This is a genomic window from Croceitalea marina (assembly GCF_042684265.1).
In the GTDB taxonomy this organism is placed as follows: Bacteria; Bacteroidota; Bacteroidia; order Flavobacteriales; family Flavobacteriaceae; genus Croceitalea; species Croceitalea marina.
The window spans coordinates 173,014-230,684 of the sequence record NZ_JBHULB010000005.1 but is presented as its reverse complement, the minus strand read 5'-3'; the positions used below and the strand labels follow the sequence as shown (position 1 = coordinate 230,684).

General features: G+C 36.1%; 61 protein-coding genes (2 of these 61 only partly in view). 42 read left to right on the top strand and 19 right to left on the bottom strand.

The window, feature by feature from the left end:
- Positions 1–368: the 5' portion of a DNA topoisomerase IV gene (locus ACFSQJ_RS02035; protein WP_377765131.1), read on the bottom strand. 10 nt of this gene lie to the left of the window's left edge; only the first 368 of its 378 coding nucleotides appear in the window; it begins with the start codon at positions 366–368; the stop codon falls past the left edge of the window.
- Between the two features lie 36 nt (positions 369–404).
- Positions 405–797 (bottom strand): helix-turn-helix transcriptional regulator, encoded by a 393-nt coding sequence (locus ACFSQJ_RS02030; protein ID WP_377765130.1) that lies wholly within the window; start codon positions 795–797, stop codon positions 405–407.
- A gap of 421 nt (positions 798–1,218) precedes the next feature.
- Here ACFSQJ_RS02030 and ACFSQJ_RS02025 point away from each other — a divergent pair, with 421 nt between their 5' ends.
- Together ACFSQJ_RS02025 and ACFSQJ_RS02020 are read left to right on the top strand one after the other, a co-directional pair.
- A complete protein-coding gene (locus tag ACFSQJ_RS02025; RefSeq protein ID WP_377765128.1) occupies positions 1,219–1,698 on the top strand; it encodes an Lrp/AsnC family transcriptional regulator in 480 nt (159 codons plus the stop codon).
- 8 nt (positions 1,699–1,706) lie between these two features.
- A complete protein-coding gene (locus tag ACFSQJ_RS02020; protein ID WP_377765126.1) occupies positions 1,707–2,231 on the top strand; it encodes a DinB family protein in 525 nt (174 codons plus the stop codon).
- On the opposite strand, the gene ACFSQJ_RS02015 is transcribed toward ACFSQJ_RS02020, so the two are convergent.
- Positions 2,228–2,560 (bottom strand): hypothetical protein, encoded by a 333-nt coding sequence (locus tag ACFSQJ_RS02015; RefSeq protein ID WP_377765125.1) that lies wholly within the window; start codon positions 2,558–2,560, stop codon positions 2,228–2,230. The genes ACFSQJ_RS02020 and ACFSQJ_RS02015 overlap by 4 nt on opposite strands.
- Before the next feature lie 95 nt (positions 2,561–2,655).
- Positions 2,656–3,711, bottom strand: a complete 1,056-nt coding sequence (gene aroB, locus ACFSQJ_RS02010) for a 3-dehydroquinate synthase (protein WP_377765123.1) — start codon at positions 3,709–3,711, stop codon at positions 2,656–2,658.
- A gap of 91 nt (positions 3,712–3,802) precedes the next feature.
- Here aroB and ACFSQJ_RS02005 point away from each other — a divergent pair, with 91 nt between their 5' ends.
- The gene (locus tag ACFSQJ_RS02005; RefSeq protein WP_377765121.1) at positions 3,803–4,969 is read left to right on the top strand and encodes a proline dehydrogenase family protein; all 1,167 of its coding nucleotides are present in this window, start codon (positions 3,803–3,805) and stop codon (positions 4,967–4,969) included.
- Between the two features lie 2 nt (positions 4,970–4,971).
- Here ACFSQJ_RS02005 and ACFSQJ_RS02000 read toward each other — a convergent pair whose 3' ends face one another.
- The 6 genes from ACFSQJ_RS02000 to porX all read right to left on the bottom strand — a co-directional run bounded on the left by ACFSQJ_RS02000 (position 4,972) and on the right by porX (position 9,834).
- Entirely contained in the window at positions 4,972–5,346 is a 375-nt protein-coding gene (locus ACFSQJ_RS02000) for a DUF4258 domain-containing protein (protein ID WP_377765119.1), read from the bottom strand.
- A 5-nt stretch (positions 5,347–5,351) separates the two neighbouring features.
- Positions 5,352–6,551 (bottom strand): alanine dehydrogenase, encoded by a 1,200-nt coding sequence (locus ACFSQJ_RS01995; RefSeq protein WP_377765118.1) that lies wholly within the window; start codon positions 6,549–6,551, stop codon positions 5,352–5,354.
- Positions 6,552–6,928: 377 nt separating this feature from the next.
- On the bottom strand, positions 6,929–7,465 hold the full coding sequence (locus tag ACFSQJ_RS01990) for a hypothetical protein (protein WP_377765116.1): 537 nt from the start codon (positions 7,463–7,465) through the stop codon (positions 6,929–6,931).
- Between the two features lie 89 nt (positions 7,466–7,554).
- A complete protein-coding gene (locus tag ACFSQJ_RS01985) occupies positions 7,555–7,692 on the bottom strand; it encodes a hypothetical protein (RefSeq protein WP_377765115.1) in 138 nt (45 codons plus the stop codon).
- 183 nt (positions 7,693–7,875) lie between these two features.
- The gene (gene tsaE / locus ACFSQJ_RS01980; protein ID WP_377765113.1) at positions 7,876–8,283 is read right to left on the bottom strand and encodes a tRNA (adenosine(37)-N6)-threonylcarbamoyltransferase complex ATPase subunit type 1 TsaE; all 408 of its coding nucleotides are present in this window, start codon (positions 8,281–8,283) and stop codon (positions 7,876–7,878) included.
- A 6-nt stretch (positions 8,284–8,289) separates the two neighbouring features.
- A complete protein-coding gene (gene porX / locus ACFSQJ_RS01975) occupies positions 8,290–9,834 on the bottom strand; it encodes a T9SS response regulator signal transducer PorX (protein ID WP_377765112.1) in 1,545 nt (514 codons plus the stop codon).
- Between the two features lie 125 nt (positions 9,835–9,959).
- On the opposite strand from porX, the gene ACFSQJ_RS01970 reads away from it, so the two are divergent.
- The 20 genes from ACFSQJ_RS01970 (at position 9,960) to hisIE (ending at position 31,568) form a co-directional block, all read left to right on the top strand.
- Positions 9,960–11,186, top strand: a complete 1,227-nt coding sequence (locus tag ACFSQJ_RS01970; RefSeq protein WP_377765111.1) for an HD domain-containing protein — start codon at positions 9,960–9,962, stop codon at positions 11,184–11,186.
- A gap of 168 nt (positions 11,187–11,354) precedes the next feature.
- Positions 11,355–12,386, top strand: coding sequence for a UDP-3-O-(3-hydroxymyristoyl)glucosamine N-acyltransferase (gene lpxD, locus ACFSQJ_RS01965; RefSeq protein WP_377765109.1), 1,032 nt, complete (start codon positions 11,355–11,357; stop codon positions 12,384–12,386).
- Positions 12,382–13,779: a bifunctional UDP-3-O-[3-hydroxymyristoyl] N-acetylglucosamine deacetylase/3-hydroxyacyl-ACP dehydratase gene (locus tag ACFSQJ_RS01960; RefSeq protein ID WP_377765163.1), complete on the top strand. Its 1,398-nt coding sequence runs from the start codon at positions 12,382–12,384 to the stop codon at positions 13,777–13,779. The genes lpxD and ACFSQJ_RS01960 overlap by 5 nt, the downstream gene beginning before the upstream one ends.
- A gap of 1 nt (position 13,780) precedes the next feature.
- Complete coding sequence (gene lpxA / locus ACFSQJ_RS01955) at positions 13,781–14,566, top strand: acyl-ACP--UDP-N-acetylglucosamine O-acyltransferase (protein ID WP_377765108.1); 786 nt, start codon at positions 13,781–13,783, stop codon at positions 14,564–14,566.
- Between the two features lie 2 nt (positions 14,567–14,568).
- On the top strand, positions 14,569–15,135 hold the full coding sequence (efp, locus tag ACFSQJ_RS01950) for an elongation factor P (RefSeq protein WP_377765106.1): 567 nt from the start codon (positions 14,569–14,571) through the stop codon (positions 15,133–15,135).
- Between the two features lie 6 nt (positions 15,136–15,141).
- Positions 15,142–16,077, top strand: coding sequence for a UDP-3-O-(3-hydroxymyristoyl)glucosamine N-acyltransferase (locus tag ACFSQJ_RS01945; protein ID WP_377765104.1), 936 nt, complete (start codon positions 15,142–15,144; stop codon positions 16,075–16,077).
- Positions 16,078–16,142: 65 nt separating this feature from the next.
- Positions 16,143–17,015 (top strand): succinate--CoA ligase subunit alpha, encoded by an 873-nt coding sequence (gene sucD, locus ACFSQJ_RS01940; protein ID WP_377765103.1) that lies wholly within the window; start codon positions 16,143–16,145, stop codon positions 17,013–17,015.
- A gap of 93 nt (positions 17,016–17,108) precedes the next feature.
- On the top strand, positions 17,109–20,069 hold the full coding sequence (locus tag ACFSQJ_RS01935) for a M16 family metallopeptidase (RefSeq protein ID WP_377765102.1): 2,961 nt from the start codon (positions 17,109–17,111) through the stop codon (positions 20,067–20,069).
- 85 nt (positions 20,070–20,154) lie between these two features.
- Positions 20,155–20,901 carry a 3-oxoacyl-[acyl-carrier-protein] reductase gene (gene fabG, locus ACFSQJ_RS01930; RefSeq protein WP_377765100.1) on the top strand — a complete coding sequence of 249 codons (747 nt, stop codon included), beginning with the start codon at positions 20,155–20,157 and terminating at the stop codon, positions 20,899–20,901.
- 27 nt (positions 20,902–20,928) lie between these two features.
- On the top strand, positions 20,929–22,959 hold the full coding sequence (locus ACFSQJ_RS01925) for a VWA domain-containing protein (RefSeq protein WP_377765099.1): 2,031 nt from the start codon (positions 20,929–20,931) through the stop codon (positions 22,957–22,959).
- 12 nt (positions 22,960–22,971) lie between these two features.
- Complete coding sequence (locus ACFSQJ_RS01920; protein WP_377765098.1) at positions 22,972–23,787, top strand: prohibitin family protein; 816 nt, start codon at positions 22,972–22,974, stop codon at positions 23,785–23,787.
- Positions 23,788–23,985: 198 nt separating this feature from the next.
- A complete protein-coding gene (hisG, locus tag ACFSQJ_RS01915) occupies positions 23,986–24,843 on the top strand; it encodes an ATP phosphoribosyltransferase (RefSeq protein WP_377765097.1) in 858 nt (285 codons plus the stop codon).
- The gene (hisD, locus tag ACFSQJ_RS01910) at positions 24,843–26,129 is read left to right on the top strand and encodes a histidinol dehydrogenase (RefSeq protein WP_377765096.1); all 1,287 of its coding nucleotides are present in this window, start codon (positions 24,843–24,845) and stop codon (positions 26,127–26,129) included. Before hisG ends, hisD begins: the two co-directional genes overlap by 1 nt.
- A gap of 1 nt (position 26,130) precedes the next feature.
- A complete protein-coding gene (gene hisC / locus ACFSQJ_RS01905) occupies positions 26,131–27,177 on the top strand; it encodes a histidinol-phosphate transaminase (protein WP_377765094.1) in 1,047 nt (348 codons plus the stop codon).
- Complete coding sequence (hisB, locus tag ACFSQJ_RS01900; protein ID WP_377765093.1) at positions 27,174–28,313, top strand: bifunctional histidinol-phosphatase/imidazoleglycerol-phosphate dehydratase HisB; 1,140 nt, start codon at positions 27,174–27,176, stop codon at positions 28,311–28,313. The genes hisC and hisB overlap by 4 nt, the downstream gene beginning before the upstream one ends.
- Positions 28,310–28,888 carry an imidazole glycerol phosphate synthase subunit HisH gene (gene hisH, locus ACFSQJ_RS01895; RefSeq protein ID WP_377765092.1) on the top strand — a complete coding sequence of 193 codons (579 nt, stop codon included), beginning with the start codon at positions 28,310–28,312 and terminating at the stop codon, positions 28,886–28,888. The genes hisB and hisH overlap by 4 nt, the downstream gene beginning before the upstream one ends.
- Before the next feature lie 3 nt (positions 28,889–28,891).
- Positions 28,892–29,620 (top strand): 1-(5-phosphoribosyl)-5-[(5-phosphoribosylamino)methylideneamino]imidazole-4-carboxamide isomerase, encoded by a 729-nt coding sequence (gene hisA, locus ACFSQJ_RS01890; protein WP_377765091.1) that lies wholly within the window; start codon positions 28,892–28,894, stop codon positions 29,618–29,620.
- Positions 29,620–30,132, top strand: a complete 513-nt coding sequence (locus ACFSQJ_RS01885; protein WP_377765089.1) for a DinB family protein — start codon at positions 29,620–29,622, stop codon at positions 30,130–30,132. The genes hisA and ACFSQJ_RS01885 overlap by 1 nt, the downstream gene beginning before the upstream one ends.
- Complete coding sequence (gene hisF / locus ACFSQJ_RS01880; protein WP_377765087.1) at positions 30,132–30,887, top strand: imidazole glycerol phosphate synthase subunit HisF; 756 nt, start codon at positions 30,132–30,134, stop codon at positions 30,885–30,887. Before ACFSQJ_RS01885 ends, hisF begins: the two co-directional genes overlap by 1 nt.
- 84 nt (positions 30,888–30,971) lie before the next feature.
- Positions 30,972–31,568 (top strand): bifunctional phosphoribosyl-AMP cyclohydrolase/phosphoribosyl-ATP diphosphatase HisIE, encoded by a 597-nt coding sequence (hisIE, locus tag ACFSQJ_RS01875; RefSeq protein WP_377765086.1) that lies wholly within the window; start codon positions 30,972–30,974, stop codon positions 31,566–31,568.
- Between the two features lie 33 nt (positions 31,569–31,601).
- Here the strand turns inward: hisIE and ACFSQJ_RS01870 are convergent, their stop codons facing one another.
- Together ACFSQJ_RS01870 and ACFSQJ_RS01865 are read right to left on the bottom strand one after the other, a co-directional pair.
- The gene (locus ACFSQJ_RS01870; RefSeq protein WP_377765085.1) at positions 31,602–32,324 is read right to left on the bottom strand and encodes a LytR/AlgR family response regulator transcription factor; all 723 of its coding nucleotides are present in this window, start codon (positions 32,322–32,324) and stop codon (positions 31,602–31,604) included.
- A 5-nt stretch (positions 32,325–32,329) separates the two neighbouring features.
- Positions 32,330–33,430: a sensor histidine kinase gene (locus tag ACFSQJ_RS01865; RefSeq protein WP_377765084.1), complete on the bottom strand. Its 1,101-nt coding sequence runs from the start codon at positions 33,428–33,430 to the stop codon at positions 32,330–32,332.
- Positions 33,431–33,681: 251 nt separating this feature from the next.
- Here ACFSQJ_RS01865 and ACFSQJ_RS01860 point away from each other — a divergent pair, with 251 nt between their 5' ends.
- Genes ACFSQJ_RS01860 through ACFSQJ_RS01850 form a run of 3 tightly spaced genes read left to right on the top strand, consistent with a single transcriptional unit; the run spans position 33,682 to position 36,059 of the window.
- Positions 33,682–34,179 (top strand): hypothetical protein, encoded by a 498-nt coding sequence (locus tag ACFSQJ_RS01860; RefSeq protein ID WP_377765082.1) that lies wholly within the window; start codon positions 33,682–33,684, stop codon positions 34,177–34,179.
- A gap of 4 nt (positions 34,180–34,183) precedes the next feature.
- On the top strand, positions 34,184–35,104 hold the full coding sequence (locus ACFSQJ_RS01855; protein WP_377765081.1) for a YybH family protein: 921 nt from the start codon (positions 34,184–34,186) through the stop codon (positions 35,102–35,104).
- A 4-nt stretch (positions 35,105–35,108) separates the two neighbouring features.
- Positions 35,109–36,059 carry a hypothetical protein gene (locus ACFSQJ_RS01850; RefSeq protein ID WP_377765079.1) on the top strand — a complete coding sequence of 317 codons (951 nt, stop codon included), beginning with the start codon at positions 35,109–35,111 and terminating at the stop codon, positions 36,057–36,059.
- On the opposite strand, the gene ACFSQJ_RS01845 is transcribed toward ACFSQJ_RS01850, so the two are convergent.
- Positions 36,039–36,848, bottom strand: coding sequence for a DUF1853 family protein (locus ACFSQJ_RS01845; RefSeq protein ID WP_377765078.1), 810 nt, complete (start codon positions 36,846–36,848; stop codon positions 36,039–36,041). The genes ACFSQJ_RS01850 and ACFSQJ_RS01845 overlap by 21 nt on opposite strands.
- Before the next feature lie 73 nt (positions 36,849–36,921).
- Between ACFSQJ_RS01845 and ACFSQJ_RS01840 the strand changes: the two genes are divergently transcribed.
- Both ACFSQJ_RS01840 and ACFSQJ_RS01835 read left to right on the top strand, forming a co-directional pair.
- Positions 36,922–38,085: a vWA domain-containing protein gene (locus tag ACFSQJ_RS01840; RefSeq protein WP_377765162.1), complete on the top strand. Its 1,164-nt coding sequence runs from the start codon at positions 36,922–36,924 to the stop codon at positions 38,083–38,085.
- 92 nt (positions 38,086–38,177) lie between these two features.
- A complete protein-coding gene (locus ACFSQJ_RS01835; RefSeq protein ID WP_377765077.1) occupies positions 38,178–39,647 on the top strand; it encodes a magnesium chelatase in 1,470 nt (489 codons plus the stop codon).
- 3 nt (positions 39,648–39,650) lie between these two features.
- Here the strand turns inward: ACFSQJ_RS01835 and ACFSQJ_RS01830 are convergent, their stop codons facing one another.
- Positions 39,651–40,874, bottom strand: a complete 1,224-nt coding sequence (locus tag ACFSQJ_RS01830) for a DUF418 domain-containing protein (RefSeq protein WP_377765076.1) — start codon at positions 40,872–40,874, stop codon at positions 39,651–39,653.
- Positions 40,875–40,992: 118 nt separating this feature from the next.
- Here ACFSQJ_RS01830 and corA point away from each other — a divergent pair, with 118 nt between their 5' ends.
- The 7 genes from corA (at position 40,993) to ACFSQJ_RS01795 (ending at position 45,495) form a co-directional block, all read left to right on the top strand.
- Positions 40,993–42,075, top strand: a complete 1,083-nt coding sequence (gene corA, locus ACFSQJ_RS01825; protein WP_377765075.1) for a magnesium/cobalt transporter CorA — start codon at positions 40,993–40,995, stop codon at positions 42,073–42,075.
- Between the two features lie 223 nt (positions 42,076–42,298).
- Complete coding sequence (locus tag ACFSQJ_RS01820; protein ID WP_377765074.1) at positions 42,299–42,799, top strand: Dps family protein; 501 nt, start codon at positions 42,299–42,301, stop codon at positions 42,797–42,799.
- A 44-nt stretch (positions 42,800–42,843) separates the two neighbouring features.
- Entirely contained in the window at positions 42,844–43,377 is a 534-nt protein-coding gene (locus ACFSQJ_RS01815; protein ID WP_377765073.1) for a hypothetical protein, read from the top strand.
- A gap of 33 nt (positions 43,378–43,410) precedes the next feature.
- On the top strand, positions 43,411–43,566 hold the full coding sequence (locus ACFSQJ_RS01810) for a DUF1328 family protein (RefSeq protein ID WP_377765160.1): 156 nt from the start codon (positions 43,411–43,413) through the stop codon (positions 43,564–43,566).
- Positions 43,563–43,739, top strand: coding sequence for a hypothetical protein (locus ACFSQJ_RS01805; protein ID WP_377765071.1), 177 nt, complete (start codon positions 43,563–43,565; stop codon positions 43,737–43,739). Before ACFSQJ_RS01810 ends, ACFSQJ_RS01805 begins: the two co-directional genes overlap by 4 nt.
- Positions 43,740–43,838: 99 nt before the next feature.
- Positions 43,839–44,714, top strand: coding sequence for an alpha/beta hydrolase (locus ACFSQJ_RS01800; RefSeq protein WP_377765070.1), 876 nt, complete (start codon positions 43,839–43,841; stop codon positions 44,712–44,714).
- Positions 44,701–45,495: an alpha/beta hydrolase gene (locus tag ACFSQJ_RS01795; protein WP_377765069.1), complete on the top strand. Its 795-nt coding sequence runs from the start codon at positions 44,701–44,703 to the stop codon at positions 45,493–45,495. Before ACFSQJ_RS01800 ends, ACFSQJ_RS01795 begins: the two co-directional genes overlap by 14 nt.
- Before the next feature lie 67 nt (positions 45,496–45,562).
- Here the strand turns inward: ACFSQJ_RS01795 and ACFSQJ_RS01790 are convergent, their stop codons facing one another.
- The 3 genes from ACFSQJ_RS01790 to epsC all read right to left on the bottom strand — a co-directional run bounded on the left by ACFSQJ_RS01790 (position 45,563) and on the right by epsC (position 48,528).
- A complete protein-coding gene (locus ACFSQJ_RS01790; protein ID WP_377765067.1) occupies positions 45,563–46,720 on the bottom strand; it encodes a serine hydrolase domain-containing protein in 1,158 nt (385 codons plus the stop codon).
- A 139-nt stretch (positions 46,721–46,859) separates the two neighbouring features.
- Complete coding sequence (gene cysM / locus ACFSQJ_RS01785; protein ID WP_377765065.1) at positions 46,860–47,744, bottom strand: cysteine synthase CysM; 885 nt, start codon at positions 47,742–47,744, stop codon at positions 46,860–46,862.
- A 1-nt stretch (position 47,745) separates the two neighbouring features.
- Positions 47,746–48,528 carry a serine O-acetyltransferase EpsC gene (gene epsC / locus ACFSQJ_RS01780; protein WP_377765064.1) on the bottom strand — a complete coding sequence of 261 codons (783 nt, stop codon included), beginning with the start codon at positions 48,526–48,528 and terminating at the stop codon, positions 47,746–47,748.
- Positions 48,529–48,629: 101 nt separating this feature from the next.
- Here epsC and ACFSQJ_RS01775 point away from each other — a divergent pair, with 101 nt between their 5' ends.
- The gene (locus tag ACFSQJ_RS01775; protein ID WP_377765063.1) at positions 48,630–49,310 is read left to right on the top strand and encodes a DUF2461 domain-containing protein; all 681 of its coding nucleotides are present in this window, start codon (positions 48,630–48,632) and stop codon (positions 49,308–49,310) included.
- Here ACFSQJ_RS01775 and ACFSQJ_RS01770 read toward each other — a convergent pair.
- Positions 49,299–49,709, bottom strand: a complete 411-nt coding sequence (locus ACFSQJ_RS01770; RefSeq protein ID WP_377765062.1) for a glyoxalase — start codon at positions 49,707–49,709, stop codon at positions 49,299–49,301. The genes ACFSQJ_RS01775 and ACFSQJ_RS01770 overlap by 12 nt on opposite strands.
- Before the next feature lie 145 nt (positions 49,710–49,854).
- Here ACFSQJ_RS01770 and ACFSQJ_RS01765 point away from each other — a divergent pair, with 145 nt between their 5' ends.
- A complete protein-coding gene (locus tag ACFSQJ_RS01765; RefSeq protein ID WP_377765061.1) occupies positions 49,855–50,751 on the top strand; it encodes a DUF72 domain-containing protein in 897 nt (298 codons plus the stop codon).
- Positions 50,752–50,798: 47 nt separating this feature from the next.
- Positions 50,799–51,203 (top strand): acyl-CoA thioesterase, encoded by a 405-nt coding sequence (locus ACFSQJ_RS01760; protein ID WP_377765059.1) that lies wholly within the window; start codon positions 50,799–50,801, stop codon positions 51,201–51,203.
- Here the strand turns inward: ACFSQJ_RS01760 and ACFSQJ_RS01755 are convergent.
- Positions 51,200–52,489, bottom strand: coding sequence for a dipeptidase (locus ACFSQJ_RS01755; protein ID WP_377765058.1), 1,290 nt, complete (start codon positions 52,487–52,489; stop codon positions 51,200–51,202). The genes ACFSQJ_RS01760 and ACFSQJ_RS01755 overlap by 4 nt on opposite strands.
- Positions 52,490–52,656: 167 nt before the next feature.
- On the opposite strand from ACFSQJ_RS01755, the gene ACFSQJ_RS01750 reads away from it, so the two are divergent.
- The 4 genes from ACFSQJ_RS01750 to ACFSQJ_RS01735 form a co-directional block, all read left to right on the top strand.
- Positions 52,657–54,411, top strand: coding sequence for an ATP-binding protein (locus ACFSQJ_RS01750; RefSeq protein ID WP_377765056.1), 1,755 nt, complete (start codon positions 52,657–52,659; stop codon positions 54,409–54,411).
- Positions 54,412–54,432: 21 nt separating this feature from the next.
- Positions 54,433–54,804: a response regulator transcription factor gene (locus tag ACFSQJ_RS01745; protein ID WP_377765055.1), complete on the top strand. Its 372-nt coding sequence runs from the start codon at positions 54,433–54,435 to the stop codon at positions 54,802–54,804.
- Positions 54,805–54,959: 155 nt separating this feature from the next.
- The gene (locus ACFSQJ_RS01740) at positions 54,960–57,098 is read left to right on the top strand and encodes a HEAT repeat domain-containing protein (protein WP_377765054.1); all 2,139 of its coding nucleotides are present in this window, start codon (positions 54,960–54,962) and stop codon (positions 57,096–57,098) included.
- Positions 57,088–57,671, top strand: the 5' portion of a protein-coding gene (locus ACFSQJ_RS01735; protein WP_377765052.1) for a glycosyltransferase family 2 protein. 847 nt of this gene lie beyond the right edge of the window; the window shows 584 of its 1,431 coding nt (coding positions 1–584); the start codon lies at positions 57,088–57,090; its stop codon lies off the right edge, out of view. The genes ACFSQJ_RS01740 and ACFSQJ_RS01735 overlap by 11 nt, the downstream gene beginning before the upstream one ends.

The window sequence follows — 57,671 nt, the reverse complement described above, 5'->3', positions numbered from 1 at the left end:
TTAATGGCAGTTCCTCTTAATTTTTTAGAATCTCCCACAGTATTAAATTCAAATGTATAAGAACTATCGGTAGTTGTCAAGATTTTTATATGAATAGACTTTTCTTCTTGCTTGTTTTTCGGGTTCAATTGCTTTAAGATATATTCACAATCGTTGATCCATCTAACGCTTGAAGTATCGACTTGATTTCTAAAATAATCGATTTCGATGCCATCTTTTCTAACAAAAGTAGTGGTAAGGCTATCCCCCTCAACAACACTGGTAAAGCTAAAAGCACCATTTTTAAAGTCTTTGCAATTTCTCTCAGGAGCTTCTTGGCAAGAAAACATAAGGTTCAGTATCAATAACTGGAGTAGGGGTTTTTTCATGGCCGAAAAGTACTAAAATACTTATCCATATAAAACCTATTTATTAGGATTATACGATTCAAAAGTACCGTCTTTGTAAAAAATCACCACTTTATTAATTTCTTTTTGCGAATTACTTGAGAGCTTTTCAGGTTCTTTTGTGGTATTTGAACTTTTGTTTGATAGGGTCTCGATTTTGGAAGGTAGAGACTGGTTTTTTCTTTGGCTGGGGGAGGGGAAGTCACCTTTACCTTGCAATAACCAATACAAATCAATCTCAGGATATACCTTGATGATTTTAAGGATAAAGTCAAGACTTGGTTTATTTCTATTATTAAGTATATGTGATACACTAGAACGGGGCACAGCTATGGCGTCTGCGAATTTAGCAGATGTCAGTTCGAAATGGGAAATTACTTTTTGAAGTCTATTTGAAATTTCTGAATTCACAATTGTAAATAATTCTTTATCGTAAAATTAGAATATTGAATTTAGAAGAAGTGCTAATATTGTCTTAAATAAAATTTAGCATGATCTTAAGTATAGGTAATGAATAATAAATATCTGATTTTCAATGTAATAAAAATTAAAAATTCAAAACACGGTTAGTGGGATGAAAATGTGAATTTTCGTCTGCAAAATTTGGAGTGTAAATGCCTATTTGGGTTCATGATTGTAAATAACCTAAATTGAAATGCCAGGGTTCGTTAGTAAAAAAGACATATTTTTTTGGGTATTTAATGTTATAAAAATTTAATTCTTGTACTGGAAAAGTTAAAAACCATCTTTTTCTTACATAATATTCAAAAAAAATAATGTTTTCTTACGTTTTATTCTCTAATTCATTAATTTTGTTGAAAATAATATTGAAATGAACAAAGTAAAGCTTGACGAAATAGATCATCAGATTCTGGATATGTTAATCGACAACACCAGAACACCGTTTACCGATATTGCCAAAAAGTTATTGATATCAGCGGGAACAGTGCATGTTAGGGTTAAAAAGATGGAGGAAGCCGGTATAATTAGAGGGTCTTCTTTAACCTTGGATTATGTTAAATTAGGATACTCTTTTATAGCATATGTTGGTATTTTTCTTGAAAAGACCCATCAAACAAAGTTTGTTTTAGAGCGTTTGGCCCAAATACCTAATGTAACCGTTGCTCATATTACGACAGGTAAGTTCAATATTTTCTGTAAAATTAGAGCTAAGGATACTACACATGCCAAAAACATCATTTTTAAAATTGATGATATTGATGGAATAAGTAGAACCGAAACCATGATTTCTTTAGAGGAAAGCATCAATGATAAAAAGCGCTTAATGCATACTATTTTTAATGAGCTATAAAAGGTTTGATGAATAGTAGAGATTTAGATGTTTCTGAGTATAACAGTTATTACCAACCGTACATTGATATATTGGGTGAAACTGATTTAATGGATGGTTTAAAGACTGGCCTGGCCTCCTTAGTTGATTTCATTGCTGCTCTTCCTGATGATAAAATGGACTTTGCATATGCTCCAAAAAAGTGGTCGATAGCTGAAGTCCTTGTTCATTTAATCGATACCGAACGGATTTTTCAATACCGCGCTTTACGTTTTTCTAGAAACGATAAAACCCCATTACCCGGTTTTGAACAAGATTTATTTGTTCCGCAGAGTAGAGCGAACTCTAAAGGTAAAATGGCAATTACAAACGAATTTAAAACTGTGAGGATGGCGACCATCGCATTATTCGAATCTTTGAACGATGAGGAGTTAATGCGTTTCGGAGTTGCCAGTGATAGTAAGATGAGTGTGCGCGCACTTGGGTTTCTTATGTGTGGGCATTTAAAACACCATAAAAAAATTATAGAGGACCGATACCTAGGTCATAACTAATATAAATCTTCTGAAATATCAAGATCAGAATCAGTTTCTGCTTCTAGCTGCGATTCTTGGTTGTTTTCAAGAACTCCTTCAGCAGGTTTGTTCTCAAGTTCTTTTTCAATGGTATCTTCAAAGGTCGCTATGAAGTTAGAAAGGCTATTACTAATCTTTACAAGGTATATCGTATCATCGGTTTTAACCTCTACGGCTTCCACAACCTCTCCATTGGGTTTTCTAAGTATAATGATGTCTTCATCACCGTAACCATGTGGATATAGGTCTATTAATAATGCTGCGACGGTGTGGTCAAGTCTTTTATAATCTACAATAACACGTTTCATAGTAGGTGTTTTAGGTTTAGGTTACCTAAGCTATGAATTTTTTGATGCTGGCCTTTTAAAGAGTTGTCAATTAAAGTATTTAGTATACGTAACAGTTATTCTTTGTAGTAAGCAAATGCTTTCTTGAATAATTCTAGTGGCACTTTAACATCTAAAACGGGTATTCCTATTTCTTGTAAGAGTACGAAGTTCACATTGCCGTGTGTATTTTTCTTGTCGTGCTTTAGTAAATCTATTATGATTTCGATATCCTGATCAGTAAAATCAACTTTTTTAAAGTGACTCAAAAAAGCTTTCTTTATTTCATTCAAGTCTAATTTTGAAAGGCCCGACAGTTCATGAGAAAAGTATCCTTCTAAAATCATCCCAATAGCAATGGCCTCCCCGTGCAAGAGCGTTTTTAAATGAGGGCTATCTAAAAAATAAGATTCAATCGCATGCCCAATGGTATGGCCATAGTTCAGTTTTTTTCGGATCCCTTTTTCGGTAGGGTCTTGCAGAACGACGCTATTTTTTATGGCTACCGATTTTCGAATAAAATCTGTCGAAGAAAAATCTTTTGTATTGATAAGTTCTTCCCAATATGTAGAATCACTTATTAAACCGTGTTTAAGCATTTCGGAAAATCCGCTCTTAAGTTGTCTTTCTTCTAATGTTGCCAAGAATTCCGGAAAAATCAAAACCATGACCGGTTGGTTGATTACCCCAACCTGATTTTTTAAAACACCCAAATCCACCCCAGTCTTTCCACCGATTGATGCATCTACCATTGCCAAAAGGGTAGTGGGTATGTTTATAAAATCTATCCCTCTTTTAAAGGTGGAAGCTACAAAACCTCCTAAATCGGTAACAACACCGCCACCTAGATTTATTAGCAAACTTTTTCTATCGGCCCCTAAATCTGATAACTGTTGCCAGACTTCTAAGCAAGTAGCTATGGTTTTATGTTCTTCACCAGGTTTGATCTCAATAATGGCATCAATCTTAAAATCGACAATCGCTTCAAATTTGTCCAAGCAAAGTTTTCTGGTATTTGTATCGACTAAAAGAAAAACCTTTGAATAAGTAGTGTTTCTTGCATGCTGACGAATAGTTGCCTTTGCTACTTCGGTAAAATGAACATCATATGTTGATGCTGATACGGTCTCCATGAACTCAAATATGCTATAAAATAAAGACTTATTTTATTGATAATAATAAGAAAGGCGTGCTTATCTTTGATTCTTTATCAATTTGCAAAATATGCAGCGAATTTTTGAGAATACAGCAACAGCTTTTCAATTAAAAACAGATTCAGAATTAGAGCGAGCCTATTTCCTTTTTAAAATGATTGCCAATGAGCCTTTGGTGCGAATCGGTACGGCAATGACCAATTTTGCCATTAAAGCACATCTGCCGGTTGAAGGTCTTATTCGGGCAACCGTATTTGACCATTTTTGTGGGGGCGTCAATGAAGAAGATTGCCTACCAGTGGTTGACAAAATGTATGAAAAAGGAGTTTGCTCCGTATTGGATTATTCTGTGGAAGGGCAAGAAGGCGATGATCCTTTTGACAGTGCGTTGGAAACTATTTTAAAGATTCTTGATTTTGTAAAAGAGAAAGATGCGATTCCTTTTGCAGTATTTAAGCCTACAGGGTTTGGTCGATTTGCGCTTTATCAAAAAATAGGAGAGGGAAAAGAGCTTTCTGAGGAGGAATCTCAAGAGTGGCAACGGGTGATAAATCGGTTTGATAAGGTGTGCCAAAAAGCCTATGATTTAGATGTTTCGTTATTGATCGATGGTGAAGAAAGCTGGATGCAAGATGCCGCGGACAAGGTGGTAGAAGATCTAATGCGCAAGTACAATAAAAAGAAAGCCATTGTTTTTAATACGCTACAGATGTATCGCTGGGATAGATTGGATTATCTAAAAGGTCTGCATCAAAAAGCCTTGGCCGATGGATTTAAAATAGGAATGAAAGTGGTGCGTGGCGCCTATATGGAAAAGGAAAATGAAAGAGCCAACGAACTTGGTTATCCCACCCCAATTTGCGCTTCTAAACAAGCAACCGATGAAAATTTTGATGCTGCCGTTGCATATATGCTAGAGCACCTTGATGTTATTTCCCTATTTGCTGGAACGCATAATGAAGAAAGCTCTTATCGCTTGATGGAATTGATGAAAAATGCTCAGGTAGCCAATGAAGATTCAAGGGTGTGGTTTGGGCAGCTTTTTGGAATGAGCGACCATATTTCATTTAATCTAGCAGATCAGGGGTATAATGTTGCCAAGTATTTGCCTTTTGGACCTGTAAAGGATGTAATGCCATATTTAATACGTAGGGCAGAAGAAAACACTTCGGTGGCCGGACAAACGACACGAGAACTCGGACTTTTAAAAAGGGAGCGGGAACGTAGAAAGATATAGTCTTATTGGTCTAGTGTGATTTTTTCGATTATGATATTGGTTTCGCAATTTTTTAATTCGATTTCCTTTTCTTCAAAATTCACGAAATATGTTTTGCAAGATTGTGCCTTGGTATCACTTTTGCCAAAATCAACATTACCATCAGTAAAAGCCTGTGAAATAAACAGACTATCTAAACCAATAGTTTCTATTTGTTCTTGTGCTAAATCGGAGTAAGAGATGGCTTTAGAACGAAAATCTTTTAAAGTTCTACAATTGGGCAGGTAACAAAAATCGATACCTTCTTCACCAGATTTCTTTTTTAGAATAAATGCCAAAAAGACAAGCCCTATTGAAACCCCAACGAGGTACCATCCCAAACGTTTTATAAAAGCCATTAAAATTAAAAAATTAAAAAATTGATATCGTTATATGAGAGGTTAAACCAGTCACCTACAGATTTGTTGGTAAGAATGCCATGGTACATATAGAGCCCATTACGTAAACCTTTATCAAATCGAAGGGAATGTTCTAAACCACCATCTTCACCTAACTTAAGCAAATAGGGCGTAAAGATATTACTTATAGAAATAGTAGAAGTTCTTGGATATCTTGAGGGAATGTTAGGCACTCCGTAATGGAGTACGCCATATTTTTCTACAGTAGGTTTTGCATGTGTAGTAACTTCTGAAGATTCAAAACATCCACCGGTATCGATACTCACATCAATGATGACTGCACCCTTTTTCATATTTTCTACCATAGAAGTAGATACTACCACGGGAGATCTATCTTGACCCCTTGTGGCACCAATAGCGACATCGCAACGTTTTAGCGCCTTAAGCAAATTCTTTGGCTGTATGGTAGAAGTATAAATTGTTCTATTAAGGTTGGTCTGAATATTTCTAAGCTTGGTAATAGAATTATCGAACACTTTAATGTTTGCACCGAGCCCGAGTGCAGAACGTGCGGCAAATTCTCCAACGGTACCAGCACCGATAATAACGACCTCTACAGGTGGCACACCGCTAATATTACCGAACATAAGACCATTGCCCTTATTGGTGGTTGCCATAAGTTCTGACGCCACTAGAATAGAGGATATACCGGCTATTTCACTCAGCGAGCGCACCGCAGGGTATTTACCGTCTTCATCACGGATGTACTCAAAAGCAATGGCCGTGATTCGTTTTTTGGCAAGCTCCTCAAAATATTTTTTGTTTTGAGTTTTTATTTGGAGCGCGGATATCACAATCGTCTGCGGATTCAACATGCTAATCTCTGCAAGGGTAGGGGGCTCTACTTTTAAAACAATAGGGCAGGCAAAAACCTTTTTGATGTCTTTCGAAATTTCGGCGCCTGCATTGGTGTAATCTAAGTCTGAATAATTGGCCCCTTCACCTGCACCAGCCTCTATAAGAACACGATGCCCATGTGCGGTTATCGCATTAACAGCATCAGGGGTAAGGCAAATACGTTTTTCTTGAAATTGGTTTTCTTTGGGCAGGCCAATAAAAAGCTCACCCTTTTGTTTAAGGACTTCTAAAGTTTCTTCTTGAGGTAATAGTTGCTGTTTGCTAAACGGTGAGGATGGTTGCGCCATTAGTTGTTAAACTGAAAATTTAATTTATACCTTACCGTAAAGCTATTCAAAAAATTATAATTATTTGAGCCTGTATAAAAAGTATAAAAGAATGTCATATTGTTATGTCATACTGAACCTGCCGAAGTATTGTCGAAATAGGTTAACTAATAACTATTAAAAAACTCGAAATGAAGAGGAGTTGCTTTTCGAGTCATTTCGAAATGAGTAGTCCTGCTGCGATTGAGAAATCGCATATAAACAATTACTTATAGGTGAGGTGTTTTTAGATTTCTCACATTCACTCCATTCCGTTCGAAATGACAGCATGTGTTGAGCTCTGTCGACATGACGGTTTTTGGAACCTATAAATTACAAACTGTACAACAGATTTATACCTACATTTTTTTTGAGAGTGTCTCTTTACGTTGCTCTAGTTTCTCTCGTTCCTCTCTAAGCTCTTGTTTAGCTTTGAGTACTTGTAGCTCAGTATCCATTGCTTTTAAATCAATACCATGTACATACTTATCTACCAATTTGATTCTAATAAAATAGACAATAGGTATAATAACCATAGAAACTGCTACTACATATAAAATTTCATTTTCATCGATATTTCCTGTATTTGAAACTGCACTATACAACTGGAAACTATACATGGCAATGGGTATTAGAATAGCATGGTACCACCACTGCTTACTTGTTACAAACCAGATTATTAATAAAAGTAAAGGAATAAGTTTTGTCAAATAGAAATAGATTGCCGTTGAAGCATCTTCAAAACCGTTTGACCCAATATTAAAAAAAACAAAATCTATAATCTTTTGTTCGGGTAAGTATTTATAGGAATAAAATAAGATAGGAGACAATGCGACAAATAGGGCTATGAACCCTTCAAATATTAATCTTTTTTGTGCAGATTGTTTTTTTTTCATTATAGGTAATAACTCAATTTATTTCGGATTATTGCATAAAAAAACCCTTTATTTAAAAAGGGTTTTTTAAAAGATAATGCGCAAAAAGACTACTCTTTTTTAATAATAGATCTTTTTACTTCACTAGTATCACTTAAAGTATCATCAGAAATGATAGTAGTTGATACAGCGGTCATTGCCAAAAAGGCAACAGCCAAAAATCCAAAAAATAATTTTCTAGTGTTCATCGTAACTAAAAATTTTGGTTAATAAATGAATTCATTCGTTACAAAAGTAAGTAATTTCAACGATAAAATATGCATTTTACCGATGAAAACTGTCTTTTGACAGACTTACTTAACTTTTGGGCAGATGAATCGTTCTCGTGGTCTTAAGGTAAAAAAACTTCAATTAACAATACGTTAAGAAATTTAATACTCGATTAGACGGGTGTTTTCATCGATGAGGTGTAGGTGAATTTTTGTACTATCCTCTGGGAGTAGTCCGGCTATCTTTTCTGGCCACTCAATAAAAATATAAGCATCAGAATTAAAATAGTCATCAATGCCCATATCTAAGGCTTCTTCTTCATTCTCTATGCGATAGAAGTCAAAATGGTAAGCTACTAATTCCCCTTTCGCATTATGGTATTCATTAACCAAACCAAAGGTTGGGCTGTTACCCGAATCTACAACCCCCAATTCTTTAATGATTGCCTTAATAAGCGTGGTTTTACCAACACCCATTGGGCCATAAAAACAGATAATTTTTTTATCAAATTTGGAAAGCAGTTCTTTGGAAACTTTGCTAAGTTCCTCGATAGTAAATCGTAACTCCATATAGAATTATTTTGCCTCCAAAACTACAAAAGGAATGATCATTTCCTCTAAACTTACGCCTCCGTGCTGATAGGTATTTCTATAATACCCTACATAATGGTTATAGTTGTTGGGGTAGGCAAAAAACAAATCGTTTTTAGCAAAAATATAAGAGCTACTTACATTGATATTGGGCAGGTGGATTTTCTTAGGGTCCGTTGCGGCCAAAACGTCTTTATCCTCATACGTAAGACTACGCCCTGTTTTATAGCGTAGGTTTAAACTGGTTTCCCGATCCCCGATGACTTTAGAAGGATGCTTAACATTTATAGTGCCATGATCCGTAGTAATGATCAGTTTTTGTCCTAAACTTTGCGCTTGTTGGATAATATCTAAAAGCGGGGAGTTTTTAAACCAGCTTACCGTCAATGAACGGTAGGCTTTATCATTACTTGCCAGTTCTTTTATAACTTCCATTTCGGTTTTGGAGTGGGACAGCATGTCCACAAAATTGTATACCAAAACGGTCAAATCATTATCTTTCTGTGCTTTGTAATTATGGGCCAGTTGCTTCCCTTGCTTAAGATTGCTGATCTTATGGTATTCCCACTTCAGGTCAAGCCCCAATCGTTTTAATTGTGCTCCTAGAAATTCTTTTTCATAAAGATTTTTTCCGCCTTCATCGGTATCGTTCTTCCACCAATTGGGGTGCTGTTTTTCCATATCCAAAGGGGTAAGGCCAGAGAATATGGCATTTCGGGCATATTGGGTGGCAGTAGGTAAAATACTGAAATAGGGTACTTCTTTTTTCTTTTTATAAAATGTAGAAAGGGTTTCTTCAAAAGCCAACCACTGATCGTATCGTAGATTATCAACTACCACCAATAGCGTTTTCTCATCCTTTAATTCGGGTTTGATAAGCTTTCTAAAAAGGGTGTGAGACATTATGGGGCCATCCTCATCTTCAAACCAATCGGTGTAGCGTTTGTCTATAAACTTGCTGAACTGCGAGTTTGCTTCAACCTTTTGCGATTCTAGAATTTCGAACATGCTAGAATCTTCTATTTCTTCCAACTGTAACTCCCAAAAAATCAATTTTTTATATAACTCGGCCCATTCTTCATAACTGTTGACCATAGAAAGGTCCATCGCAATTTTCCGAAATTCTTGTTGGTAGTTGGCCGTGGTGCGTTCAGATACCAGTCTAGAATTGTCAAGGCTTTTCTTTAGACTCAATAAAATTTGATTTGGATTTACGGGTTTAATCAGATAGTCGGCAATTTTACTTCCGATAGCCTCATCCATAAGGTATTCTTCTTCACTTTTGGTTATCATTACCACAGGTAGTGAGACATCGATTTGTTTAATTTCCGTAAGCGTTTCCAATCCAGAAATTCCTGGCATGTTTTCATCAAGAAAAACAATATCAAAAGTTGTTTTTTCGATTTCTTCAATGGCTTCTTGCCCACTTTGGCATGTGGTGACTAGGTAATTTTTCTTTTCAAGAAATATAATATGGGGTTTTAGTAGGTCTATCTCGTCATCGACCCACAGAATGGAAATCTTCTTCATATCAGTGAAACTCGTTTTTAAAAGTAAGCTTTTAGAAATGATAGTTGAACCGACCCTGAACTTTACTATAGGGTCTCACTAGTAATGCATAAATTTGAAAAACAAATGTTCAAAAATCATTAAACTTGGCACAGACCAATAAGCTTAAAATATTTAACGATCCAATCTACGGTTTTATTGGCACTCCCAGTGAACTTATTTTCAACTTGATTGCGCATCCTTTTTTTCAACGACTTCGTAGAATTTCGCAAATGGGCTTGTCTTTTATGGTTTACCCGGGTGCCCATCATACGCGTTTTCATCATGCATTAGGCAGCATGCACCTTATGCGCCAGGCGATTCGAGTGCTGCGTTTTAAAAAAGTGGAAATTACCGAAGAAGAAGAAACTGGTTTGTTGGCAGCAATTTTATTGCATGATATAGGTCATGGTCCTTTTTCCCATGCGCTTGAGCATACTTTGGTTTTAGATACGGATCATGAAGCAATCTCCCTATATTTTATGAAATCTTTGAACAACGAGTTCAATGGCGCTTTAAGTACCGCGATTTCTATTTTTAAAGGAGAACATCCCAAGAAATTCTTAAACCAATTGGTTTCCAGTCAATTGGATATGGACCGTTTGGATTATTTAAAAAGAGATAGCTTCTATACTGGGGTAGCAGAAGGAAATATCAGTTCTGATCGGTTGATAACTATGCTTAATGTCTATGATAATGAACTGGTGGTTGAAGAAAAAGGCATCTATTCGGTCGAAAAATTTTTAATGGCCCGTAGGTTTATGTATTGGCAGGTCTATTTACATAAGACCAGTTTAGTAGCCGAGCAATTGGTAATAAAAGTTATCAAAAGAGCGAGACAACTTATTTTAGAAGGGCAGGAAGTAGCCGCTTCCAAGGCCTTGTTATTTTTTTTAGAGCAAAATACTTCTCTTGATTTTGAGAATGAGGCATTAAAAATATTCGCTTTGCTTGACGATGTTGATGTTTTAGCTGCATTAAAATCTTGGCAGTCGCATCCAGATTTTGTGCTATCTAAATTAGCCTCAATGTTGTTAAACAGGAATCTGTTACACATAAAAATCAAGAACAAGCCTATTGAAGATAATAGAATTTCTACAAAAAAGGAGTGGGTGATGGCGAATTATAAGGTCAAGGAAGAAGAATTGTCTTATTTCGTTTTTTCAGGAGTAATTAGCAATAGGGCTTACAATGAGAAGTATCAGAATATCAACATTCTAAGAAAAAATGGTAAGCTTACAGATGTGGCCAAAGCATCTGACCATCTCAATTTAAAGGCACTGTCAAATACGGTTACGAAGTACTATGTTTGCTATCCGAAGGAAAGCGTTTGACAAATTTTCTTACTTTTGCCAAAATGAAACGATACTCAAAAAGTAAAACCAGAACATTTCATTAATTCTGGATTTATTTTAAATGAGAGAACGCGTGAAGCAAGTAGTTACACACGTCCTTAAATTTTATGAGAATTTTGTTTTTACAAAGTATAAAATTTTAAACGTTTGAAATTTACTGCCACCCAAATTGCCGGAATTTTAGAAGGAGAAGTTGAAGGTAATCCAGAGACCGCCGTTCATAAACTTTCTAAAATTGAGGAGGGAGAATCAGGTTCTCTGACCTTTTTGGCGAATCCAAAATATACCCCCTATATCTATTCCACAAAGGCTTCAATAACCATCGTAAATAGAGACTTTATACCTGAGCAGGCTCTTTCTACAACGTTGATAAAGGTCGAAGATGCCTACAAGTCTTTTTCAAAACTCTTAGAATATTACAATCAAGTAAAAAATAATAAGGTAGGCATTGAAAGTCCGTCTTTTGTTTCTGAAAGTGCGAGTTATGGCAAAGGATTTTATTTAGGGGCCTTTTCATATCTAGGTGAGAATGTTAAGATTGGTGATGATGTAAAAGTCTATCCAAATGTATACATTGGAGATAATGTAACCATAGGTGATAATGTTCAACTTTTTGCCGGTTCAAAAGTATATTCAGAATCCATTATTGGTAATGGTTGTGTAATTCATAGTGGTGCCATAATCGGGGCCGATGGTTTTGGTTTTACCCCGAACGAAAAAGGAGAATATAGTAAGGTGCCGCAAACGGGCAATGTAATTTTAGAAGATAATGTAGATGTAGGTGCTGGCACTACGATAGACCGCGCAACTTTAGGCTCAACGATTCTTAGAAAAGGGGTGAAGCTCGACAATCAGATACAGATAGCACATAATGTTGAAATCGGTGAACATACGGCAATAGCCGCTCAAACCGGTGTGGCCGGTTCTACCAAAATTGGTAAGCACTGCCTGATTGGTGGTCAAGTAGGCATCGTTGGCCATATCACTATTGGTGATCGAGTACGAATTCAGGCACAATCAGGTATTGGAAGAAATGTTAAGGATGATGAAGTGCTGCAAGGCTCACCTGCTTTGAATTATGGAGATTACAATAAATCTTATGTGCATTTTAAGAACCTTCCAAAACTGGTTAATCAAATACATAATTTAGAAAAGAAAATTGACAATAAAAACGATTGATGTGAAGCAACGTACAATTGCCAAAGAAGTAATATTAAAAGGTGTTGGGCTACATACGGGTGAAAACGTCACCATGAAGTTCGTTCCTGCACAAGAAAATCACGGTTATGCTTTTAAGCGTGTTGATTTAGAAGGAGAACCTATTATTGAAGCTGATGCAAATTATGTCATAAATACGCAGCGTGGCACCAATTTGGAAAAGAATGGCGTAAAAATACAGACTTCAGAGCATGTTCTTGCGGCGTTGGTAGGTCTTGATGTGGACAATGTGCTGATTGAATTGGATGCCCCGGAACCTCCAATAATGGATGGGTCTTCCAAGTTTTTTGTGGAAGCTATCGAAGAGGCTGGAATCGTAGATCAAGAACAAGAGCGCGATGAGTACATTGTAAAAGATGTAATCTCCTATAAGGATGAAGCAACTGGTAGTGAAATTACTATAATTCCTTCTGAAGAATATCAGGTAACTACAATGGTTGATTTTGGTACTAAAGTGTTAGGTACCCAAAATGCAACTTTAGAGAGAATGTCCGATTTTAAGGATGAAATATCCAATGCTAGGACCTTTAGTTTTTTACATGAACTTGAAATGTTGTTAGAACACGGACTTATAAAAGGCGGTGATTTAAACAATGCTATTGTTTATGTGGATAAAGAAATTTCTGAGTCCACCATGAAAAAGCTAGAAAAGGCTTTCAATAAAAAGAAGCTTTCCGTTAAGCCCAATGGAATTTTAGATAACCTTACCTTGCATCAACCCAATGAGGCCGCTCGTCATAAATTATTAGATGTAATAGGAGATTTGGCATTGACCGGAACCCGTATTCGAGGCAAGGTAATAGCCAATAAACCTGGGCATTATGTAAACACGCAGTTTGCAAAAAAACTGGCCAAGATCATTAAGATAGAAAGAAGAAATAAGGTACCCAGTTATGATTTGAATCAGACCCCCTTAATGGATGTCAATCAAATTATGGATATGCTTCCGCATCGCCCTCCATTTTTATTGGTCGATAAGATATTGGAGTTGTCCGATACGCATGTGGTAGGCGTAAAGAATGTAACCATGAACGAGCCTTTCTTCGTTGGTCATTTCCCTGGTGCGCCAGTAATGCCTGGTGTTTTACAAGTTGAAGCAATGGCTCAGACCGGTGGTATACTAGTGTTGAGTACCGTTCCGGACCCAGAAAATTATCTTACCTTCTTCATGAAAATTGATAATGTAAAATTTAAGCAGCAAGTAGTACCAGGCGATACCTTGATTTTTAAATGCGACTTGATTTCCCCAATTAGAAGGGGTATCTGCCATATGCAGGCATATGCATATGCAAATGGAAAATTGGTATCAGAAGCCGAGCTTATGGCCCAAATAGTTAAAACAAAAGGCGAATAATATGAATCAGCCACTTGCTTATGTGCATCCTGGGGCAAAAATTGCAAAGAATGTAGTGATAGAGCCCTTTACTACCATACACAATAATGTCACTATTGGCGAAGGAACCTGGATCGGTTCAAATGTGACCATTATGGAAGGTGCTAGAATTGGTAAGAATTGCAATATTTTTCCAGGTGCCGTAATTTCCGCACCGCCACAGGATCTTAAATATCAAGGAGAAGAAACTACAGTAGAAATAGGCAATAATACTACAATTCGAGAATGCGCTACAATAAATAAAGGTACCGCAGACCGCATGAAAACCGTAATAGGCAAAAATTGTTTGATTATGGCGTATTGCCATGTTGCTCATGATTGCTTTGTCGGTGATGGTTGCATTTTCAGTAACGATTCTACATTGGCCGGGCATGTAACCATTGGTCAGAACGTAGTTTTGGCAGGTATGGTTGCTGTGCATCAGTTTGTATCGATAGGTAAGCACGCTTTTGTAACAGGAGGTTCTTTGGTTAGAAAAGATGTTCCTCCCTTTGTTAAGGCCGCACGTGAACCGCTCTCGTATGTTGGTATAAACTCTGTTGGATTACGAAGAAGAGGATTTGAATCAGACAAGATTAGAGAAATTCAGAATATTTATAGAATACTCTATCAAAAAAATTACAATAATTCCCAAGCGGCCGAAATTATCGAGGCCGAAATGGAAGCGACTCCAGAACGAGACGAAATACTACAATTTATAAGAGATTCTCAACGTGGAATCATGAAAGGATATTTTAGCACAAATTAATTATGGCAAGTACATCAGATATTAGAAAAGGGTTGTGTATCAAATACAATCATGATATTTTTAAAATTATTGAGTTTTTACATGTGAAGCCTGGTAAAGGACCGGCTTTTGTGCGAACAAAGCTAAAAAGCGTTACGACCGGCAAGGTTATTGACAACACTTTTTCCGCAGGGCATAAAATTGACGATGTTCGTGTTGAAACGCGATCCTACCAATATTTGTATCCAGAGGGTGATACTTATCATTTCATGAATACAGATGATTATAATCAAATAACGCTTCAAAGAGAAACTTTAGATGCACCTGATTTATTGAAAGAAGGGGAAGTGGTCAAGGTTTTGTTCAATACCGAAGACAGCATGCCACTTTCTGTAGAAATGCCTGCAAGTGTTATTTTAGAGGTAACCCAATCAGAACCTGGTGTAAAAGGTAATACGGCTACAAATGCCACCAAACCAGCTGTAGTAGAAACAGGAGCACGAATTAATGTGCCACTTTTCATCAACGAAGGTGATAAAATTAAGATTGATACCGAAAAAGGAGCTTATTTAGAGCGGGTAAAAGAATAAATCTGAATGAAGTTTCCAAAACCGTATACCTTAAAAGAAATTGCAGGTTTAATAGATGCTGAGTTTATTGGGGCTTCAGATTTTGAGGTTTTAGGGATGAATGAGATTCATGTGGTCGAACCAGGCGACATTGTTTTTGTAGACCATCCCAAATACTACGACAAAGCCCTAAATTCGGCTGCTACGATTGTTTTAATAAATAAGGTGGTTGATTGTCCGAAAGGGAAGGCCCTTTTAATTTCTGATGATCCGTTTAGGGATTTCAATAAACTTACTAAACATTTTAAGCCATTTGTAGCCTCTAATGCATCAATTTCCGAGACGGCAACAATTGGTGAGAATACTGTAATTCAACCAAATTCTTTCGTTGGAAACAATGTAAAAATTGGTAATAATTGTCTCATACATTCCAATGTGGCTATTTATGATGACTGTATTATTGGTGACAATGTAACCATTCATGCTGGAACTATTTTAGGGGCTGATGCTTTTTACTACAAAAAACGGCCAGAAGGTTTTGACAAATTGGTATCCGGCGGTAAGGTTGTCGTAGAAAACAATGTAGATATTGGTTCTAGTTGTACTATAGACAGGGGAGTCACAGGTGATACAACAATAGGTGAAGGCAGTAAACTTGACAATCAAATACAAATTGGGCATGATACGGTGATAGGCAAAAAATGCCTAATCGCTTCACATACCGGTATTGCTGGTTGTGTGGTCGTAGAAGATGAAGTTACCTTGTGGGGTCAAGTAGGGGTTATAAGCGGAATTACTATTGGTAAAGGTGTTGTAGTTTATGCACAATCTGGTGTTGCTAACTCACTTGAAGGTGGCAAAACCTATTTTGGGAGCCCTGCGGTAGAGGCAAGAGCCAAAATGAAAGAACTGGCCACCATTAAAAATATGCCGTCAATTCTTAAAAAATTAGAAAATAAATAGCTGATGATTACTTTTCATTTGCTTTTCAAACCACTATTTTTGTCAACGTTAACAAAGAAAAAACTATGAGTGTTTTAGTAAATAAGGATTCAAAAATAATCGTACAAGGTTTTACAGGCAGCGAAGGTACTTTTCATGCTGAACAAATGATAGAGTATGGTACCAATATCGTTGGTGGTGTAACGCCAGGCAAAGGTGGTCAAACACATTTGGATAAACCTGTATTCAATACAGTAGAAGAGGCTGTGCAAAAAGTTGGAGCAGATACTTCTATTATTTTTGTTCCTCCAGCATTCGCGGCTGATGCAATAATGGAAGCTGCTAATGCGGGAATTAAGGTTATCATCACCATCACAGAAGGTATTCCTGTAGCTGATATGGTTAAAGCAAATAACTATATAAAAAATATGGACTGTACTTTGGTAGGTCCTAACTGTCCTGGTGTTATTACTCCTGGTGAAGCTAAAGTAGGTATCATGCCAGGTTTTGTTTTCAAAAAAGGAAATATCGGTATCGTTTCAAAATCAGGTACGTTAACGTATGAAGCGGCCGATCAAGTAGTGCGTCAGGGATTAGGAATTACTACGGCTATAGGTATTGGTGGAGACCCAATAATAGGTACAACGACCAAAGAAGCTGTTGAAATGCTGATCAATGACCCCGAAACGGACTGTGTTGTTATGATTGGTGAAATTGGAGGTCAATTAGAGGCCGATGCCGCACATTGGTATAAAGAGAGTGGCAGTAAAAAACCCGTTGTTGGTTTTATTGCAGGTGAAACAGCTCCCGCGGGCCGTACTATGGGTCATGCTGGTGCTATAGTCGGAGGCAGTGATGATACGGCTCAGGCTAAGAAAAAAATTATGTCAGAATGCGGTATTCACGTTGTTGATTCGCCCGCTGAAATAGGTAAAAAAGTTAAAGAAGTGGTAATGTAGTTGTAGTATTCGCTAAGTCTACATATTTTGTTACAGTGAACCATTAGTTGTTTTCAATTGATGGTTTTTTTATGACTAATCAAAAAACGGAAAATGAAAAAAACATTCTTATTTACTACATTATTACTGTTAGTGTTAGCAGGTTGCAAAAAACCGACTGCAGAAGACACATTTGAAGTAACAACAAATACAGATGAAAATGGCTTTACCTATGAATCTGTTTCAAATGACCCAACGGGCTTACGACTTTATACTTTAGAAAATGGTTTAAAGGTCTATTTAAGTCAAAATAAAGCAGAGCCAAAAATTCAAACCTTTATTCCCGTTAGGGCAGGGTCTGTTTATGATCCGGCTGACAACACAGGTCTTGCGCATTATTTGGAGCACATGGTCTTTAAAGGTACCGATGAGATAGGTACCCAAGATTGGGAATCAGAAAAGGTGTTATTAGATTCTATATCCAATTTGTATGAAATGCATAAAGCAGAGGGTGATTCTGATAAAAAGAAAGCTATATACAAACAAATCGATGAAGTTTCTAATGCAGCCTCAAAACTATCGATTGCCAATGAATATGATAAAATGGTAAGTTCTCTCGGGGCAGAAGGCACTAATGCGTGGACATGGCATGAAGAGACCGTGTATGTGAATAAAATTCCAAGTAATGGCCTAGACAAATGGTTACATGTTGAAAGTGAACGTTTTAGTCAATTAGTTTTAAGAATATTCCATACGGAGCTAGAAGCAGTATATGAGGAATTTAATAGAGGTCAAGACAGCGATTTTAGAAGAGCTGCTTATGCTATGAATGACGCCTTGTTTCCAAAGCACCCCTATGGTCAGCAAACAACTATTGGTGTTTCAGAGCATCTAAAAAATCCTTCAATGGTGGCCATTCATGACTATTTCAACAAGTATTACGTGCCTAACAATATGGCTATTATTTTAGTGGGTGATATTGATTTTGACGATACTATAAAAAAGGTAAATGACACTTTTGGCAAGTTTGAATATAAAGAAGTCAACCACCCAGAGCGCCCAACGGAAGACCCACTGCAAGGTATAGTTGAACGCGAAGTTTTTGGTCCTGAAAATGAAAGAGTAAATATTGCTTTTAGAGGGAAAGCAATGGGAAGCGAGGATGAAATAAAAGTAAATCTTATTGATATGATCCTCAATAATTCTACGGCAGGTCTTATCGATTTAAACTTGAATAAAAAACAATTAGTTCAGGGCGCGGGCTCGTACACGCAGTTTTTGAACGACTATGGGATGCATATTTTTTATGGCAACCCAAAATCTGGCCAGACTTTAGAAGAGGTAAAAGACCTAATCTTAGGTCAAATAGATGAAATTAAAAAAGGAAACTTTGAAGAATGGCTTATTGATGCGGTGATAAATGATTTAAAACTAAGTCAAATGCGTAATTATGAAAATGCATCTAATGTTGCCTATGATTATGTAAATGCGTTTGTTCACTTTCAAGATTGGAAAGATAGAATTAGCATGTTTGATAAGATGAAAAAAGTTTCTAAGCAAGAGCTTGTTGATTTCGCAAATTCATATTACGCCGATAATTACGTTGCAGTTTATAAAAGACAAGGGGAGGTGAAAGATTTGGTGAAGGTTGAAAACCCTGGTATTACCCCTATTGAATTGAATAGGGATAAAAAATCAGCCTTTGTTGCCAATTTTGAAAAGATGGAAACTCCTGGGCTCAAGCCTAGTTTTATAAACTATCAAGAAGCTATTGAAACCGTTGATTTAGATGGTGGGCAAGAGCTTGCTTATGTTCCTAATAAGCTTAACGATTTGATGGAGATGAACATCATATTTGATATGGGCAGTGATCATGATAAAAAATTAAGCTTAGCCGTTAACTACCTGAAATATTTGGGTACGGATACCATGACTCCAGATGAAGTTAGCCAAGAGTTCTATAAGCTTGGGGTTGATTACGGTGTCACTGCTAGAAATGATCAGACTATACTTTATTTGAGAGGGCTTAGAGAAAATTTAGACAAGGGTTTATCGTTACTTGAAGGCCTGTGGGACAATGCTAAGTCTAATCAAGAAACATATGATAAATATGTCTTATCAATAGCAAAATCTCGTGAGGACACAAAGACGGATAAGGGTCAAATACTTTGGAATGGATTGTATAGTTATGGCGTTTATGGAGAAAATTCTCGTCTGAGAGATATTTTTACTATCGCCGAGCTAAAAGCAATGAATCCTGAAGAGCTTGTTAATGTTGTAAAAGACTTAAAGAATTATAACCATCGCTTTTTCTATTACGGTAAAGATTTGGAGCAGGCAAAATCTGCAATAGCCAATAATCATAAAGTAGGCGAAATAAAACCATATCCAGAACTAAAAGAATATGTCCATAAAGAGACAGGTGACAACGTCTATTTTGTGAATTACGATATGGTACAGGCAGAGTTATTATTTTTATCCAAAGGGGATACTTTTGACCCCAAGCATATGGCTGTCTCACGTTTGTTTAATACGTATTTTGGTAGTGGTCTTTCTTCAATTGTTTTTCAAGAGTTGAGAGAATCAAAATCTTTGGCTTATTCTGCGTTTGCCAGTTATAGTAATGCGTCAAAAGCAGGTGACCCTAATTATACTTACGCCTATATTGGCACACAGGCCAATAAATTGAATCAAGCGGTTGAATCAATGTTGGAATTAATGAACAATATGCCAGAAGCAGAAGATAATTTTAATTCGGCCAAAGAAGCTACATTGAAGAAATTGGCTGCAGAAAGAACGGACAAAGCAAATATCTTTTGGAGTTTTGAAAGAATGAAGAAAAGAGGAATTACCGAGAATAATAAGGAAGAGATATATAACAGTATTAAAAATATGACACTTGCAGATTTGTCTACCTTTTTTAATGAAAATATCAAGAATGGAACCTACGATGTAATGGTTGTAGGCAATAAAAATGATGTAGATGTCAAAGCATTGGCCAAATTGGGTGAGGTACAAGAATTGGATGTAGATTATTTATTCAACTATGAAACGCCAATGCCCATTAAAGATTAATTTGTAATATCGTTTAAAATAAATAGAACCCTGCTTTTTGCAGGGTTCTTATATTTTTATATTTGTTATCTAATAGCTTACGTATATGAAACTCTTACAAGACAAGAATGTTATTATTACTGGTGCGAGCCGAGGAATTGGGATGGGAATTGCAAAAGTCTTTGCAGAACATGGGGCCAATGTTGCCTTTACCTATAGTTCAAGTGAAGCCCCAGCTTTAGCCTTGGAAAAAGAGCTTTCTGGTGCTGGGGTTAAAGCCAAGGCATATAAAAGTAACGCGGCAAGTTTTGAAGATTCAGAAAAGCTGGTTGCTGCTGTTTTGGATGATTTTGGCGGAATAGATGTACTGATTAATAATGCAGGAATTACAAAAGATAATTTACTGATGCGTATGGGTGAAGATGATTTTGATACCGTAATCGAAATCAACTTAAAATCTGTATTTAACATGACTAAGGCTGTACAACGTACCCTTTTAAAACAGCGTAAAGGTTCTATTATAAATATGAGTAGTGTAGTGGGGGTAAAGGGCAACGCTGGCCAGACCAACTATGCGGCTTCTAAAGCCGGTATGATCGGTTTCACGAAATCAGTGGCCTTAGAACTTGGTTCAAGAAATATTCGTTGCAATGCCATCGCTCCAGGGTTTATCGAAACGGAGATGACCGATAAGCTGGATGAAAAAACAGTTCAAGGTTGGCGCGATGCTATTCCGTTAAAAAGAGGCGGTTCTCCAGAAGACGTGGCCAATGCCTGCCTATTTTTAGCTTCTGATTTGTCGGCATATGTGACAGGCCAAGTTTTAAATGTAGATGGCGGTATGCTTACCTAAGGTACTTTTCAAATTTAATATTGAATAATGAAGACTGTTACGGTATTATTGATTTTACTTGCCGCGATAGTCTCGTTATGTCTGGTATTATTTCAATATTTCTACCGGGGCAAAAAGGGAAAACTTCAAATTGTACTTGGCTTTTTGCGTTTTGTGGTTTTATTCTCTGGTTTTCTATTGCTAATTAATCCTAAATTCATAAAAGAGGAGTATAGCATTGAAAAAGCAAACCTAATAGTTGTTGCAGATAACTCTTCTTCAATAAAAACTCTTGAAGGCACTGAGCTTATATCTAATAGTATTACCCAATTAAAGGCCAATGAAGCTCCGTTGAACAATTTCAATAGTAGTTCTTACTTATTAGGAAATCGGATCATTGAAGGCGACTCTTTGACTTTTGAAGATAAAACAACTAACATTTCAGAAACTTTAAACAGTTTAAATGAGATTTATGGAGACGCTAGCAGTGCTCTAGTGTTATTGACAGATGGTAATCAGACTTTAGGTTTAGACTATGAGTTTCTTAAATTGGATGAGAGAATTCATGTTTTTCCTATTGTCGTAGGTGATACAACCGCTTACGAAGATTTGAAGGTTGATCGTGTGAATGCCAATAAATACGCTTTCCTTAGAAATAAATTCCCAATTGAAACAAGTATTTCATATTCAGGCAGTCGTTCGGTAAGTTCTAATGCTAAAATTTATCTAAATGGAAAACTAGTTTTTAAACAGCCAATTAATTTTAATAAGAACAAGACTAGTGCTAGAATAGAGACCGTATTAGAGGCCAACAGTGTTGGTGTGAAAAATTTAAGTATACGTATAGATGCATTGGAAAATGAAAAAAACACCATCAATAATAGCAAAGAAATTGCATTGGAAGTTATCGATGAGAAAACCAACATTGCCTTGGTAAGTTCTATTTCACATCCAGATATCGGGGCATTAAAAAAAGCTATTGAAGCCAATGAACAACGCGAAGTAAAGGTTATAAAACCCAATAGCAGTATCAATATACTTGAGAATAATGATGTGTTTGTACTATATCAACCAAATTCAAGTTTTAAGCCCGTATATGATTTTATTGAAAAGCGTGGGGCGGGTTTATTTACCATTACAGGTAGTAAAACCGATTGGAATTTTTTAAACAAAATTCAAACTAGTTTTTCAAAAGATAGTTATAATCAAAAAGAAGAAATACGTCCTGTAAAAAATGCCGCATTCTCCATTTATGATATTTCTGAATTGGCATTTGACACGTATCCACCTTTAGACAGTGAATTGGGGGACTTAATTATTACAAAGCCTTACGAAGCCATAGCCAATCAACGTATTAAGGGAGTTGATTTGAATTCCCCATTATTATTAGTGACCAGCGAAGATCAGGCTAGGGAAGCAGTTCTTTTCGGAGAGAATATTTGGAAATGGCGTGTGCAGACCTATAGAAATGATAGGAGTTTTAAAACCTTTGACGATTTTATGGGCAAGTTAATATTTTACTTGTCCGATGTAAAACAAAAAAGCAGATTGTCTATCAGCTATGAAAACCTGTATGATGGTAGTACCAATGCAAAGATATCTGGCTCTTATTTTGATAACTCCTATACTTTTGACCCTAACGCCAGTCTCAATTTGAAACTGACCCAAAAAGATTCCGGTTTTTCTAGGGAGTTTCCAATGTTGCTCAATGGAAATAAGTATGATGTAAGTTTAGATGGTCTAACATCGGGTAATTATCAATTCTCTGTTTCCGTCGCCGAAGAAAATTTATCAAAATCCGGACAGTTTACAATTCTTGATTTTAATCTAGAAGATCAATTTTTAGCCGCTGATTATCAAAAACTTGATCGCTTTGCTGAACGAACTGGTGGTCGATTGTATTTCCCTGATCAAATTGGTTCGCTCATAGAAGATTTAACTAAAGACAATAGATTTAAACCTGTTCAAAAAAGCAATCGAAATGTAGTATCTTTAATCGATTTTCGCTATTTGTTGGCACTAATGGTACTAGCCTTAGCAGCGGAATGGATGATAAGAAAGTATAACGGATTATTATAAAAACAAGAACACATGGATAGATTACCAAAAATTGCCTTACCCGCGGTTTTCATTATTATTTTATTAATTATTCTAATTTCTAAATCGGCGGTCACCATAGGCTCTGGTGAAGCTGGAGTACTATACAAAACTTTTGGCGGTGGTGTAGTTACTGACAAACCACCTTTAGGAGAAGGATTTCACATTGTAGCACCTTGGAACAAGGTGTATGTTTACGAAGTAAGACAACAAGAGTTATTTGAGAAAATGAAGGTGCTTTCTTCAAACGGATTAGAAATTCAAATTGATGCCTCAGCCTGGTATCAACCGGTTGATAAGGAGTTAGGGTTTTTACATCAAAATTTAGGAGAAAATTATTTGGATCGAGTAATTAAGCCTGCGATACGAAGTGCTGCACGAAGCGTTGTGGGGCGTTACACTCCAGAACAATTGTATTCAAGTAAGCGAGATGCCATACAAGATGAGATTTTTGCCGAAACAAAGAAAATTTTAGATAAGCAAAATGTTCAGCTGAATGAGGTTTTAGTTAGAGATGTGACCTTACCGAATACAATAAAAGAGGCTATTGAACGTAAATTAAGGCAAGAACAAGAATCTTTAGAATATGAGTTCCGCTTGGTGACCGCAAAAAAAGAGGCAGAAAAAGTTACGATTGAGGCCCAAGGTAAAGCTGATGCTAACCGTATCTTAAGTGCTTCATTAACCGATAAAATTCTTCAAGACAAAGGTATAGATGCTACTTTAGAACTTTCAAAATCACCAAATGCAAAAGTGGTCATTGTAGGGTCTGGAGATTCTGGTTTACCGCTAATTTTAGGAAATAACTAAAATTTGCTTTTTTGTCTTAAAATTAAGTTTTAATTTTACCGCATAATGAAGACAAGCAATGTACATCATCATATCGTAATACACGCTCAGGCGAGGTAACGATATTTTGTGTATTTCAAAATAGTAAAAACCCGTTTGAGCAATCAAACGGGTTTTATTTTTTGACCTTTTTGGTTGTTCGGATATTAAAATTTAGAAATGACTAAGATTAGAATTGCTATTCAAAAAAGTGGAAGGCTTAATGAGGATTCCCTTAAAATTTTAAAGGAAGCCGGCATTTCCATTGATAACGGTAAAGATCAATTAAAGGCAACGGCCCGTAATTTCCCATTAGAAGTATTTTATCTAAGAAATGGTGATATACCTCAATATTTGAGGGATGGGGTAGTAGACATAGCTATTATTGGAGAAAACGTTTTAATTGAAAAGGGAGAAGGTATTACAATTTCTGAACGTTTAAATTTTTCGAAATGCAAAGTCTCTTTGGCAATACCTAAAACGGTGGCCTATAATTCGGTCAAGGATTTTGAAGGAAAGCGAATAGCCACTTCATACCCAAATACAGTTAAAAAATATCTTAAGGATAAGGGAGTGAATGCTGACTTGCATATTATCAATGGTTCTGTCGAAATTGCTCCAAATATTGGTTTGGCCGATGGCATTTGTGATATAGTTTCTAGTGGAAGTACACTTTTCAAGAATAATTTGAAGGAAGTAGAAGTAATGCTAAAAAGCGAGGCTGTTCTTGCGGTATCGCCTAAAATAAGCGAAGAACGAGAGTTACTTCTTAATAAATTACGTTTCCGATTACAGTCCGTTTTACGGGCAAGACAATCGAAATATGTATTACTTAATGCGCCTAATCCCAAACTTGATGAAATCTTGGCGTTATTACCCGGTATGCGTAGCCCAACGGTTTTGCCGCTTGCCGAAGAAGGTTGGAGCTCAGTACATACAGTAATTGATAAAGATACTTTTTGGGAAGTCATAGACGAGTTAAAAGCGGCAGGTGCAGAGGGTATCTTGGTTTGTCCAATCGAAAAAATGGTGTTGTAATGAATACGATTTACGATCCAAATAGAAAAGAGTGGTCAACACTTTTAAAAAGGCCAACACAATCTTTTGAGGATATTGAGGGTATTGTTGGCAGTATTTTTAATGAGATAAATGAAAATGGCGATACGGCTGTCGAAAGATACACTCAAAAATTCGATGGCATAAAGTTGAAAGACATGTTGGTCGCTGCTATGGAGTTCAGTAATGCCGAAGACCAACTCGCTAAAGAACTCAAAGATGCCATAAATTTGGCCAAATCAAATATTGAAGCGTTTCATAAAGCGCAGGTGTCAGAGAGAATACAATTGGATACTATGCCGGGCGTGACCTGTTGGCAAGAAAAACGACCAATAGAAAAGGTTGGTTTATACATTCCAGGTGGCACAGCACCTTTATTTTCTACAATATTGATGCTCGCTATTCCTGCTAAAATTGCGGGATGTAAAGAAATAGTTCTGTGTAGTCCTCCAGATAATAACGGCAATCTAAATCCTGCCATTTTATATACTGCCAAATTATGTGGTGTAGATAAAGTTTTCAAGGTCGGTGGTATTCAGGCTATTGCAGCGATGACTTTTGGTACAGAAAGTATTCCTCAAGTGTATAAAATATTCGGACCTGGCAATCAATATGTGACCGTTGCCAAACAATGGGCTACCAGATACGGAGTCGCTATAGATATGCCTGCTGGGCCTAGTGAATTATTAGTGGTTGCAGATGATTCTGCCAATGCAGCTTTTGTTGCATCTGATTTATTGAGTCAAGCAGAACATGGGGTGGATAGTCAAGTGATCTTGGTTTCTACTTCAAAGGAAATGATTACAAATGTAGAGGATGAAGTTATCAAACAATTGAAAGCACTTCCACGGAGAGATATCGCTGAAAAAGCGATAGAAAATAGCAAATTGATTTATGTCGAAGACGATGAAACAGCTTTGCAACTTATTAATGCATATGGTCCAGAACATTATATCGTTTGTGTGGAAAATGAAGACTTCTATATTAAGAACACAATGAACGCCGGTTCTGTATTTATTGGTAATTACACCCCTGAAAGTGCTGGAGATTACGCTTCGGGAACTAATCACACCTTACCGACCAATGGCTACGCAAAGCAGTATAGTGGAGTTAATTTGGATAGTTTTTTAAAGAGCATGACCTTTCAAAAGATAACCAAACAGGGAATTCGGAATTTAGGTAAGACTATTGAACTAATGGCAGAAGCAGAAGGGCTACAAGCGCATAAAAATGCAGTGACCTTAAGATTGGAAAGCTTAAAAGATTAAGATGGGTTTTAAATTAGAAAGATTAATTAGAGAAAATATCAGAGGTTTAAAGCCTTACTCTTCTGCACGCGATGAGTTCGTTGCCTTGGGTGCGGATATGATTTTTTTAGATGCCAATGAGAATCCTAATGCTAACGGTGTTAATCGGTATCCCGACCCGCATCAAAGAAGTCTTAAAGCGGTATTGGCCAATCAAAAGGGCATAAAAGAATCGCAAATAGTACTAGGCAATGGAAGTGATGAAATTTTGGATTTGTTGTTCAGGGCTTTTTGCGAGCCAAGTAAAGACAACATAATTACATTGCCGCCAACATATGGCATGTATAAAGTATTGTCAGATATAAATGTGATTGAGAATTGTGAAGTTTTGCTTAATGAAGATTTTCAACCTGATGTGAAAGCCATTTTATCTAAAGTTGATGCGCATACCAAATTGTTATTTTTATGCTCGCCGAACAATCCTACTGGTAATCTTATTCAATCTGAAAAAATAGAAACTATTCTTAATGAATTTCAAGGCTTGGTTGTCATTGATGAGGCATATATAGATTTTGCCAATACTGAATCTTGGATTTGCAGATTAAATGAGTTTCCAAACTTAGTAGTTACCCAAACACTTTCAAAGGCCTATGGTATGGCGGGTATACGATTGGGCATGTGCTTTGCTTCTGAAGAAATCATAACAATACTTAAGAAAATAAAACCTCCGTACAATGTTAACGAATTAACGCAAGAGCGTGCTTTAATCGGGATTATCAATGAAAAAAAAGTATCAAATCAGATAAGCGCAATTTTGAATGAGAGGAACAAGTTTAAAGAGACTTTAAAAGAATTCAACCTTGTTCAAAAGGTATTTAAGAGTGATGCTAATTTTGTTTTAGTAAGAGTTGACGATGCCAAAATGCGCTACGGTCAATTGTTAGATAAAGGTATTGTAGTTAGAAACAGAAGTTCACAGCCAATGTGTGAAAACACCTTGCGTTTTACCATAGGGACGAGAGAAGAGAATAAAAAGCTATTGGCAGCACTTAAAGAACTGGATTTATGAGTAAAAAAGTATTATTTATAGATAGAGATGGAACCTTGGCTTTAGAACCGCCAATTGATTATCAATTGGATAGTTTTGAAAAACTAGAGTTTTACCCTAAAGTCTTTGGTTATTTAGGCAAAATCGCCAGAGAGATGGATTATGAATTGGTAATGGTTACCAATCAAGATGGCTTGGGTACGGCTTCATTTCCTGAAAACACTTTTTGGCCAGTTCACAATTTCATTATAAAGTCTTTTGAAAATGAGGGAGTGGTTTTTAATGAAGTACTTATCGATAAGACTTTTCCTCATGAGAATGCAGATACTAGAAAGCCAAAAATAGGATTACTATCGCATTATCTGACAGCCGATTATGATATGGCAAATTCTTTTGTTATTGGGGATCGGTTAACAGATATGGAGCTTGCCAAAAATTTAGGTGCAAAAGGTATCTTTATTAACGATAAAGCACATTTAGGAACTGACGAATTAAGTATTTCTGAGACTGACCTTTCTGACTATATCGCTCTGGAAACCAATGATTGGGGCAAGATTTATGATTTTTTAAAACTTTCAACTCGTATCAGAAAAATCCACAGAAAAACGAAAGAAACTGATATCAAGATTGAACTCAATTTAGATGGAACAGGAGAAGGAACTATTAAAACTGGACTGGCATTTTTTGATCATATGTTAGATCAATTGGCAAGACACGGCCAAATGGATTTAAAAATTCATGTAGACGGTGATTTAGAGGTTGATGAGCATCATACCATAGAAGATACGGCAATAGCTCTGGGTGAAGTTTTTCATGATGCTTTGGGTGATAAACTGGGTATTGAAAGATATGGTTTTTGTTTGCCTATGGACGACTGCTTAGCTCAAGTGGCTATAGACTTTGGAGGTAGAAACTGGCTTGTTTGGGATGCAGAGTTTAAACGTGAAAAAGTAGGTGATATGCCAACGGAGATGTTCTTTCATTTTTTTAAATCATTTACTGATGGTGCTAAGGCAAATCTGAATATAAAAGCTGAAGGTACCAATGAACACCATAAAATAGAGGCAATATTCAAGGCCTTTGCAAAGGCGATAAAGGTCGCCGTAAAAAGGGATGTTGATAAAATGGTTTTACCATCGACAAAAGGGGTTTTATGAATTTAGTAATTATAGATTACGGTGCTGGCAACATTCAAAGTATCAAATTTGCCTTTCAACGACTTGGTGTTGATGCTGTTTTGACGAATAATTCAACGCTTATTAAGGAAGCTGATAAAGTTATTTTTCCAGGAGTTGGAGAAGCAAGTAGTGCCATGAAAAAGCTGAATGAAAGTGGGTTAAATAAATTGATTCCAAATTTAGAGCAACCGGTTTTAGGTATTTGCCTGGGTATGCAATTGATGTGTAATTCATCTGAAGAAGGCACTACTAAAGGGTTAGGAATTTTTGATGTAGATGTAATAAAGTTTAACTCTAGTTTGAAAGTTCCACAAATTGGATGGAATAAAGTTGAGAAGCTCAAATCAGCACTATTTGAAGAGTTGGACAATGATTTTATTTATCAGGTACACAGTTACTATGCTCCAATTACCAAAGAAACAATAGCTACTTGTAATTACGGGATTGATTATAGCGCCGCGTTACAAAAAAGTAATTTTTATGGAACCCAATTTCACCCTGAAAAGTCTGGTGAATATGGGGCTAAAATTCTTCAGAATTTCTTGAATATTTAAGTTATGAGAATTATACCGGCCATTGACATTATAGAAGGTAAATGTGTTCGCCTATCGAAAGGGGACTATAACACCAAAAAAGTTTATAATGAAAACCCTGTAGAAGTAGCAAAGGAATTTCAAGACCATGGAATCCAGTATTTACACTTAGTTGATTTGGATGGGGCGAAGGCCAAACACATTGTAAACTATAAGGTTCTAGAACAAATTGCAAGTAAGACCAATCTAAAAATTGATTTCGGAGGTGGTTTAAAATCTGATGATGATTTGCGTATTGCCTTTGACAGTGGTGCAGGGCAAATCACTGGCGGTAGTATTGCGGTGAAAGATAAAGAATTATTTACCGGATGGATAACCCAATATGGTTCTGATAGAATTATTTTAGGAGCAGATGTCTTGGACGAAAAAGTGGCCATTTCCGGTTGGCAAGAAGAGTCTAAAGAAGAGTTGCTGCCTTTTATTGACTACTATCTCAGAAAAGGAATACAGTATGTGATTTGCACCGATATTTCGAAAGATGGCATGTTAGAAGGTCCCTCTTTCGACTTATATAAGAAGATTCTAAAAGAAACCCCTAACGTAAAACTAGTTGCATCTGGTGGTATATCGACTTTTTCGGAGCTACCGAGACTAGAAGAAATCGGTTGTGAAGGTACTATTATAGGAAAGGCGATTTATGAAAATAGAATTAGCCTAAAGCAATTGGAAACTTATATCTTAGAAAATAACTGATGGAAGAAATAATAAGAGAAGAGTTTATTCAAAATGCCATATATCGTTTAGATGAAAGTACTCGAATGAATACAATTTCATTAGAACAACTTTCAGAGGAGGATATTTGGAAACGTCCAAACGAAAACCTGAATAGTGTTGGTAACCTAATTTTACATTTGTGTGGTAATATGAGCCAATATATCATCTCATCTTTAGGAGAGACAGAAGATACCCGAAAACGAGATATTGAATTTGATACCATTTCTGGTTTTAATAAGAAGGAGCTACAACTAATGCTAACCGAAACTGCGGAAAAATCCAAGAGAATTATCAATGATGCTTCACTTGCGCAATTGGTCAGAAAAAGAAAGGTACAGGGTTTTTATTTTTCAGGAATTGGGGTTGTACTTCACGCAGTTGAGCACTATTCATATCATACCGGCCAAATCGCGTTTTGGACCAAGCAATTGAAAAATAAGGATTTGGGCTTTTATGACGGAATTGATTTAAAAATAAAAAACGATAACTAGTGCTTGCAAAACGAATCATTCCATGTTTGGATATTAAGGACGGAAGAACGGTCAAAGGAGTCAATTTCGTTGACCTAAGAGATGCTGGAGATCCAATAGAATTGGCACAACGCTATGCAGAAGAAGGTGCAGATGAACTGGTGTTCCTAGATATATCTGCAACGGAGCAAAAAAGAAAAACCTTGGCAGAATTGGTATATAAGGTAGCTGAGAAACTAAATATTCCTTTTACTGTTGGCGGAGGAATTTCTTCGGTAGAAGATGTAGATAGATTACTAAAAAATGGTGCGGATAAAGTGTCTATAAATTCTTCGGCGGTTAAAAATCCCAACTTAATAAATGATCTCGTGGCCAAATTTGGTTCGCAGTGTATTGTAGTTGCTATCGATGCCAAACAAATAGATGGTGAATGGAAGGTGCATTTAGTAGGTGGTAAAGTGCCCACAGAGCTAAATCTATTTGATTGGGCTAAAGAAGTGGCACAAAGGGGCGCAGGGGAAATTTTGTTCACTTCTATGGATAATGATGGTACAAAAGACGGTTTTGCCAATGAAGCCTTAGCCAAGTTGTCTACAGAACTAAATATTCCAATAATAGCTTCTGGGGGTGCTGGAACAGTAAAACATTTTATGGACACTTTTAAAAAGGGTAAGGCTGATGCTGCATTGGCAGCTAGTGTTTTTCATTTTAAGGAAATTGAAATTTTAGATTTAAAGAACGAATTGGAAAAGGAAGGGATTCCTGTAAGAATATAACTGAGTGTCACATTGAGCACAGTCGAAATGTTTAGAAACGTAAATGGTCTTCGACTGCGCTCAGACTGACATAAGAAATAAATTATGAAAATAGATTTCACAAAAAATAGTGATGGGTTGGTGCCGGCAATAATACAAGACGCTCAAACAAGAAAAGTTTTAATGCTTGGCTATATGAACCAAGAAGCTTTTGATAAAACACAAGAAACCCAAAAAGTGACCTTTTATAGTCGTTCTAAAAAACGTTTATGGACCAAAGGGGAGGAGAGTGGAAACTTTTTGAAACTAGTAAGTATCAAAAATGATTGTGATAATGACACCTTGTTAATTATGGCGAATCCATCTGGCCCAACTTGTCATACTGGAACAGATACGTGTTGGGGCGAGGAAAATATAGCCTCTTTTGGTTTTTTGTCAATACTGGAGGACACCATTGCTAGTCGTAAAGCAAATAAGGATGACGAAAAAAGTTACGTAGCCTCTCTTTTTAGAAAAGGAATCAATAAAATAGCCCAAAAAGTAGGCGAAGAAGCCGTAGAAACCGTTATTGAAGCTAAGGACAATAATGATGAGTTGTTTTTAAATGAAAGCGCTGACTTGTTGTTTCATTATTTGATTTTACTTCAAGCCAAAGGATTTACATTTAGTGATATTGTCAAAGTTTTGGAGTCTAGAAGTTAATCGACAGCTATGGAATAGTAACATTTAAAATCATTATTTCTTAAATACTGACCTCTTAAGCACTACTTTATGAACATTTTCTTTGTAGTTACGACTTAAAGGAATGGTTGCCATAGTAAGCTTGATTCTTGTTTTTTCTAGTGTCATGATTTTATCAATGGCGACCACGAAGGATTTATGGACTTGTATGAACCTTGAAGTTGGTAGCATATCCCAAATATGCTTCAAAGGCATCAATGTCATATATTTTTGTTCCCTAGTGTGAAAAACAACATAGTTTTGCTGTGCTTGAATATATTCCAAATCTTCTATTTTAATCTTTTCGTAGACATAATCGCATTTTATAAAGAAATAAGTGTTATCAATTTGCTTGTGTGAAGTTGAATCTCCTTTGGTGGTAAGTTGAAAATAGTCTTTAGCTTTTACGGCTGATTTGTGGAATCTGGCAAAAGTAATAGGCTTAACTAAATAATCTAGCACATCCAACTCAAAGCTTTCTAAAGCATAGCTCGAATAGGCCGTTGTTAAAATTACCATGGGTCTATTAGCAGTGTTTTTTAGATAATCAAGCCCTGTCATTAATGGCATTTGAATATCTAAGAAAATAAGATCTATAGTTTGTTTTTCCGATATCTTATGAATTTCTGTAGGGTTGGCTCCCTCACCAATAAAGTTCAAAAAATCTACTTTTTGCAGGTAGGCTTTAATACCCTCACGGGCTAAAGGTTCATCATCGATTACAACACAATTTATCATGTCGATTAAGCTATTTTAATATGCTCTTGCGTTGCTTGTTTCATTGCTATTTCCAATGAAATAGCAAACTCTTTATTAGATTTTAAAACCTCAAGTTTATGATGATTTGGGTACAACAGCTCTAATCTACGTTTTACATTTGCAAGTCCAATTCCTGAAGATTCTGCCGTATTAGAAAGACTAAGCCCTGGTTTACTATTGGAAACATTTAATACTAATCTGTTATCCTGAATCTTTAATTCAATGCTAATCCAATTTCGTAAATCGGTAGAATGTGATACGTGTTTAAAGGCGTTTTCAACGAATGGCATTAATAAGAATGGTGCTATTCTATATCCATTTGTATTAGAACTTTCAATGGTTACCTGCAAATCAAGATGCGATAAATCTAATCGCAAGGTTTCCAATTCAATATAATTTTTGAGGTAATTCACTTCTTGGGTCAAATCGATTTCAGGTTCATTGCATTGATACAATTGATAACGCAATAATTCAGAAAATTTGGCCAATGATTCGGATGCCATATCTTGATTTTTATGAATCAAAACAAAGATGGAATTAATAGTATTGAACAAGAAGTGTGGATTATATTGAGATCGTAAAAATTTCAATTCGGTTGTCAAATTTTCTTTTTCAGCAGCATTACGTCTCTTTTCTGAAGAAATCCAGTTTTTGGTTAATTTGATACTCATGGCCAAAGTCATACTGGCTAGAGTAGAAGGTAGCGCGTTGGTTTTAAAAAGTTGGAAAAATTCTGTAGGAGCTATTTTAAAAAGTTCTTCAAATGGTATGCCGACTGCAGCTGAATTTACAAAATACCCACCAATGATACCGGCAGAAGTTAATAATACGGTAAGCAATAAGGCTGGTATATAGATCCAATAGTTCCCCTTCTGTAAAAATTTTGGAATTAAATAATAGAGATTAAAATATACTCCAAAGGCCTGCATTAACACATAAAAAAGAAACTTTATCGAGTAATTCGAAAATAGAATATTTTGGGCCGCTTCAATAATACTACCACTAGTTAAAGACCACCAGAAATAATGATATAAAAACCAGAATATTAAATGGTACAATTTGTACTTGACTATATATGATACCATTGACTTTGTCATAGTGCGTTTCGAAACAATTAAAAATACTTAAAATAGCATCATAAATGATTTCCATAACAACTTGAATTGACAACAGGTATGAAATAAATGATGAAATACAATCTTTAAATTTATCACTGTAGATAGGCCTTTCGTAGACCGACAATATCTTCTCGTCAATAATTTGTGGTTCATTGGCAATATCATTTTAAAAGAGTTTTTTCTTCTGTTTTCTTTGATACAAACTAATACCAGTTATTATGAAAATAAATTCTACGATTACCACCGTCCAAACTATTTTATTCGGTTTGAGTCTTTTCTTCTGCCATTCCCAAGAGAAAATACCAAATGATGAAGTGGTAAAACAAATTGAAACTAATGGGCTAGCTGTTCGAGAGGCCTTTAAAAAAGGGGATATAGAAACTATAAAGCTGTATCATCATCCAGATGTTGTAAAGGCACTGGGATATAACAACCTTAGAATTGGCCGTGAAGCTGTTTTAGATGGACTTAGGGAAACCATGGCAAATTTTGATTTAGAGTTTATAGGTGAACGTGATGAAGAGCTATTTCTACAGAAAGGAGATTTGGTGATAAAACAAATGCTTTTTGGACTCAGACTTATTCCTAAAAACGGTGATAAACCATTCATTTTCCGTGGTAGAACTTTGGTGATTTTACAACAGTATGATGAAAGTCCTTCGGGTTGGGCTACCATTCATGAAATCATTCAACCCTATGAAGAACCTATAAATTAGAATTATGAAAAAAGCAACTATTTTATTCTTTTTATCTATATTTTTTCATTCCGCTTTTAGTTTTGAAAATTCAAATGATAAAATTCATCAAATAAAGACTCTAAGCCAAAAGCTGGTTGAGGCATTGAAATCAGAGTCTTTGGAAAGTACTCTCTCCTTATTCTGTGATGAGGCAACCTTACTTCCGGAATACCATAAATCCTTGGTTGGAAAATCAAAAATCCGAGCATATTATAGTCAATTTTTTGAAAAGACGGTAACTTCAAAACTTAGTAAGAAATCCTTTGAAATTCTTGATTTGGGTATGTATTTCGTTGAATTAGGAACATTTGAGCACACCTACAAAACTCCTAAAAACGAAGAATTTCATTATAAAGGAAAATACACAACATATTGGCTTTTCAGTGAAGACAAAGCGCCTAAAATAATAGCTCATATTTTGGGAGCTTCAAACTATTTTGAGGCTGAAAACTTGAATTTTATTTCGGTTGCCGTATCGGATTCAAAAGAAATAATACCTAGTAGCCAATGGGAAAGAGACATCGAAGAAATTCGAAAATTTGTCTATGACGCTATATTATCTGGCGATTCAAAACGTCAAATGAAGACCTATGCCGAAGATGCTGTTTATATGACTTATTATGTCCCACCTTTTATCGGTAAAGGAAAAATTAGGGAATATTTTGACCAACATTATAACCCAGATGTTTCAATGGATTCTTTAATGACCAAAAGTGTGAGGGTTATTGATATGGGCGATTATGCCTTGAAGTTCGGGGAATACTATGTTGGGTGGACTTGGGAAGGGAAGCCTTCGTATATTGAAGGAAAGGGTTTGACCCTATATAAAAGAATGGAAGATGATAGCATTAAAATCTACAGGCAAATGATTAATCATAGTATGCCCGCTACACCAAAAGAATAAAACAATGATAGCTATTAGAATACTTATATTTTTACTTTTTGTTGCTAAAAGTTTTGCGCAAAAGACTTCAATCAAATTTGAGACCCATGGAAAAACAGAAGTACTCACATCAAAAAACCCGTTTCAAAAATTTATTGGCGAATGGACTTTAAAGAACGATAAATGGACTCAAAATTGGGGAGATAAAACTGAAATTATTACCATTCCTAATCATCATACAATTTCAACACAAATCAATACATCTAACAGCATACTTTCTATCATTGATGGCCCTGAACCTAACGGGCATATTTTTTGGTCTTATAATCCTGTAACCAAAAAGGTGAGTCACTTATCAAGTTTCGGTGCGGTAAGAGCCGGCATTGGCGAGGGTAGTGTTTCGAAAAATGGCGATGTCACCCTGAAAATAACTTTTGAAGGTGAGCCCCAAAATACTTACAGGATATATGAGTATAAATGGATGTCAAAAGATATGTATTTCATGAAATCAGTTCAATATAATTCTGAGAATGAGCCAACAGGACTTTTCTATCAGGGTACTTTTGTTCGGAAGCCAAAAGAGGTAAATGGAGTGTTGAAAAACCGGATAAAAGAAATTATGGCCATATTGGATAATAATGAAATTTCAGTTGAAGAGCAGCTTCAAGTATACTCAGAAAATATTGTGCATATGGCACCTGGACAAGAGACTATTCGAGGAAGGGCAAGGTTAGGGGATTATTTAAAAAAACAACGCCAATTTGGCATATCGAAAATGCAACATAAAATTGTAGACTTTGAGGAGTATGATGACATTGTCATAATGCAAGGTGAGGTGGTAGGAAGCTATCAACCTAAAAATAAAACCCCTGTTGTTGAATTTAGAACAAAAAATTTATTCCTATTTGAATATGAAAACACTGTTTTAAAAATCAAAAAAGTAATTTATAACTCCTCACCACCAAACCACAAATAATTTCTCAATGGAATCATCCGGCTTTTTTAGCCAGAGCATCGGCGCATTTTGTTTAAGCATTCTCAAATTGATTTCCAATAGCGTTTCATAATGCGAAGTATATCGTCTGTCTAAAGTAGGCTTGACAACCCATTCTTGTTTATAGGTTATGTAATATTCGTATTGCTTAAATGCTGTGGTATTGAAATCATCAAAACGAATCCAATTCCCAACAATACAATCTTTGTTTAAAGGACGTATTGAGGTTGTATTGTTTTCATAGGGGGCGAACAGTTGGGCCTTAAAACAAACTTCCTGTTTTAGTTCTTCAGGTATTAACCGTAGTTCGTTTAGTTGTGATGCTAGTTCTTTTGAAAAAAGTAATGGAAATTGTTTGTTTTTTAGCTTATCCAACTTAGTAAAGAACATATCTTTTTTATTGGGGCCCATTAAACGGTGGATAGGCTCTGTGATTTCAGGATTGATAATATAGAATTTATATGCCAGTTCTATGTGGTAATTCTTCTGTTCAACCTTGTTGTGTACAATAAAATCCAGTTCTCCCAAGCGTTCTTTATTTCTATCGACCAATAGGTTCTTCGCTAGAATTTGCCAACCTTTTGATTCGGATAGTAATTGCTCAAAAACATATTCCATTTTATGGCCTATGCGTAAACGTTCTGGAATGGGCCGCGCTAAATGTTTGTTTATCGTGATATCAGGAAATTCAAACTGTGTAATACCAAATTGTTCTTTGATCCAAAGGGGCGAAGTGTTATAAAACCCAAAGCATAGTTCTTTTTCCACCATACAAACATAAACAGAAGCGTTAAGTTTTCTTTAAAGCCTAAGCCATGAATGTAGAATGTGTTAATTTTATATGATGGCTATGAAAATGAGAAAAGGCTTTCGTTTTACACCTTACGAGGCTCCAAACTTATCTCCTTTTGAAAAACTTTTTGAGATTTTTCAAGAACTCATCACACATACTTCTGGAGATTTTGATGAGGCTATAGATTGGTTGCGCGAATTGAATAAAGAATATGACCTGACTACCGATGAGTATACCATTGAAGATTTTATTGAAGACTTAAAAGCTAAAGGGTATATACGTGAGGAATTCGAAGATGGAGGGGGAAAAATGGGTCAAGAGGGTGAAGAAGGAGATGAAGGCTCAGGGAAAGGTACAATATCAATAACGGCAAAATTAGAACGAATGATTCGCCAGCGGGCATTGGACCAAATTTTCGGGAAGATAAAACGCAGCGGGTCAGGAAATCATAAAACAGGGAAATCGGGGAGAGGAGATGAGCATACTGGCGAGTTTAGGGAGTATCGCTATGGAGACGGTTTAGACCGCATTTCAATGACGGAAAGTCTTAAGAATGCCCAAATAAATCATGGCATCGGAAATTTCATGCTCGATGAAGGAGATTTAGTTGTTGAAGATACACAGTGCAAAGCCCAAATGAGTACGGTGCTGATGATAGACATCAGCCACAGCATGATTTTATATGGTGAAGACCGGATAACGCCGGCCAAAAAAGTGGCCATGGCTTTGGCGGAATTAATTACGACCCGATACCCTAAAGACACCTTGGATATACTGGTTTTTGGCAATGATGCATGGCCCATTCCGATAAAAGATTTACCCTACTTAAAAGTAGGGCCTTATCATACCAATACTGTCGCAGGTCTGCAGTTAGCGATGGATATGCTAAGAAGAAAACGTAACACCAACAAACAAATTTTTATGATTACCGATGGTAAGCCAAGTTGTCTTCGCATGCCTGATGGAACGTATTATAAGAACAGCGTTGGGCTTGATGAGTATATTGTAGAGAAATGTTATGCAATGGCCTCTCAGGCCAGAAAATTACATATTCCCATTACCACTTTTATGATTGCGGAAGACCCGTATCTCATGCAATTTATTCGTGAATTTACGCAAGCGAATAAGGGCAAAGCATTCTATACTGGCCTAAAAGGTTTGGGAGAGATGATTTTTGAAGATTACGAAAACAATAGAAGAAAAAGAATAAAATAGTATAGTTCTCATTCCTGCGCAAGCAGGAATCTATCGAGAAAAGTTTAATCAAATTATTGTCCCCTTTAGGGGACTTTATGGGTGTAAAATATATGACGTTGAAAACAGGAAACATTAAGACATTAGGCGAACTAAAGAAATCAGGTTACGAATCAAAAAGTATTAAAGATGAGTTGCGTGACAATCTCATTGAAAAAATAAAGAAAAAAGAAAATGTTTTTAAAGGGGTTTGGGGTTACGAAAACTCGGTAATACCTGAATTGGAAAGGGCTATACTTTCGCGTCACAACATCAATCTATTGGGGTTGCGTGGTCAGGCAAAAACAAGACTTGCAAGACTAATGGTGAACCTTTTAGATGAATATATTCCCATTGTAGAAGGTTCTGAAATTCATGATGACCCCACAAATCCTTTATCGAGATATGCCATTGAGCTGATAAAAGAAAAAGGGGATAAAACCCCTATTTCATGGTTACATCGAGATGAACGTTTTTATGAGAAACTGGCTACGCCCGATGTTACAGTTGCCGATTTAATCGGTGATGTAGACCCCATAAAAGCTGCCAATTTAAAATTAAGCTATGCCGATGATCGTGTTATACATTTTGGCATGATACCGCGGGCCAACCGCTGCATCTTTGTCATTAACGAGCTACCTGATTTACAGGCGAGAATACAGGTTTCTTTATTTAATATCTTACAGGAAGGCGATATTCAAATTAGAGGTTTTAAACTACGCCTGCCTTTAGACCTGCAATTTATATTTACGGCAAACCCAGAGGACTATACCAATAGAGGTAGTATCGTTACGCCTTTGAAGGATAGAATTGGTTCACAGATATTGACCCATTATCCTGAAGATATCGATATCGCAAAAAGAATCACTAAGCAAGAGGCTAAACTTGATGCTAGACAGTCCGATTTGGTTCATGTGCCAGAATTAGCCATGGATTTATTGGAACAAATTAGTTTTGAAGCAAGGGATAGCGAATACGTAGATGCCAAAAGTGGGGTAAGTGCCCGTCTGAGTATAACGGCATTCGAAAACCTATTGAGTACGGCCGAACGTAGAATATTGTTGTCAGGTGAGAAAAAGACGACCGTTCGTTTAAGTGATTTTATGGGTGTTATTCCGGCAATTACCGGTAAGATAGAATTGGTTTATGAGGGTGAACAAGAAGGTGCCGGCTTTGTAGCAGAAACTTTAATCGAAGAAGCCATTAAAACTATGTTTCCGACTTTATTCCCAAAAATAAATAAATTGGAACGTAAAGATGCAGAGACACCATATGATGGAATCGCAGCTTGGTTTTTTGACCAAGGAGGTTTCGAACTATTAGATGAGGATGATGATAAAGTCTACCATGAAAAGTTAGATTCTATCGCACCGTTGGATAGCCTGCTAAAAGAATATCACCCAGATTTAGATAAAAACGAAACTTATTTTATAAAGGAGCTCGTGTTGTGGGGGCTAGTGGCCCATAAAAAATTGAGTAAGTATCGCTTTTCCGATGGTGTACGTTTTAAAGATTTATATGGCAGTTATATAAGCGATTTATAATAGCTAATCTTTTCTTTTGAGTGGCATAATTTTGAAGAAGGTTAAGCTTCGCCATAACCATTCTAAAGGCCCATAGTAAAAATACCTTAGCCATATTTTACTTAGCCACATCTGCAGGGCTATAAAAACTAAGGCAAGTAAAAAGGTATACAGCTGTCTTAATTCTCCTATTAGGCCTAAACCCCAACCAAACAGCATAAATGTAAAGACAATGCTCTGGGCTACATAATTGGTAAGTGCCGTTTTACCGTAGGGGACAAACTTATTCAACCATTTCTGTCCTTTAGTTTTTCGGTAAATAATTACAAACAGGGCGATATAAATCAATGTCATTGCAGCATTGCTGATATCCATAGCGGTAAACCCTAACATGGCATTCCAACTTTTCATATTGAAATTTTGTCCCATGCTCATAAAAGCAGCGCTCATTGCAATTAACGATAAGACTAATGTGATGGAAGCATAAATCAGAATATTTTTAGTAAGCTTTTTTTCTTCGTGAATTCTTTTAAAAAACCCGGAACGACCAACAAATAGGCCTACCAGAAAAAAGGCAAAGGTAAAATAACCCCTTCCGAAAAGACCATATTGAAATTCAGCTTTATCTATATGGCCTTCCGTGGCATTAGTAGCAAAAACCTCCCATAGAGAGCCATTTTTTAAGGTGTCATAGTAATTCAGGATTTTAGGATTATCAGGATTTATATCCATTTCGCTAAAAAGTGCGTCACCTCCTGTTAGATAAAAAATCAAAAACCGTGCTGCTCCAAAAAATAATATGGCAGAAATACCCAACACCCATTTATTTGGGACTTTGTAAAAAGGAATCAGAAATATACCAAGAACGGCGTAAACGGTTAAAATATCCCCTCTGTAAAAAAGACTGTGTACAAAGCCAATTACCAGTAATAGCAATAAACGCCACAAAAATCGACCACCGAAATAGCTCCCTTTTTGATTGGCATTATCCATTTGAATAAAGAAACTAAGTCCGAATAAAAATGAGAATAAGGCAATAAACTTTCCTCTTAAAAAAATTCCGATAAAACCATCTACGATATCATCGGCAAGGCCTTGGTGAACGACTTCGTTAAATGGCCCTGGAGGCTGCGCTCCAATGTAGTTCTCTACAACATGGCAAATTACTATTCCTGCAAGGGCAAATCCTCTTAAGGCGTCAATAATGGCAATTCTGTCAGGCTGGATTTGGTTTGTGGTTTCGGTCATGATTTATTGGATTGATTGATGATTAATAATCTTAAAATCCTCTAAACCTTGGCATTAGCAAACTGAAGATTTTAAAATGTATCTTTAAACTAAGGTAAGAATAATTGTTGTTCATCGTATGCGAAAGAGTAAACCCGTAGTAAAACTTAAAAAATCGAACCGCTCAAAATCTAAATTAGGTAAGGCACCCGGTGCAATTACCTATATCGGTAATCGTAAAAAACAGGTAACTACCATTAGTAAAATCAGTTATGATGAGAAGGATTATGTTTTAGAGAATATTAGTATTGATGAAATTGAATCGGCGCTAAAAAATAACCAAACATCTTTTGTCGATGTTGTAGGCCTGACCGATGAGACGACCATAGCTCAAATTGGTGCGAAGCTGAACCTGAACAACCTGCTACTTGAAGATTTGGTCGACACCCTGCAACGTCCAAAAATAGATGAGTACGAAGATTATATTTTTAGTGTTTTTAAAATGCTTTATATCAATGAAAATGCCGAGTTGGTCATTGAACATGTAGCACTTACCTTGTTTAAAGATACGGTTGTGGTCTTTCAAGAAACTGACGATGATGTATTTGGGGAAGTAATAAAACGTATTGAAAATAAGTTCGGAAGAATTCGTAGTAGAGGTGCAGACTATCTATTTTTTGCCCTTTTAGATGCGATAGTGGATAATTATTTCATTGTTTTAGATGACATCAAGAATAAACTAGAAATTCTTGAAGATGAAGTATATAATAATCCGCAAAAAGAATCAGCACGAAAAATACAGTACTTAAAAAAAGAAATACTTCGCATACGAAAGTGGATTTTTCCAGTAAAAGAACTCGTAAACCGCTTATTGAACACAGAACATGAATTGATTTCAAAAGAAACCAAATTATTCTTGCAAGATACCTTTGACCATTGTTTAGAAATTAATGAAGATATCGTACTCTACCGAGAAATGTCTACCAGTTTAATGGAAATGTACATGACCAATATGAGCAATAAGATGAACGAAGTAATGAAAGTGTTGACGGTTATTGCTTCTATCTTTATTCCCCTAACTTTTATTGCGGGTATTTATGGAATGAATTTCGACAACATGCCCGAGCTGCATACCGCAAACGGATATTACTATTTATGGGGCGTTTTTATTCTTATCTTTCTTGGTCTGTTAATTTACTTTAAGAAAAAAGACTGGCTTTAACATAGTATTATGTTAATACACAAGTGTAAGGGTTAAACCCTGTTAAATCACTTGACAAATCTGGATATACGCTTATATTAAGAGTGTTGGTTTACTGTTCTGGTAAACAGGCATTCGCCAAAAGTGGTCGTTCAATAGCGACGTTAAATTTTCTTCACTACCAACATTAACACATTTATGAATCAGATTCTGGGATTATCCTAGAGTTACAAAACACCTAAGAATGAATTATTTGAATTTAGAAGAAGAAAAGGTATTACCCGTAGTAAATGAGCTAAATACACTATTAGCCGATTATCATATGTATTATCAAAAACTGAGAAATTTCCATTGGAATATAACGGGAGAAAACTTTTTTGATTTGCATGAAAAGTTTGAAAGTTTATATACCGATGCAAGAATAAAAATTGATGAAATAGCGGAACGTATACTAACCTTACGTTTCCATCCAATGAGTAATTTGACCGATTATATTGAAAAGTCTGCTATCAACGAAAGTAGTACAGACCTTAATGACCAAAAGATGGTAGAAGAAACCTTGTTTGCACATGGTATACTGCTGAAACAAATGAGTAAAGTGCTTAAAAAAGCAAACGATATTGCCGACGAAGGTACCGTTGATTTGATAGGAGCCTATATTAGAGAATTGGAGAAAAGCAGTTGGATGCTAAATGCTTGGAGCAAAAATAAAAACGAGAAATTGAAAGCATCCGTAAGTTCATAAGAACCATTTTAAAAAGGATTATTAACCTAAAAACACAAAAAGAAATGAAAATTTTTAAAACAACAATATTATCAATCGCACTACTAACTGGTACAACGATTATAGCCCAAGAGAACAATCAGGCAGGGGTCGCAAAGGAAACCACGAAAAAAACCTATAAGCTTTATCAAAACGGAGAGTTGATTAAAAATTCAGTGTTGATAGAGACTACAAGAAATCAGGCCGTAATGCTAGATAAAAAAGATAGAAACAAGGTAAATCAAGATAGAATCTTACCACCCACCGCGGTAGTAAAGACGGTAAAAATAGATAATGATGCCGATGAATATTATGATGAAATTATAAAATTCAGCTATACAACAGATGAAAAGACAGATTTTACATTGCTATCAAGTAAAAACGATTTAATGTTGGTCGTAGAAGATGGTGAGAATATTACCATCTTAGAAAACATGACCATTAGTATGGATGAAGCCATGAATTCAAAAAAGGCTTATGTCTTTACCACAAATGATGGCAATAAGGTTCAATTAAGGGTAGAATCATTTGAAAAAATGAATCAAAAAGATTCGAAATAATAATTAAAATTTAGTAATATGTTTAGATAGTCTATACGGTTTATAGTAATTGCCATTTTAGCAGGTGTACTCGGGTATGGAGAAATCTTCGGGAAAGCTTCGACATGGGCCAAGACATTGTCGATCATATTTACAGTTTTATTTATGTTAACCTTGATTAAGAACTCATTTAAAAAAATAGAAAAATGAAAAATACAGCAATAAAAATTTTATCGGTATTTGTTATAATACTTACACTGGTAAATTGCAGAGAACAGACTACTGAAGAAAAAGCAAAAGATGCTATTGAAGAGGTAGGAGATGACATCGAAGAAGGTGTTGAAGAGGTTGAAGATGAAATAGATGATGCCACTGACAAATAATAGGTCACTAGATATAAGAAAAAAGAGCGCAAATTGCGCTCTTTTTTTATGGTTAATGCCGATACTCTAGTTTTTTGTATTTTCAAGAAAATTATAGTCGTGCAACAGGTAATCTATATTTTAGGTATTGTTTTGATAGTCTATGTGCTTATCAGCATACTGTTATATTTTTTGCAGGACTATTTTTTGTTTAAACCAGAGAAACTTTCGAAAGACTTTCAATTCTATTACGAGAATCAAGAAACAGAGGAGTATAATATCGAAACCAGGGATGGTGCAACCATCAATGGACTTCGTTTTAAGGCTAAAGACCCAAAAGGTGTTGTGTTCTATTTAAAAGGAAATTCAAAAAGCATCAAAGGCTGGGGCAAGTTTGCGGTAGATTTCACACGGCATGGTTATGATGTTATCATGGTTGACTATCGAGGCTTCGGAAAAAGTACGGGCCGTAGAACCCAAAAGGCCGTAAAACGCGATATGCAGGTCGTTTACAATAAAATAAAGGATAATGTTTCTGAGAAATACATCATTTTATATGGCAGGTCTTTAGGTTCTGGTTTTGCGACCAAACTGGCTTCTATGAACAATCCTAGAATGCTCATTTTAGATGCCCCATACTATAGTTTGAGCAAGGTGGCGAAAAAGTTTATTCCTTTTATGCCCTTGTCCTTATTGATTAAATTCCCCATGCCGACATACAAGTGGTTAAAATATGTAAATTGTCCTATCCACATCATACATGGTACGGACGACAAATTAATTCCTTACAAGACTAGTGTAAAACTATCGCGTATCAAACCTAAAAGCACAACCTTACATACGGTTATTGGCGGCGGACATAAGAATTTGAATACATTTGAATCGTACCATCAAATGCTAACGGAAATCGTGAATTCACGGCCTAGAAAAGTAGATTTAGTGGGTTCTAGCATTCACGTTCAGCATTCATCAAAACCAACAAATGCCAAAGTTTAAACGCGTTGGGCGCGTTCTTTTAGTCTTATATCTCTTATTGACCGCTATGCTCTATTTTTTACAAGAGAAAATTATTTTTCTACCTTCAGAATTACCCCAAGATTATGTCTATAGCTTTTCGGAACCCTTTGAAGAGTTCTTTTTAACGGCTGAGGACGGCGCAAAACTGAACGGACTCCATTTTAAACGTGAAAACCCAAAAGGAGCTATTCTTTATTTTCATGGTAATGCAGGCGATTTATCACGTTGGGGCGAAATAGCGACCTTTTTTGCCCAAAAAGAGTACGACGTTCTTGTCATGGATTATAGAACTTATGGCAAAAGCACGGGCAAGCTGAGCGAAGCGGTCTTATTCAAAGACGCGCAACTGTTTTATGATTATGCCTTGGAAAATTATAATGAAAACAATCTTATTGTTTATGGGCGTTCCCTCGGCTGTTCTATAGCGACCCATACGGCATCTAAAAACAAGCCCAAGAAATTGGTCTTGGAAACCCCATTTTATAATTTATTGGAGGTAGCTAAAAAACGTTTTCCTGTGTTACCTGTAACATGGTTGTTGAAATACAAATTTGAATCGAACAAATACATTACCAAGGTAAGCTGCCCCGTGAGCATCTTTCATGGTACGGAAGACGCTGTGGTGCCTTATGAATCTGGTAAAAAATTATTTAGCCTTGCTACTAGTAAAAAAGAATTTATAACCATCGAAGGTGGTGGGCATAACGATTTGATAAATTTTAAAGCCTATACTGCTAATATTGATGCTGCCTTGGAATAGAGGTTTCGTTACGGTTCTGTGATATGGAGCGGACGCAGCGATAGCAAGTCTGATCTCATATCACTTGTTACAGGTCGTTATTTGTATTATTCATTATCTTATAAATTCCAGTTGAAACATTACGTGGATTATTTGAAACATTGTTACTAAAAACAAATATTCGGATGTCATTTATCGGATTCACTATAAAATGACTTCTAAATCCGACGATGTAACCTGAATGACAAATTGTACCTTCATTCAAACTTATTCCGTAACCATACATTTGAGATAAATCATCAGGTCCTAATTCATCATCTTTACTAAAAGGTGTTAGCATCTTTTTTAGAGAAGCATCTTTTAGGATTTTATTTTTAGGTTTAACATAAATATCAGTCCATTTGTAGAAATCGTTTAATGTTGTTACCAAATTTCCGTCAGCTTGCGTAACAGGAAGGCTGACAACATCATCCAAAATGTGTTTTCCCAACTCATCACTCCATCTATATCCGACAGCCTCATTGCTTGAGATTGAATAATCGGTTGTATGAATAAATGAAGAATACATTTCTTGCGGTAGAAGTACATTTTCTTTTAGGTAAATAGAAAAAGGCTTTCCAGTTGTATTTTCAATAATTTGTCCAAGTAAGGTAAAACCAATGTTAGAGTATGTGAATTTAGAACCTGAAGGAAAATTTAGTTCTTTGGTCATTGCTTCCTTAATCATTCCGTCAACAGTATTGCCCAAGCAAAACCCTTTTTCCACTTGGTAGTAATCTCTTGTAACAGCATAGTCTTCAATACCACTTGTGTGAGTTAAAAGATGATGAATAGTTACACTTTTCCATTTGTCAGAGCGATAATGTTCAGGTAGAAAAGCATTTATAGATTCTTGCAAGTTTAATTTATTTTTTTCCGTTAGTTGCATTATTGCAGTTGCGGTAAACTGTTTGGTAATTGATGCTACATGAAATTTAGTGTCAATTGTATTTCTAATCGAATCTTGAGCGAGTCCATATCCTTTTGCATGAATTATTTTGTCATTATTCGCAACTAGTACAACGCCTTTGAAATGCTCTTCACTAATCATTTTATTTATGAACGACTCAATAACTGGATTGGTCGTCTCCTTTAGAAAACTACTTTTTTCCCCTTTAGGTCCAATATCCGTTTCATATTTTATCTCCTTGCAGGAAAATAAGATGAGCATAAAAATAATAATGTTGATTGCTTGGCTTTTTATCATTGATTTGTTTAAATGACCTGTAACGTTTAACTAAGTGGAGTTTCAATTCCATTTAGTGATGGATAACGAAGTTCGGTTTTTTTTAGAAGCTATTTCAAGTCTTTGTAAACCGTATTTTAGAGAAGTTTTTAACAGTATCTTAATCAAACAGGTCAGAAGATAAGTACCGATCACCACGATCACAGACAATAGAAACAATAGTACCTTCTTTTATTTGTTTTGCCATTCGCAACGCCACTGTAGCCGCGCCACCACTGCTCATACCCGAAAAAATACCTTCTTCTTTGGCCAATCGCTTTGCCATTGCGGCAGCTTCTTCTTGATTCACATATAGAATATCATCCACCTTTGTAGAGTCATAAATACTTGGGACATAGTCTGGTGACCACTTGCGTATGCCGGGTATACGTGAACCTTCTTCAGGCTGTACACCTATAATTTTAACATCGACATTTTGCGCTTTCAAAAAGGTAGAAGTGCCCGTAATGGTCCCCGTAGTCCCCATACTGGAGACAAAATGCGTAATTTTTTTATCGGTATCCTTCCAAATTTCTGGCCCTGTGGTAGTATAATGTGCTTTCCAATTGTCCGAATTCCCAAACTGATTAAGCATGATATACCCTTCATTTGCTACTTTATTTTCAGCATAATCGCGTGCACCTTCAATACCAATATCGGCAGGGGTCAAGGTAACCTTGGCACCATAGGCCCGCATGGTTTGTATACGCTCAACAGTGGAGTTTTCGGGCATCACCAATTCAATGTTCAAACCGTAAACACCGGCCACCATGGCCAATCCGATACCGGTATTACCGCTTGTGGCTTCAATGAGTTTAGATGTCGTGGTGAAATCGCCTCGTTCCAATCCGTTTTTAATCATATAAAGTGCAGGCCGATCTTTTACGCTTCCTCCTGGGTTGTGGCCTTCCAACTTAAAGTATAGGTCCACATTCGGGTTGGTATTTAAAACCCTTGACTTTACCAAAGGGGTATTTCCTATTAAATCTAAAATGTTTTTAGCCATTTTATTTGGTCTTTATTTTAATCTCAGGGGTATGAAAAACAGTAGAATTTGCCGGTACGGATTCCGTAAGCCATGCATTTCCGCCAATAATGGAATTTTCTCCTATCACAGTTTCTCCACCAAGTATGGTAGCATTGGCATATATAGTGACGTTTGATTCTATGGTTGGATGTCGTTTTGTTTTTTGCAGTGACTTGTTCACAAATAAAGCACCCAATGTAACCCCTTGGTAAATTTTCACGTGATTCTTGATGACCGCAGTCTCGCCAATGACAACTCCTGTGGCATGGTCGATAAAAAATGATTCGCCAATCGTAGCTCCTGGGTTGATATCGACCCCGGTCTGTCTGTGGGCATATTCGGTCATCAAACGCGGAACCAATGGAAAACCTTGATTGTACAATACATTCGCCAATCTGTAGATTGCTATGGCATAAAAACCTGGGTAGGCCATATACACTTCTTGAATGGAAAGTGAAGCTGGGTCGCAGCTAAGTATGGCTTCCGCGTCCAAATTCAATTTTTTTAGAATGATTGGTAGCTCCGCCACATAGTTTTCCCAAATTTTATGGCAAGGCTTCGCGGTTTCCCAGCAGGCCAGGTTTACCAATGCATCGAACTGTTCTTCCAGTTTTTCTAAATGCGTTTCTACATCGGTATTGATATCAAATAGGGTATAGAAAAGGGTATCGGTAAAAGTCTCTGTGTTTCTTTTTAATCTATAGTCTAAGTAGGGTAATTTTTTATGTGCCTTAAGTTGATCAATAATTAGTTGTTTATCCATTTTAATTTATTAGGTACTACAGCAGTCAAAATTAGCCATTCTTAAAAAATGACAAGCTTAGAAATGGTTAACTTTAGCATAAAATAACAGCAGTTTGTGATATGTCGGTTGAAATAATTAGCAAAGCTTCACTAGACTTTTTAAAAAAGTTGGCCAAGAATAATAATCGAGAGTGGTTCACCACCAATAAAGAAGCCTTTAAGGGCCACGAAGCTGATGTGAAAGCTTTTTATAATGCGGTTATGCAGCGATTGAACCAGCATGACCAGATAGAAAAATTAAAAGTATTCCGTATTTATAGGGATGTCCGGTTTTCTAAAGACAAAACCCCGTACAAGGCCCACTTTGCAGGCTTTTTTTCGAGAATGGGGCTAGAACGCAGAGGTGGTTATTATCTGCGGATAAAACCAGGAGAAACTTTTATGGCTGCAGGGTTTTGGGATCCGAATAAGGAAGATTTGATGCGTATTAGAAAAGAACTGGAACTCGATGCATCAGAATTTAGGGCAATTCTGGAAGATTCCGAGTTTAAAAAGGTTTGGGGAATGCTTCAGGGCGATGCCCTAAAAACAGCGCCCAAAGGCTTTGATAAAGAACATAAGGATATTGACCTGATTCGTCACAAGCAGTTTATATTCACCAAAATTTTTACGGATAAAGAAGTACTTTCTAAAGATTTTATTAATCAAGTAGACCATTCTTTTCAAGCGATTCGACCGTATTTTGACTTGATGAGTTCAATTTTGACCACAAATTTAAATGGGGAATCGTTAATAGCTTAGCACAGGGTCATCTAATAATTGTACTTGGTCTTTAAGACGTTCCACCACCATATTCATCATCCGTTTGTTAAGTGCGGAAGAATCTTGAATATAGGTATTATACTCATCGACTGTAAATAACCCTATGATTAGGCCTTTTAAGGAGTTTCTAAACTTTACATCTTTTTGAATGGCATTTTCTATGTATTGCAGTCTTTTCTCAAGAGATAGTTCGTAAAATGTGTTCTTATGCTTTCTGATATAATTCTTGAATAATGCTAAGAGTAAGCTGTTTTGAAACTTTAAGATCGGTCGCAGGGTTTCGTTTTGAAAACGTTCGCCTAGACTCATGTTTGGATGTATTTGGGTAGATTTAATATCGGGACGGATATGTAGTAAATCATTAGACCTATCGCTCATATTGATAGTTTTTATAAAGGTAGTATATGCCTTTTGAAAGCTGTATAGCAATTTGTTTAGTTGTTAACTTTCTTATAAACATGATGCATATGGCCATAAGCTATTAAAATATGTATTTTTAGAGTCCTTTAAATATCTTACACTTATGAAGTTCGGTAAAACGGAAACACCTGAATTGATAGACTTTTCAATGCCTAAAACGCACCCCGATACCGAGGTGTTATTGGGTAAATCAAGAATCGATGACCCGGTTAAAGTTTTTGTGGGCTGTGCCAAATGGAATAAACAAGATTTAAAAAATTTCTACCCTCGAGGCACAAAAGATGAATTAAGCTACTATTCTACACAATTCAATTCCATTGAATTGAATGCTACTTTCTATAGAATTTTTCCAGCGGAAACTTATCAGAAGTGGTATGACAAAACCCCGGCGGGATTCAAATTTTTTCCGAAAATGACCAATGAAGTGAGTCATTTACGAAGAATGAACGATAAGGTATATGCCATTGCAGATCGATATTTAGAGGTTACGTCTTTGTTAAAGGAAAAACTGGGTACCATTTTTCTACAAATGCACAACAACTTTGGGCCCAAGAACTGGGATAGGGTAGTACGCTTTGTAGAATACTGGCCAAAAGAGTTTCCCTTGGCCATGGAGTTTAGGCATACAGATTGGTTCAATGACGAAAAAGTTGCCAATGAACTGTTTCACCTGCTTCAAGAGAATAATATTGCCAATGTTCTGGTGGATACAGCCGGCAGAAGAGATATTATGCATATGCGCTTGACTACCAACGAAGCCTTTATACGTTATGTAGGGGCAAATCATGAGAGTGACTATCCAAGATTGATTGATTGGGTAAGTAAATTAGAGGAGTGGAAAAAAATGGGCCTGAATAATGTCCATTTCTTTGTACACCAAAATATGGAATTGGAATCTCCACTTTTATCAGCATACTTTATTGACAATTTGAACAAAAAATTGGGAACAAATTTGATTATCCCCAAAACTTTAGGTGGAGAGCAAATCAATCTACTGTAGTCACAACTTCTTACTTAATTTTGTGCTTGAATTCTAACTATCATACTATGCGATTTCATTCACGAAAATGGGTAAAACCCGAAGACTTAAATGCCAATGGCACCTTGTTCGGTGGAAGGGTATTGGCTTGGATTGATGAGGAAGCTGCCCTTTATAGTATCATTCAGCTTGAAAATAAAAAGGTGGTCACCAAATACATGTCAGAAATCAATTTTATGAGCACAGCAGTTAAGGGAGATATTATTGAAATAGGGGTAGAGGCCGTAAAATTTGGCAAAAGCTCCTTAAACCTGAACTGTGAGGTACGTAATAAAATGACACAAGAAACGATTGTCACCGTCGACAACATTATCATGGTCAATTTAGATGATGATGGCAAACCAAAGCCACATGGCAAAACCAAAATCGAATTTGTAAAAGACCGTTTGGCTAAAAAAGAAGAGGAAGCCTAGTTGGCTTGTAGTTCTTTGGCTATGGCCTGCACCTCATCAAGTACACGCAATAAATTCCCTCCCCATAGCTTATCTATTTCTTCCTCAGAATAACCACGTTTTACCAGTTCGGTTGTGACATTGAGTGTCTCTGATGCATCTGACCAACCATCAATACCACCACCGCCATCAAAATCAGAACTTATACCTACATGGTCGATACCTATCAAATTTACCATGTAATCAATATGGTTTACAAAATCTGCAACGTTTACTGCGGCTGGAGCATCGGTTTTTATTTTTACCAGGTCTTTACCAATTTTCATGATTTTCGGGTAATTTTCCATGAATTCTCCCTTTTCAGCATCGGAAAGAGAAGCAAACTGAGATCTATCATACCAATTCAATCTTAAAGAATCTGCTACCGATTGATAGACTTCTTTCATGTAAGCAGCACGTGCTTCATGCTTTTCCGTATTTAAGTAAGAGCTGAAGGCGACCGTTTGTACCACCCCTCGGTTTTCTTTCAATAATTTTAGCTGTTCATCATCGAGGTTTCTACTATGATCACAAAGCGCTCTTGCCGATGAATGCGAAGCGATTATAGGTGCTTTTGAAAGTGCAACCATTTGCTTCATAGACTCTTTTGAGGGATGGGAAATATCAATCATTATTCCAAGTCTATTCATTTCTTTTACAGCACTTTGCCCTAATTCACTTAAACCATTATGTAACCAAACACTATCCTTTTCACCCGTATTGGAATCACAAAATTGGCTGTGTCCATTGTGCGATAATGAAATATATCTGGCACCACGTTTATGATATTCTTCAAATTTTGACAGGTCCTCACCAATAGGGTAGGCATTTTCAACTCCAATCATTGCTACTTTTTTACCTGATTTTTGAATACGGCGAACATCAGCAGATGTTAGGGCAAGCTCAATGTCATTTGGCGCGTAATCAGTACAAAGCCTGTGAATTGCATCAAACTTTGAGATTGCATTTGCTGAGGCCTTTGCATACCCTTCGGAATTTAGAGAATCTTGTCCGGTATAAACAATAAACCAAGCTACATCAAGACCACCTTCTTTCATCTTGGGTAAATTTACCTGATTATCAAGGCGTTGTGTGTAGTTTATTGAATCTGTAAAGTTCTTTACGTTGATATCATCATGAGTGTCAATCGTAATCACTTTTTCATGTATTCTTTGCGCTTTTTCATCCATAGTTTCAACTTTGGTTTTTTCTCCTTCAGCACAAGCAAATAGTAAGAATACGCCCAATAAAATTCCAAGTTTTTTCATTTCCAAAAATTTATACCTACAAATAAAGCATTTTGACAACAGAATATCTAGCCTAGATAACAATTAATTGCTCAGGGTGCATGAAATGGGGAGCTTTAAAATTATAAAAACCAGATTGTTACCCATTTTTCGGGCAACCGATATTAAAGTTGACTAAAAAGTCCATTGTGAATACAAGAAAATTACTAACCCAACTTTCAGAAATTGAAGACGGTCTTAATCAGTTTTCATTCGCTGAACTTAGTGCTTCAGAGGCCTCGGACCTTAAAAAATCTTTTGAAACTTTCAAAAATGGATTAGAAAACAAGGTTTTTGGCGAGAATAAAACTGAAACGGTTATAGTTGACCCGAATAAACCACCCAAAAAAGTAAAAGCGGCAACCGAAAGCTCCCTCATTGCGAATGTAAGCCATGAGATAAGAACCCCGTTAAATGGAATCGTTGGTTTTATCGACCTTTTAAAAGAGACCAAGCTAACTAAAAAGCAACAGGAGCTGATTAATGCTCTTGGCCTGGCTTCTAATAATTTATTGACCATTATCAATGAGTTGCTTGACTATTCCAAACTCTCGGCCGGTAAAGAGAATTTTGCTTCAATTGAATTTAATTTAAAAAATCTACTTAATGAGCTGAGCTATCTTTCTCAAACCCTGATTGTAAATAAAAAGATAAAATTCAATCTTGATATTGATAGAAATGTGCCCGAAGTTATAATTGGTGATCCTTCAAAACTTTCTCAGGTACTATTGAACTTACTGGGCAACGCAATAAAGTTTGTCGAAAAAGGAGCAATAGATTTTAATGTTTGTTTAATATCTTCAAATGAACATGAAATTCGTTTAGGTTTTGAAATAAGTGATACAGGCATCGGTATTGCTAAAGAAAACCTAAAGAAAATTTTCGAATCTTACCAACAAGCCGAGCTAGACACTCACCAAAAATATGGTGGATCAGGACTAGGCTTAAGTATTGTAAAAGAGATTGTAGAGCAACATAAGGGTACTATTGCTGTTTCGAGTTTGGTTGGGGTGGGGACAACTTTTAAAATGGAGATTCCTTATCAAAAAGCTGCACAAAAAAGTGTTGGACTCAAGAAAAGTAAAGAATCTAGTCTAAAATCTGGCAAGCCATTAGAAGGCATGACCATCATAGTTTTTGAAGATAATCTCTTGAACCAAAAACTAATCACAAGTCGTTTAGAAAATTGGGGTTGTAAAACTGTAGTTACCGACAATGGCCTTTACGGATTGAAAATTCTAAACAATCATAAAGTAGATGTTGTACTTATGGACCTAAGAATGCCGGGCATGAGTGGTTTCGATATTACGAAGGCGATACGTAATAATACAAAAAAAGACATAAAGAATATACCAATAATTGCTTTATCTGCAGATTTCAGCAAATCTGATAAAGAACAATTTGAACTATTAGGAATAAATGATTTCATTCTAAAGCCATTTAGACCAGATAATTTACTCGAAAAAATTATTAACAGCAAAAATAAAAAGATGACGGAACGAGAAACTAAAATCGAAATCATGGAGCCAATGGACAAGACCGATTTGCCGACCCAAGAACTCAACTTAGATGCTGTTTTAGAAGACTGTATGGGTCAAATAACGTTGTTGAATGAGTTGGTAGTTCTTTTTAAAAGAAATATTATAGAATTTATAGGCAAAACCAAAATCCATCTATTAAATGATGATTTTGATGGTGTTGGCTTTACTTCTCATAAAATCAAAAATGGTTTACGTATGTTAAAGCTGAATGGTCTCATTGAAATTTGCGAGCAGATGAGCTTGGTCTGTAAATCGAATAGAGATATTAAGCATTTAAATTTTTTGTATGAAGAATTTTTAAAAGAATACGAACATATAGAACTCTTAATTGATTTGGAAATAGAACGAATAAAATCAAAATAACAAAATAACCCCCCGGTCCCATTGAAAAAACAAATCCTACTAGCAGAAGATGATGCTATGCTTGCATCGCTATTGAACTATCGCCTCGAAAAGGGCGGATATGAAGTAGTACTTAAGAATGATGGCAAAGAAGTAAAAGAGTGGTTGAACCAGTCTTTGCCCGATATTATAGTAAGCGATATCATGATGCCCTATTTTTCAGGTATCGAATTGGTAGATTACATCAGAAATGATTTAAAATCTACAATTCCAATAATCCTGATATCATCAGCTTCCAACGAAGAGAACGTACTGAGTGCTTTTGAAATGGGCGCAAATGATTTTATTTCAAAACCCGTTAGCCCTTCGGAATTGTTAGTAAGGGTATCTAGAGAAATAAGTAGAGTGAATTGAATATAGAATTATTTACATATTACAATCTTTTTCTTGTTAGTTCCCCCACGGTCGATACAAGCATACTTTGGAATTTCACCTTTCTATTTATAGGCCTTGGTGTGCTTTACTTTGGTTTCATCTTTTTCTTCAAGTCGAAACTATCTAAAATAGCCTTGAAAACAGCTAGTACAAGAGCTGAATTGGCACCAATTATCAGTAATTTTCTATTCCATTCTGCTCAAGACTCAAAAGACGATCAAAAGGAATATATCAATCTAAAAATCGAGATTAGAGAATACCTTCGTAATAAAACTTTTAGAAAGATATTGGCGGAAATACTTTTTGATCTTCAAAAAGATGTTGCGGGTACTACAGAGGAAAGACTTTTCAAATTATATCGAGAACTTGGCTTGCACCATGATGCTTTCGCAAAGCTCAAAAGCTGGCGATGGCAAGTAATTTCACAAGGTATTTTAGAGCTTACCCAGATGCAGGTAGGTGAATCGTATCAGCTAATAACCAAGTTTATTAACGATAGGAGAGGCCCTATCAGAAAACAAGCTGAGATTGCCACCATAAAACTTCGTGATGAGGGTATCGAATTTATTCTAGATTCTACTACCTATGCCATAAGTGAATGGCAACAGCTTAAGATGATAGAAGCCTTATCTGGCCTTAAAGACTATTCACCCCCTAGATTCAAATCTTGGTTGATATCAGAGAATACCGATGTTGTTCTATTTGCATTAAGGCTAATAAAACACTACAATCAAAATGACGCTGCTGCGTCTATTATCGAATTGGTTAAACACAAAAACAACCATATAAAGCTTGCAGCAATTCAGTGTATAAAAGACTTTAATTTTAAGGAAGCTAAAAGTACTCTAAGGGCTGTTTTTCTTGACTGTACCGATGAAGTTAAAATTCAAATCCTTAGTGCTGTTGCATTGTTCGGCGATGCATCGGACATTCCATTTTTAAATGGCGTTAGCATTAAAGAGACCAACTTTTTGGTTTGCAGCAAGGCAAGTGGTGCCATCAATATTATTTCACCCGATACCGTTCTACCTACTAAAGATATTAAGAATACCAAACCTTCTGATTTAGAACTAGAAGTAGATTTAGAAAAAGTACAACCTACTATTATTCATTCAGATGAAACAACTACAGTTTCGCTTTCTGAAGATTATTTGGAAATAGAAACCGCAGAGGAAACCGATGTTTATGAAGTTGATGATTCGCCTAAACACGAAAAGTCAATAGAGAACATTGAAATTGCTGAAACTATTGTACAGGATTTGAAGGTTGAACGACCAAACGAGAATAAAGATATTTTACCTGAAAAAGAAATAATTGTTCAGTCACAAGAAAACGATGAACTGAATACTGGTGAACTAGAAGAAGCCTTCGAATTCGGTTCCATGGACCAAGAAACGGACGCATCATTGAACAACGAGCTAGGTCTTTTATCATCAAAGGACGATGATTTGCCAAATGTAGTACCTAATTCAGATGAGCTTGAAGAGGAGTATGCCATGATGACTTTCGAGCAAAAAAACACTTTTATCGATACCATTGAGTCTCTTACAGATGTTAAGCAAATAGGGTTATTGGAGGAGATTATGGAGAAGGAAGACGAATCTGAACTCCGTTTTAAAGCATTTAAAAAGCTCCAACTTTTAAAAACAAACTTCCCAGTTGTTAAAATACTTGAGAACGAATATTCAGAAAGTAACGATACCGAAGAAGATGTAACTGTCTTGGAAGAAAATGTTCTTGAGTCAAAAGGTTTAGAAAAAGATATAGAGTTACCCAGTGTTTTTTTACCGCTCTACCAAAAAACTTGGGATTTGGACTCCAAGCTTATTTTAATTAAAGAAATGGAATCGCTTGGAGATGAAAAAGAGGTCTTCTTTTTGAGAACTTTAATTGATTCTAATGAATTAAGGATTAGTAAATCTGCTAAAAAAGCGATCGTTGCTATTGAAAACAGGATTTCTGATAATTCTGAGTATGTAGATGTTATTCCGGTTCTAAAAAATGAAGAAGTCTCCATGACATCGGATAATAAAGAATCAACTCTAATTGAACCTACAACCCAATTAAATGATGAAGTTAGCGCAATTATTGAAGAGCAACAAACTATTCTAAATAACGATAATAAACTACCGCTAGAGTTGTGTTTTTTGTATGATGAGTTTGGTATAAATGCCTCAAAGAATGAAGAAAAAGAAGAAGAAAGCCTATTCGATTTTGAAATTTCGGAAGAGTTTTTCTTGAACCTAGATAAGAAAGAGGAAAATGAGCACTAGTTTATTTGACATCGTACTAGAGTACATCGACCTCATTTTCTTGCTGTTCAGTTCGATACTGTTCTGCCTTTTTGTATTCATGGGTTATTTCTCGACTAGAAGTTCTATTCATTATAAGAATAAAAACAGCTTTGGTGACTTGTCAAAAGTAATGGCGTCCCCAATTGCCCCGAGTATAACCATTATTGCTCCAGCGTACAATGAAAGTCTAACAATTGTTGAAAATATAAGGTCTTTACTATCGCTTAAATACGTTAATTATGAAGTTATGGTCGTTAATGACGGTAGTAAAGACGATACGCTTCAAAAAATGATAGAAGCCTATGATCTGGTGAAGATAGAAAAAGAGATTGATCCCAATTGGAAGTCAAAACCAATACGAGGAATATATAAATCCACACAACTTTCCTTTTCTAAGCTTACAATAATAGATAAAGAAAATGGGGGAAAATCAGATGCTATAAACACGGGTGTTTTTCTTTCGGAAAGCAGGTATGTGGGCTGTATCGATGTAGATTGTCTACTGCGCCCAGATGCACTATTACATGTAGTGAAAGCTTTTTCGCAACGTAC

Coding starts and splice junctions, on each gene's coding strand:
- ACFSQJ_RS01820 (WP_377765074.1), top strand. CDS start 42,299: ATGAATTATTTGAATTTAGAAGAAGAAAAGGTATTACCCGTAGTAAAT.
- ACFSQJ_RS01815 (WP_377765073.1), top strand. CDS start 42,844: ATGAAAATTTTTAAAACAACAATATTATCAATCGCACTACTAACTGGT.
- efp (WP_377765106.1), top strand. CDS start 14,569: ATGGCAAGTACATCAGATATTAGAAAAGGGTTGTGTATCAAATACAAT.
- ACFSQJ_RS02025 (WP_377765128.1), top strand. CDS start 1,219: ATGAACAAAGTAAAGCTTGACGAAATAGATCATCAGATTCTGGATATG.
- corA (WP_377765075.1), top strand. CDS start 40,993: ATGCGAAAGAGTAAACCCGTAGTAAAACTTAAAAAATCGAACCGCTCA.
- epsC (WP_377765064.1), bottom strand. CDS start 48,528: ATGGATAAACAACTAATTATTGATCAACTTAAGGCACATAAAAAATTA.
- hisIE (WP_377765086.1), top strand. CDS start 30,972: ATGAAAATAGATTTCACAAAAAATAGTGATGGGTTGGTGCCGGCAATA.
- ACFSQJ_RS01885 (WP_377765089.1), top strand. CDS start 29,620: ATGGAAGAAATAATAAGAGAAGAGTTTATTCAAAATGCCATATATCGT.
- ACFSQJ_RS02015 (WP_377765125.1), bottom strand. CDS start 2,560: ATGAAACGTGTTATTGTAGATTATAAAAGACTTGACCACACCGTCGCA.
- hisB (WP_377765093.1), top strand. CDS start 27,174: ATGAGTAAAAAAGTATTATTTATAGATAGAGATGGAACCTTGGCTTTA.
- ACFSQJ_RS01985 (WP_377765115.1), bottom strand. CDS start 7,692: ATGAACACTAGAAAATTATTTTTTGGATTTTTGGCTGTTGCCTTTTTG.
- ACFSQJ_RS01840 (WP_377765162.1), top strand. CDS start 36,922: ATGGCTATGAAAATGAGAAAAGGCTTTCGTTTTACACCTTACGAGGCT.
- ACFSQJ_RS01835 (WP_377765077.1), top strand. CDS start 38,178: ATGACGTTGAAAACAGGAAACATTAAGACATTAGGCGAACTAAAGAAA.
- ACFSQJ_RS01860 (WP_377765082.1), top strand. CDS start 33,682: ATGAAAATAAATTCTACGATTACCACCGTCCAAACTATTTTATTCGGT.
- tsaE (WP_377765113.1), bottom strand. CDS start 8,283: ATGGAGTTACGATTTACTATCGAGGAACTTAGCAAAGTTTCCAAAGAA.
- ACFSQJ_RS01990 (WP_377765116.1), bottom strand. CDS start 7,465: ATGAAAAAAAAACAATCTGCACAAAAAAGATTAATATTTGAAGGGTTC.
- ACFSQJ_RS01830 (WP_377765076.1), bottom strand. CDS start 40,874: ATGACCGAAACCACAAACCAAATCCAGCCTGACAGAATTGCCATTATT.
- fabG (WP_377765100.1), top strand. CDS start 20,155: ATGAAACTCTTACAAGACAAGAATGTTATTATTACTGGTGCGAGCCGA.
- hisC (WP_377765094.1), top strand. CDS start 26,131: ATGGGTTTTAAATTAGAAAGATTAATTAGAGAAAATATCAGAGGTTTA.
- ACFSQJ_RS01925 (WP_377765099.1), top strand. CDS start 20,929: ATGAAGACTGTTACGGTATTATTGATTTTACTTGCCGCGATAGTCTCG.
- ACFSQJ_RS01870 (WP_377765085.1), bottom strand. CDS start 32,324: ATGATAAATTGTGTTGTAATCGATGATGAACCTTTAGCCCGTGAGGGT.
- ACFSQJ_RS02000 (WP_377765119.1), bottom strand. CDS start 5,346: ATGGCTTTTATAAAACGTTTGGGATGGTACCTCGTTGGGGTTTCAATA.
- ACFSQJ_RS01935 (WP_377765102.1), top strand. CDS start 17,109: ATGAAAAAAACATTCTTATTTACTACATTATTACTGTTAGTGTTAGCA.
- ACFSQJ_RS01920 (WP_377765098.1), top strand. CDS start 22,972: ATGGATAGATTACCAAAAATTGCCTTACCCGCGGTTTTCATTATTATT.
- ACFSQJ_RS01945 (WP_377765104.1), top strand. CDS start 15,142: ATGAAGTTTCCAAAACCGTATACCTTAAAAGAAATTGCAGGTTTAATA.
- lpxA (WP_377765108.1), top strand. CDS start 13,781: ATGAATCAGCCACTTGCTTATGTGCATCCTGGGGCAAAAATTGCAAAG.
- ACFSQJ_RS01805 (WP_377765071.1), top strand. CDS start 43,563: ATGAAAAATACAGCAATAAAAATTTTATCGGTATTTGTTATAATACTT.
- ACFSQJ_RS01770 (WP_377765062.1), bottom strand. CDS start 49,709: ATGAGCGATAGGTCTAATGATTTACTACATATCCGTCCCGATATTAAA.
- ACFSQJ_RS01995 (WP_377765118.1), bottom strand. CDS start 6,551: ATGGCGCAACCATCCTCACCGTTTAGCAAACAGCAACTATTACCTCAA.
- ACFSQJ_RS01855 (WP_377765081.1), top strand. CDS start 34,184: ATGAAAAAAGCAACTATTTTATTCTTTTTATCTATATTTTTTCATTCC.
- ACFSQJ_RS02020 (WP_377765126.1), top strand. CDS start 1,707: ATGAATAGTAGAGATTTAGATGTTTCTGAGTATAACAGTTATTACCAA.
- hisG (WP_377765097.1), top strand. CDS start 23,986: ATGACTAAGATTAGAATTGCTATTCAAAAAAGTGGAAGGCTTAATGAG.
- ACFSQJ_RS01865 (WP_377765084.1), bottom strand. CDS start 33,430: ATGGTATCATATATAGTCAAGTACAAATTGTACCATTTAATATTCTGG.
- ACFSQJ_RS01850 (WP_377765079.1), top strand. CDS start 35,109: ATGATAGCTATTAGAATACTTATATTTTTACTTTTTGTTGCTAAAAGT.
- hisH (WP_377765092.1), top strand. CDS start 28,310: ATGAATTTAGTAATTATAGATTACGGTGCTGGCAACATTCAAAGTATC.
- ACFSQJ_RS01765 (WP_377765061.1), top strand. CDS start 49,855: ATGAAGTTCGGTAAAACGGAAACACCTGAATTGATAGACTTTTCAATG.
- ACFSQJ_RS01790 (WP_377765067.1), bottom strand. CDS start 46,720: ATGATAAAAAGCCAAGCAATCAACATTATTATTTTTATGCTCATCTTA.
- aroB (WP_377765123.1), bottom strand. CDS start 3,711: ATGGAGACCGTATCAGCATCAACATATGATGTTCATTTTACCGAAGTA.
- ACFSQJ_RS02005 (WP_377765121.1), top strand. CDS start 3,803: ATGCAGCGAATTTTTGAGAATACAGCAACAGCTTTTCAATTAAAAACA.
- porX (WP_377765112.1), bottom strand. CDS start 9,834: ATGAAGAAGATTTCCATTCTGTGGGTCGATGACGAGATAGACCTACTA.
- ACFSQJ_RS01775 (WP_377765063.1), top strand. CDS start 48,630: ATGTCGGTTGAAATAATTAGCAAAGCTTCACTAGACTTTTTAAAAAAG.
- ACFSQJ_RS01760 (WP_377765059.1), top strand. CDS start 50,799: ATGCGATTTCATTCACGAAAATGGGTAAAACCCGAAGACTTAAATGCC.
- ACFSQJ_RS01755 (WP_377765058.1), bottom strand. CDS start 52,489: ATGAAAAAACTTGGAATTTTATTGGGCGTATTCTTACTATTTGCTTGT.
- sucD (WP_377765103.1), top strand. CDS start 16,143: ATGAGTGTTTTAGTAAATAAGGATTCAAAAATAATCGTACAAGGTTTT.
- ACFSQJ_RS01845 (WP_377765078.1), bottom strand. CDS start 36,848: ATGGTGGAAAAAGAACTATGCTTTGGGTTTTATAACACTTCGCCCCTT.
- hisD (WP_377765096.1), top strand. CDS start 24,843: ATGAATACGATTTACGATCCAAATAGAAAAGAGTGGTCAACACTTTTA.
- cysM (WP_377765065.1), bottom strand. CDS start 47,744: ATGGCTAAAAACATTTTAGATTTAATAGGAAATACCCCTTTGGTAAAG.
- ACFSQJ_RS01795 (WP_377765069.1), top strand. CDS start 44,701: ATGCCAAAGTTTAAACGCGTTGGGCGCGTTCTTTTAGTCTTATATCTC.
- hisA (WP_377765091.1), top strand. CDS start 28,892: ATGAGAATTATACCGGCCATTGACATTATAGAAGGTAAATGTGTTCGC.